This is a genomic window from Aliidiomarina sp. (assembly GCF_047920995.1).
Classification (GTDB): domain Bacteria; phylum Pseudomonadota; class Gammaproteobacteria; order Enterobacterales; family Alteromonadaceae; genus Aliidiomarina.
This window is the reverse complement of the sequence record NZ_JBLRWZ010000023.1, coordinates 1-41,623: the sequence shown is the minus strand read 5'-3', so window position 1 is coordinate 41,623 and position 41,623 is coordinate 1. Positions and strand designations below refer to the sequence as shown.

33 protein-coding genes, 2 tRNA genes and 1 pseudogene are annotated in these 41,623 nt (G+C 46.7%); 11 read left to right on the top strand and 25 right to left on the bottom strand.

Annotation, left to right across the window (positions count from 1 at the left end; translation table 11 throughout):
* The 11 genes from ACNA7P_RS07740 to rlmE form a co-directional block, all read right to left on the bottom strand.
* Window positions 1-618, bottom strand: a 618-nt coding sequence (locus ACNA7P_RS07740; RefSeq protein ID WP_416258046.1) for a translation initiation factor IF-2 associated domain-containing protein, incomplete at its 3' end; no start/stop codon positions are given.
* Window positions 619-643: 25 nt separating this feature from the next.
* Complete coding sequence (nusA, locus tag ACNA7P_RS07735) at window positions 644-2,143, bottom strand: transcription termination factor NusA (RefSeq protein ID WP_416258045.1); 1,500 nt, start codon at window positions 2,141-2,143, stop codon at window positions 644-646.
* Between the two features lie 70 nt (window positions 2,144-2,213).
* Window positions 2,214-2,669, bottom strand: coding sequence for a ribosome maturation factor RimP (gene rimP, locus ACNA7P_RS07730; RefSeq protein WP_416258044.1), 456 nt, complete (start codon window positions 2,667-2,669; stop codon window positions 2,214-2,216).
* Window positions 2,670-2,896: 227 nt separating this feature from the next.
* A tRNA-Met gene (locus ACNA7P_RS07725) sits at window positions 2,897-2,973 on the bottom strand.
* 113 nt (window positions 2,974-3,086) lie between these two features.
* Window positions 3,087-3,173, bottom strand: a tRNA-Leu gene (locus ACNA7P_RS07720).
* A 44-nt stretch (window positions 3,174-3,217) separates the two neighbouring features.
* Window positions 3,218-3,532, bottom strand: coding sequence for a preprotein translocase subunit SecG (gene secG / locus ACNA7P_RS07715; protein WP_416258043.1), 315 nt, complete (start codon window positions 3,530-3,532; stop codon window positions 3,218-3,220).
* A gap of 4 nt (window positions 3,533-3,536) precedes the next feature.
* Complete coding sequence (tpiA, locus tag ACNA7P_RS07710; RefSeq protein WP_416258042.1) at window positions 3,537-4,283, bottom strand: triose-phosphate isomerase; 747 nt, start codon at window positions 4,281-4,283, stop codon at window positions 3,537-3,539.
* A gap of 89 nt (window positions 4,284-4,372) precedes the next feature.
* Entirely contained in the window at window positions 4,373-5,704 is a 1,332-nt protein-coding gene (gene glmM / locus ACNA7P_RS07705) for a phosphoglucosamine mutase (protein WP_416258041.1), read from the bottom strand.
* A 4-nt stretch (window positions 5,705-5,708) separates the two neighbouring features.
* Entirely contained in the window at window positions 5,709-6,521 is an 813-nt protein-coding gene (gene folP, locus ACNA7P_RS07700; protein WP_416258040.1) for a dihydropteroate synthase, read from the bottom strand.
* A 66-nt stretch (window positions 6,522-6,587) separates the two neighbouring features.
* A complete protein-coding gene (gene ftsH / locus ACNA7P_RS07695; protein ID WP_416258039.1) occupies window positions 6,588-8,546 on the bottom strand; it encodes an ATP-dependent zinc metalloprotease FtsH in 1,959 nt (652 codons plus the stop codon).
* Window positions 8,547-8,613: 67 nt separating this feature from the next.
* Window positions 8,614-9,243, bottom strand: a complete 630-nt coding sequence (gene rlmE, locus ACNA7P_RS07690) for a 23S rRNA (uridine(2552)-2'-O)-methyltransferase RlmE (RefSeq protein ID WP_416258038.1) — start codon at window positions 9,241-9,243, stop codon at window positions 8,614-8,616.
* 167 nt (window positions 9,244-9,410) lie between these two features.
* On the opposite strand from rlmE, the gene yhbY reads away from it, so the two are divergent.
* Entirely contained in the window at window positions 9,411-9,704 is a 294-nt protein-coding gene (gene yhbY / locus ACNA7P_RS07685) for a ribosome assembly RNA-binding protein YhbY (protein ID WP_416258037.1), read from the top strand.
* A 69-nt stretch (window positions 9,705-9,773) separates the two neighbouring features.
* Here the strand turns inward: yhbY and greA are convergent, their stop codons facing one another.
* From greA to grpE, 9 genes and pseudogenes are all read right to left on the bottom strand, one after another.
* A complete protein-coding gene (greA, locus tag ACNA7P_RS07680; protein ID WP_416258036.1) occupies window positions 9,774-10,250 on the bottom strand; it encodes a transcription elongation factor GreA in 477 nt (158 codons plus the stop codon).
* Window positions 10,247-13,474, bottom strand: coding sequence for a carbamoyl-phosphate synthase large subunit (gene carB / locus ACNA7P_RS07675; RefSeq protein WP_416258035.1), 3,228 nt, complete (start codon window positions 13,472-13,474; stop codon window positions 10,247-10,249). The genes greA and carB overlap by 4 nt, the downstream gene beginning before the upstream one ends.
* 19 nt (window positions 13,475-13,493) lie before the next feature.
* Complete coding sequence (carA, locus tag ACNA7P_RS07670) at window positions 13,494-14,663, bottom strand: glutamine-hydrolyzing carbamoyl-phosphate synthase small subunit (protein WP_416258034.1); 1,170 nt, start codon at window positions 14,661-14,663, stop codon at window positions 13,494-13,496.
* A 199-nt stretch (window positions 14,664-14,862) separates the two neighbouring features.
* Complete coding sequence (gene dapB / locus ACNA7P_RS07665; protein ID WP_416258033.1) at window positions 14,863-15,696, bottom strand: 4-hydroxy-tetrahydrodipicolinate reductase; 834 nt, start codon at window positions 15,694-15,696, stop codon at window positions 14,863-14,865.
* A gap of 21 nt (window positions 15,697-15,717) precedes the next feature.
* Window positions 15,718-16,377 (bottom strand): annotated as a pseudogene (locus ACNA7P_RS07660) (dicarboxylate/amino acid:cation symporter); the annotation flags it as partial.
* Window positions 16,378-16,396: 19 nt separating this feature from the next.
* A complete protein-coding gene (locus ACNA7P_RS07655) occupies window positions 16,397-17,230 on the bottom strand; it encodes a M48 family metallopeptidase (protein WP_416258032.1) in 834 nt (277 codons plus the stop codon).
* 181 nt (window positions 17,231-17,411) lie between these two features.
* Window positions 17,412-18,557, bottom strand: a complete 1,146-nt coding sequence (gene dnaJ / locus ACNA7P_RS07650; protein ID WP_416258031.1) for a molecular chaperone DnaJ — start codon at window positions 18,555-18,557, stop codon at window positions 17,412-17,414.
* 90 nt (window positions 18,558-18,647) lie between these two features.
* Entirely contained in the window at window positions 18,648-20,567 is a 1,920-nt protein-coding gene (dnaK, locus tag ACNA7P_RS07645; RefSeq protein WP_416258030.1) for a molecular chaperone DnaK, read from the bottom strand.
* Window positions 20,568-20,675: 108 nt separating this feature from the next.
* A complete protein-coding gene (grpE, locus tag ACNA7P_RS07640; protein WP_416258029.1) occupies window positions 20,676-21,281 on the bottom strand; it encodes a nucleotide exchange factor GrpE in 606 nt (201 codons plus the stop codon).
* 216 nt (window positions 21,282-21,497) lie between these two features.
* Here grpE and nadK point away from each other — a divergent pair, with 216 nt between their 5' ends.
* The 4 genes from nadK to ACNA7P_RS07620 all read left to right on the top strand — a co-directional run bounded on the left by nadK (window position 21,498) and on the right by ACNA7P_RS07620 (window position 27,583).
* Complete coding sequence (gene nadK, locus ACNA7P_RS07635) at window positions 21,498-22,394, top strand: NAD(+) kinase (RefSeq protein WP_416258028.1); 897 nt, start codon at window positions 21,498-21,500, stop codon at window positions 22,392-22,394.
* A 99-nt stretch (window positions 22,395-22,493) separates the two neighbouring features.
* Window positions 22,494-24,176, top strand: a complete 1,683-nt coding sequence (gene recN / locus ACNA7P_RS07630; RefSeq protein WP_416258027.1) for a DNA repair protein RecN — start codon at window positions 22,494-22,496, stop codon at window positions 24,174-24,176.
* A 175-nt stretch (window positions 24,177-24,351) separates the two neighbouring features.
* Window positions 24,352-24,699 carry an outer membrane protein assembly factor BamE gene (locus ACNA7P_RS07625; RefSeq protein WP_416258026.1) on the top strand — a complete coding sequence of 116 codons (348 nt, stop codon included), beginning with the start codon at window positions 24,352-24,354 and terminating at the stop codon, window positions 24,697-24,699.
* A 121-nt stretch (window positions 24,700-24,820) separates the two neighbouring features.
* A complete protein-coding gene (locus ACNA7P_RS07620) occupies window positions 24,821-27,583 on the top strand; it encodes an insulinase family protein (protein WP_416258025.1) in 2,763 nt (920 codons plus the stop codon).
* Window positions 27,584-27,988: 405 nt separating this feature from the next.
* Here ACNA7P_RS07620 and fadJ read toward each other — a convergent pair whose 3' ends face one another.
* On the bottom strand, window positions 27,989-30,115 hold the full coding sequence (gene fadJ, locus ACNA7P_RS07615; protein WP_416258024.1) for a fatty acid oxidation complex subunit alpha FadJ: 2,127 nt from the start codon (window positions 30,113-30,115) through the stop codon (window positions 27,989-27,991).
* On the bottom strand, window positions 30,115-31,458 hold the full coding sequence (gene fadI, locus ACNA7P_RS07610) for an acetyl-CoA C-acyltransferase FadI (RefSeq protein ID WP_416258023.1): 1,344 nt from the start codon (window positions 31,456-31,458) through the stop codon (window positions 30,115-30,117). Before fadI ends, fadJ begins: the two co-directional genes overlap by 1 nt.
* 123 nt (window positions 31,459-31,581) lie before the next feature.
* Here fadI and ACNA7P_RS07605 point away from each other — a divergent pair, with 123 nt between their 5' ends.
* The 6 genes from ACNA7P_RS07605 (at window position 31,582) to ACNA7P_RS07580 (ending at window position 38,618) form a co-directional block, all read left to right on the top strand.
* Complete coding sequence (locus ACNA7P_RS07605) at window positions 31,582-32,541, top strand: AAA family ATPase (protein ID WP_416258022.1); 960 nt, start codon at window positions 31,582-31,584, stop codon at window positions 32,539-32,541.
* A gap of 61 nt (window positions 32,542-32,602) precedes the next feature.
* Window positions 32,603-33,595 (top strand): DUF58 domain-containing protein, encoded by a 993-nt coding sequence (locus ACNA7P_RS07600; RefSeq protein ID WP_416258021.1) that lies wholly within the window; start codon window positions 32,603-32,605, stop codon window positions 33,593-33,595.
* Entirely contained in the window at window positions 33,592-34,065 is a 474-nt protein-coding gene (locus ACNA7P_RS07595) for a DUF4381 domain-containing protein (protein ID WP_416258020.1), read from the top strand. Before ACNA7P_RS07600 ends, ACNA7P_RS07595 begins: the two co-directional genes overlap by 4 nt.
* On the top strand, window positions 34,058-35,071 hold the full coding sequence (locus ACNA7P_RS07590) for a VWA domain-containing protein (protein WP_416258019.1): 1,014 nt from the start codon (window positions 34,058-34,060) through the stop codon (window positions 35,069-35,071). Before ACNA7P_RS07595 ends, ACNA7P_RS07590 begins: the two co-directional genes overlap by 8 nt.
* Window positions 35,068-36,876, top strand: coding sequence for a tetratricopeptide repeat protein (locus ACNA7P_RS07585; RefSeq protein WP_416258018.1), 1,809 nt, complete (start codon window positions 35,068-35,070; stop codon window positions 36,874-36,876). The genes ACNA7P_RS07590 and ACNA7P_RS07585 overlap by 4 nt, the downstream gene beginning before the upstream one ends.
* A 5-nt stretch (window positions 36,877-36,881) precedes the next feature.
* A complete protein-coding gene (locus ACNA7P_RS07580) occupies window positions 36,882-38,618 on the top strand; it encodes a BatD family protein (protein WP_416258017.1) in 1,737 nt (578 codons plus the stop codon).
* Between the two features lie 151 nt (window positions 38,619-38,769).
* Here ACNA7P_RS07580 and ACNA7P_RS07575 read toward each other — a convergent pair whose 3' ends face one another.
* The 3 genes from ACNA7P_RS07575 to ACNA7P_RS07565 all read right to left on the bottom strand — a co-directional run.
* Complete coding sequence (locus ACNA7P_RS07575) at window positions 38,770-40,632, bottom strand: SurA N-terminal domain-containing protein (protein WP_416258016.1); 1,863 nt, start codon at window positions 40,630-40,632, stop codon at window positions 38,770-38,772.
* A 130-nt stretch (window positions 40,633-40,762) separates the two neighbouring features.
* Window positions 40,763-41,035: a nucleoid-associated protein HU-beta gene (hupB, locus tag ACNA7P_RS07570; RefSeq protein WP_416258015.1), complete on the bottom strand. Its 273-nt coding sequence runs from the start codon at window positions 41,033-41,035 to the stop codon at window positions 40,763-40,765.
* A 272-nt stretch (window positions 41,036-41,307) separates the two neighbouring features.
* A partial coding sequence (locus tag ACNA7P_RS07565; protein ID WP_416258014.1) for a S16 family serine protease occupies window positions 41,308-41,623 on the bottom strand: 316 nt, incomplete at its 5' end.

Genomic DNA, 41,623 nt, shown 5'->3' with positions numbered 1-41,623 from the left:
CTTCGCAGTTTCCGCTTCTTGCGCTTTACGCAAACGCTCCGCTTCAATTTTTGCAGCTTCAGCTTTCGCTTTTTCTTCCGGTGATTTCTCTACCTGCGGCTGCGCTTTCACTTTTGCCTGCTCAGCTTTACGTTTTTCATCAGCAGCTTGTTTCTTAGCTTCTGCTTCTGCTTTTGCACGAACTTTGGCCGCTTCTTCAGCTTCCGCCTTAGCTTTCGCTTGCGCCGCTTCTTTCGCCTTTGCTTCAGCTTCTAAACGCACTTGCTCTGCTTCTTGAGCGATACGTTCGTCTTCCAAACGTTGCTCTTCTTCAGGAGTACGTTTTACATAAGTACGTTTTTTGCGAACTTCCACCTGCACAGCTTTCGCTTTACCAGGGCCAGCATTAATACTCAACGTACTACGGGTTTTCCGCTTCAGTGTCATCCGGCTTGGTGCGGCATTTCCATCACCACCATGCGCTTTGTTCAAATGCGCGAGTAGCTGCGCCTTTTCATCTTCAGAAACTGTATCGCTGGCATCACTCTTGCTAATGCCCGCTTCGCTTAACTGTTGTAGCAAGCGATCAACGGAGGTTCCGATATCACTGGCAAGTTTTTCGATTTTGACTTCTGCCATCTAATTCATACCTCACTTAAACTGTTTATGCTTCGTCACTAAACCAACAAATGTTGCGAGCTTTCATAATCAGCTCACCAGCCGTTGTTGGCGTTAATGATTGAATACTTTCTAAATCGTCGGTACCTTGCTCTGCCAAATCTTCCAGCGTTTTCACACCAATAGAGGCTAATTCATAAGCTAAATGGCTATCCATCCCTTCTAACTCAAGCAAGGTTGAATCAGGCTCTGCACCTTCTAACGATTCTTCGGTTTTCAATGCTTTAGTGGTTAAGAAATCACGCGCTCTGCTGCGTAACTCTTCCACGATATCTTCATCCATACCCTCAACAGACAGTAATTCTGCTACTGGTACATAAGCAATTTCTTCTAACGTTGAGAAACCTTCATCAATCAGTACTCCAGCGAAATCTTCGTCGATTTCTAGGCCTTCCATGAATAATGCAGTTATCCGCTCAGATTCAGCTTCATTGCGTGCGTTAAAGTCAGCTACGGTCATAACGTTGAGTTCCCAGCCGGTAAGCTGGCTAGCTAAACGAACGTTTTGGCCGTTCCGGCCGATAGCTTGCGCGAGGTTACCCTCTTCAACCGCAACTTCCATGGTATGCGTTTCTTCATCCATCACGATAGAAACAACTTCAGCTGGCGCCATCGCGTTAATCACGAACTGTGCTGGGTTATCATCCCAAAGTACGATATCAACCCGCTCGCCACCTAGCTCACTAGAAACGGCTTGCACGCGAGCTCCGCGCATACCTACACAAGCACCCACTGGATCAATACGACGATCATTACTTTTCACCGCAATTTTCGCCCGTGAACCTGGATCTCGAGCAGCGCCCTTAACTTCAATCATCTCTTCGCCAATTTCTGGCACTTCAATGCGGAATAGCTCAATCAGGAAATCAGGATGCGTGCGGCTTACAAATAATTGCGCTCCGCGCGCTTCAGGGCGCACGGCAAATAACAAACCACGAACACGGTCGCCTGGGCGAACACTTTCGCGCGGCAACATATCGTCACGGAATATAACCGCTTCAGCGTTGTTACCTAAATCTAGCAATACGTTATCTCGAGTTGCTTTTTTTACTGTACCGTTAATCAACGTACCTACTTGATCTTCGTACTGCTCAACAACTTGCGCACGCTCAGCTTCACGAACCTTTTGCACAATTACCTGCTTGGCGGTTTGTGTAGTAATGCGATCAAACTGTATCGAATCAATTTGGTCTTCTATGTAATCGCCGATTTGAATATCAGGATCATCGATTTGCGCCGCGGATAACGAAATCTCAGCATATGGATTATCTAAAGCTCCATCTGGATCAGCAACCACCATCCAGCGGCGGAATGTTTCGAATTCACCCGTATTCCGGTCGATTGCCACACGTACTTCGATATCGCCTTCAGATTTCTTACGAGTTGCGGTTGCAATCGCAATTTCTAGGGCTTCAAAAATCTTTTCGCGTGGTACTGATTTCTCATTGGAAACAGCCTCTGCAACCAGCAAAATCTCTTTATTCATGCTCTTGCCTCGTTTACGCTCTCAACATCAGCGCTGTTAACATTTTGCGCTTTCATTTTAACGCTATTAATTAATCGAACTTCGGTACTAAGTGTGCCTTTTTGATTGCACTCATAGGTACCTTAAATGAATCTTCACCGATAGTGAAAACTATCACGTTATCTTCAACCGCCGTAATAACGGCAGTAAATTTGCGGCGATTTTCGAGTGCAACGTTAAGCTGCACAGCGGCTTCCTCGCCAATAAACTGTTCAAAGTGGGCCGCTTTAAAGAATGGACGTTCCATTCCTGGCGACGATACTTCCAAAAAGTATTCAGTATTAATCGGATCTTCTACATCAAGAACAGCGCTCACCTGATGGCTCACATCAGCGCAATTATCAACGGTAATCCCTTCTTCGTGATCAATGTATACGCGCAAAGTAGATTGCTTACTGCGTATAAATTCTACACCAATCAATTCAAAGCCAGCCGCAGCAACGGCGGGCTCAAGCATATTTGTTAGTCGTTCAACCAAAGTTGCCAACTCAACCTCCAGAAACAAAAAAAGGGCATAATGCCCAGTTCTCAGGTGTCAAAACTAATGCCAGCTAGGCTAAAAAAGCAAAAAGCCCCGGACATTGTCGGGGCTATTTCACTAGTGCCTTTCGACCTGAGTTTACCGGGTTGTGTTACATCTTATCCGAAGAATGCTACACACATGTGACTTAATCCATGACTACTATACAACGAGTAGTACCGTTAAACTCGAACTGGTTGCGGGGGCAGGATTTGAACCTACGACCTTCGGGTTATGAGCCCGACGAGCTACCAGACTGCTCCACCCCGCGTCCGATATTGCATATTATACTCTGTTACGTTGAATATTCAACTGCTAAAAACTTTTGTAACCACTTCTAGCGAAATTAAAAGTTTTTAATTAACAACAGGATAACATTAACTTTGGTGCCGAAGACGAGACTCGAACTCGTACGCTCAATTGAGCACCACCCCCTCAAGATGGCGTGTCTACCAATTCCACCACTTCGGCTTAATTTTCAACTTATTGCGTAAACTTAATTACGCTCACACGAGTTAATTACCTGGCGGTAAATCGTTCGGTGGTGTTTGTTCGGTTGGCTCTTCAGTTAAATCAATCCAATCGTCGGCAGGAGCTCGCTCACCAGCAACGATGCTACCTAACAATAGGCTTAACAAAAAGAACGACACTGCTACAATCGCGGTCATACGGGTAAGGAAGTTACCTGAACCGCCAGAACCAAATACGGTATTTGAAGCACCAGCTCCAAATGAAGCACCCATATCTGCGCCCTTGCCTTGTTGCAACATAATTAAGGCAATCAAAGCTATCGCAACCAAAAGGTAAACTACTAATAGAACTTCATACATAAATTTAAATATCCTTTGCTGCCTTGCATATGGCATCAAACTGTTCGGTATCGAGACTAGCACCGCCAATCAGGCCACCATCGATATCGGGTTGGCTAAACAGTGTATTCGCGTTATCAGCTTTTACACTACCACCATATAAAATTTGTAACTTCTGCGCTTCTTCAGGTGCTTTGCTAGCCACCCAAGTACGAATTATCTTGTGCACTTCCTGAGCTTGCTCAGGTGATGCAGTAACCCCTGTACCTATTGCCCAAACTGGCTCGTAAGCGATTACTAAGCGTTCAAAATTAGCTTTTTGCAGCGCGGCTTCAAGTTGTTCTTGAATTACCGATTCTACCGCATTTGCTTCTCGCTCGGCTAGTGTTTCACCAACACAAAGCACAGGAATCAAATCGGCACTCTGTGCTTGCTGAACTTTTTTCGCAATTACCGCATCGGTATCCGCAAACAATGCACGCCGCTCTGAGTGCCCAACTAAAACAAATTTACAACCTACATCTGCAACCATTTCTGCACTTATTTCGCCAGTAAATGCGCCGGATGAGTGCTCGCTGCAGTTTTGCCCACCTATGTGAATGCCGATTGGTTCAAAAAGAACTTCTGCAGTTTTCAGATAAACAGCTGGAGGACAAATAACCACTTGCACCTGTTCTTGCGTATCCACATGGTGAAAGTGCTCAGCCATTTCTTTTAAGAGGCCGATACCGCCGTTTAATTTCCAGTTGGCAATAACCAGTGTTTGTCTCACATGACACTCCTGTAAGCGGCGCAGATAGTACCTGACATCAAGGTCTGATACAAGCACCACTATTGAAAAATTTATTGACTGCTCAATGCTTAAACAATAGCAGCTACTTCACTCGCGATTTGCTGTGCGTAGGCTTTTACTCGTGCAGAATCCTTCCCTTCAACCATTACTCGAATCAACGGTTCAGTACCCGATTTTCGCAAAAGTACTCGGCCTTCACCGGCTAATGCTTTTTCAACTTCTGCCACTGCAGATAAAACGTTATCTTCACACAGTGGATCGGTGCCACTGGTAAATCTAACATTCACCAGTACTTGAGGTAACTTTTGCATACCCTGAATCATAGCACGAGCGCTACATCGTTCGCGTACCATGGCAGATAGAAATTGAATCGCGGCAATGATGCCATCACCGGTACTGTGGTACTTTAAATTGATAATGTGGCCTGAACCTTCGCCGCCTATAAACCAACGATTTTCTCGTAGGGCTTCCATAACAAAACGGTCCCCTACTTTTGCTCGGGTAAAGGGTACATTTAGCTTTTCTAACGCTAATTGCATGCCCATATTACTCATTACGGTACCTACTACACCACCTTCCAGGGTGCCATCCTTAATAGCTTGGCGCACTAATGCATAAACGATTTCATCACCATCGATTACCACGCCCTCGGCATCCACAATCATTAAGCGATCACCATCACCATCAAGGGCGATGCCAATATCCGCTTTTTCCTCTCTTACTTTCGCAGTTAATGCGGCTAAATCGGTTGCACCGCACCCTGCGTTAATATTCAAACCATTAGGCGTACTGCCGATTTCAATTACTTGCGCACCAAGCTCACGAAACACGTTCGGCGCGATATGGTAAGTAGCACCGTTCGCGCAATCCACTACTAACTTAAGCTTACTGAGCGATAGCTCACTGGGAAATACACTTTTACAAAACTCGATATAACGGCCAGCCGCATCAGGAATACGCGAAGCACGGCCAAGTTTCTCCGAAGACACACAATCAATTTCTTGATCGAGATAATCTTCAATGCGTTGTTCAAGTGCATCAGAGAGTTTATGCCCACTATCAGAAAAGAACTTAATACCGTTATCATAATACGGATTATGCGAAGCGCTGATCACGATGCCCGCGGCAGCACGAAAGGTGCGGGTTAAATAGGCAATGGCCGGCGTTGGCATGGGGCCTAGAAATTCAACATTAACACCTGCAGCGGAGAAACCAGCTTCTAGTGCAGATTCCAACATATAACCTGAAATCCGCGTATCCTTGCCAATTAATACGCGCGTATTACCTTCTGCAGCCAAAGCTTTACCAGCGGCCCAGCCTAATTTCAAGACAAAATCAGGGGTAATCGGGCGGTCACCTACACGACCGCGAATTCCATCAGTGCCGAAATACTTACCCATAATACTAATACTCTCCTGTTAATGTGGCGGTAACCACTTTTACCGCATCCATGGTTTCTGCAACATCATGCACACGCAAAATGGCAGCACCTTTCATCATAGCGATGGTTGCCGCAGCAATACTCGCTGCTAACCGTTGCTCTACATCGCGCCCGGTTACCTTGCCCAACATCGATTTTCGGGAAACGCCAATCAATAAAGGCACTTCAAACTCTTGAAAGCACGCTAATCGATGTAGCAACTCATAATTATGCCGTACAGTTTTGCCAAAACCAAAGCCCGGATCAAGTAAAAGACGCTCCCGAGCAATACCCGCTTGTTCACATACACGCATGCGATCTTGCAAAAATAGCTTCACTTCGTTCACAACGTTGCCATATTCAGGGGCATCTTGCATGGTACGCGGTTGGCCAACCATATGCATTAAACACACTTTAACGTTACTTTCGGCAGCGGCTGCTAGCGCTCCAGGCTCTCGCAACGCGCGAACATCATTAATCATTGCCGCCCCTGCATGCACAGCTTCACGCATTACCTGCGCTTTGCTCGTGTCTACAGAAATCTGCACCGCAAACTCCCGCGATAAGGCTTCTATCACTGGAATTACTCTATCTAGTTCTTCTTGCTCAGCAACACCTGCTGCGCCTGGCCGAGTTGATTCACCACCCACATCAAGCCATGTAGCGCCCGCTACTACCATCTGCTCTGCGCGTTGTAATGCCGAGCTCACCGAGTTGTATCGACCACCATCGGAAAAAGAATCGGGAGTAACATTTAAAATACCCATTACTTGAAATGGTTGTCGTTGTTGCGCCATGCAGGTGTCCTCAAGATGATCGTGGCAAGCAAAAAAATGCCCCGCGAACGGGGCATTTATTATAGATTATTTAGCGGGTGATTCATCCGGATCGTTGAGTAACGGTGAATCATCATCTTTTTCCTTGCTACCTTCCGCGTCTTTGGTTGCTTTTTTGCCACCACCAGCAACATTACCGGTATCATTATCATCATGCCAATTTACCGGTTCGCGAACTTCTCTGCGTTCCATTAAATCATCAATCTGATGTGCATCCAGCGTTTCATATTTCATTAACGCATCTTTCATGGAATGCAGGATATCGATGTTCTCGTCCAAAATCTTGTAGGCGCGCGCGTAATTACTATCAATCACGTTGCGAATCTCAGCATCTATCGCCCGCATAGTTTCATCAGACATTTGCTTGTTCTGAGCTACACCGCGCCCTAAAAATACTTGGCCATCATCTTCTGCGTACAACAATGGGCCCATTTTGGTGGATAAGCCCCACTGTGTAACCATTTTCCGAGCGATGCTAGTAGCACGCTCAATATCATTCGATGCGCCAGTGGTTACGTAGTCATCACCATAAATCAATTGCTCTGCGATACGGCCGCCATATAAGCTCGACAACATACTTTCTAAATGCTGCTTGCTGTGGCTTACTCGATCTTGCTCCGGCAAGTACATGGTAACACCCAACGCTCTACCGCGCGGAATAATGGAAACTTTATATACTGGATCATGATCTGGTACTAATCGACCTACGATGGCATGGCCGGCCTCGTGATAAGCCGTCATTGCTTTCTCTTCTTCGGTCATTACCATCGATTTACGTTCTGAGCCCATCAAAATCTTATCTTTGGCTTTTTCAAACTCGGCCATAGAAACAACACGGCGATTTTCGCGCGCTGCGAATAACGCGGCTTCGTTTACTAAGTTTGCCAAATCAGCACCTGAGAACCCAGGGGTTCCGCGGGCAATTACGCTTGGCTCCACATCGTCAGCCAAAGGAACTTTACGCATGTGCACTTTCAAAATTTGCGCACGGCCACGAACATCCGGTAACCCCACGGTTACTTGGCGATCGAAGCGGCCTGGGCGTAATAACGCTGGATCCAATACGTCTGGGCGGTTGGTTGCAGCAATTACGATAATACCTTCATTGCCTTCGAAGCCATCCATTTCTACGAGCATTTGGTTCAAGGTTTGCTCGCGCTCGTCGTGACCGCCACCAAGGCCAGCGCCACGCTGGCGACCTACTGCATCAATCTCATCAATAAAGATGATACAAGGAGCAGATTTCTTCGCTTGTTCGAACATATCGCGAACACGCGAAGCACCAACACCTACAAACATCTCTACGAAATCAGAACCAGAAATTGTGTAGAACGGAACCTTGGCCTCGCCTGCAACTGCTTTTGCTAACAATGTTTTACCAGTACCTGGAGGGCCTACCATCAATACGCCCTTCGGGATGTGACCACCTAAGCGCTGGAACTTGCTTGGATCGCGCAAGAAATCAACCAATTCGGCAACTTCTTCTTTCGCTTCTTCACAGCCAGCAACATCCGCAAGCGTGGTTTTCACTTGATCTTCACCCATAAGGCGGGCTTTGCTTTTACCGAAGCTCATTGCTCCTTTGCCACCGCCACCCTGCATTTGGCGCATGAAGAATATCCACACCGCAATCAACAACAGCATTGGGAACCAAGAGATGAAAATAGTGCCAAGTAAGCTTCGTGCTTCTGGCTCTTGGTATTGTACCGTTACATTACCTTGGCTTAATAGTTCGTTTAATAACTCAGGATCTTGTGCTGGCATCACTGTACGGAACTCTTCACCACTTCTGCGCACGCCCTGTATAGAACGCTTCGATTCATTTATGGTTACTTCGCGTACATCACCCCGATTTACATCACGCACAAACTCTGAGTAGGCGTATGTGCGCCCCTCAGTAGAACCTGGATTAATTCCTTGGAACACGCTCATTAACACGACCGCGATAACTAACCAAAGAATAAGATTTTTTGCCATGTCGCTCAACGTTATTACCTCTCAACATGTTGTGGAATACACCGTTTGGTTTATTCCGATACTTGGTTCTAGGGTACTATACTTTGTAGCCAGTAGCCACTAGATACACCTCACGTGAACGCGCCCGAGACGAATCTGGCTTGCGTACTTTCACTGAGGTGAACGCTTGGCGAACGCTTTTCAAAAATACATCCGAACCTTCACCATGAAACACTTTTACTACAAATGACCCACCTGGTTTTAACACTTGCGCGCACATTTCTAGAGCCAACTCTACCAGGTACATCGAGCGTGGCTGATCAACCGCGTCTGTGCCACTAAAATTTGGCGCCATATCAGAAAGCAACACATCTACTTTTGCCCCACCAATTCGGGTTAGTAATGCATTTAATACTGCTTCCTCACGAAAATCGCCTTGCAAGAAATCTACCCCAGCGATTGGATCAATTGCCAAAATATCACAGGCAATAACTTCGCCTTTACCATCTTGTAAATCGGCCACATACTGCGACCAGCCACCTGGGGCTGCACCTAAATCTACTACGGTTTGCCCAGGCCGAAGGATCTTATCGCGCTGTTGAATTTCATCAATCTTAAACACAGCTCGAGAACGTAATCCTCGCTTCTGTGCTTTTTGGACATATTGATCGTCAAAATGTTCTTTCAACCAACGACTACTGCTGGCGGAACGCTTTTTTTTGGTCATAGAATTGTAACTCTTTTAAAACTCGGGCTGGCTCGTATTACTAGATGGCGGTAGAATACCCTAAATTCAAGTGGTCTGCTCGTTCTCTGTGAAAAAGCATAACGATTGCAGCCATCATTTAATTCTATCAGCAGTTCTTACGTATAAGAACCTACAGGCAGCACACTATGCAATTAAATAATAAACAGAAACAATTTTTAAAAGGCTTAGCGCACCCGTTAAAGCCAGTGGTGCTGCTTGGCGCTAATGGTTTAACCGAAGGTGTACTTGCTGAAATTGAACTCGCATTAGAGCACCACGAGCTGATTAAAATTAAAGTACCCGAGGAAGATCGTGAAATGCGCCAAGCTATTTACGATGCTATCGTTCGCGAAACCGCTTCTGCACAGGTGCAGGTAATTGGCAAAACGTTAGTTCTGTATCGGCCTGCTCGCGAACCGAAAATGCGCTTACCAAAATAATTTGCGCACCAAAAAAGAAAGCTCTGTAAAAATACAGAGCTTTCATGCATACACTAGCCAGCGGTTTAGTTATAAATAAACAACGTTAACCACTTCATATTCAACTTCGCCACTTGGTGTTGCCACCAGTGCTACGTCGTCTACTTCTTTACCAATCATGGCGCGCGCTAAAGGCGAGTTCACAGAAATTAAGTTTTTCTTAATATCGGCTTCATCATCACCCACTATCCGATAGGTTACTTCTTCATTGGAACTAGTATTAAACACCGTTACTGTAGCGCCAAAAATAACTTTCCCGTTATTGGGGATTTTGGTGACATCAATCACTTGCGCATTGGAAAGCTTCGCTTCAATTTCTTGAATACGGCCTTCACAAAAGCTTTGCTGCTCACGCGCCGCGTGATACTCAGCATTTTCTTTTAGATCGCCGTGTTCACGGGCATCAGCGATAGCCTGAATAATTCGCGGCCTATCTTCGCTTTTTAAACGTTGTAGCTCAGCTCGCAGAGATTCCGCCCCTGCCACTGTCATTGGAATATTTGTCATTGATTTAAAATCCTCTTATGCAGCTCCTGCAGCGAACTTACTCGCGCACGATCGTTTACCGTATGAGCCTTCACTGCGGCAAAGCCTGCATTCAGTGTGGTGGTATAACTTACATTATTCAAGAGCGCTTCCCTACGAATATAAACTGAATCCTCAATTGCTTGGCGCCCTTCCACCGTATTAATAATATAGCTATATTCGCCATTTTTCACGGCATCAACAATATTCGGCCGGCCTTCTTGCAGTTTATTTACAACCGTACAATGAATGCCCTGCTCTTGCAGCGATTTCGCAGTTCCACGAGTAGCCTCAACGGTGAAGCCCAAGGCAGTAAGCCCTCGGGCTAAATCCATCACCCGTTTCTTATCGCCCTCACGCACCGATAACAGCGCTTTGCCTTTTAACGGCAATGCTTGGCCGGCACCTAAGTTAGCTTTCGCATAGGCTTCCTCGAAGCTTTCGCCAACTCCCATAACTTCACCAGTGGAGCGCATTTCTGGCCCACGAATTGGATCTACACCTTGGAATTTAGCAAATGGTACCACAACTTCTTTCACAGAATAATATGGCGGTATCACTTCTGTTAAGCAGTTTTGCTGCTTCAGTGTTTGCCCCGCCATTACTCGTGCAGCAACTTTTGCTAATTGAATGCCGGTTGCTTTAGAAACAAAAGGTACTGTTCTAGCTGCGCGCGGATTCACTTCAATCAAGTAAATCTCATTGTTCTGAATTGCGAATTGCGTGTTCATTAAGCCGCGTACATTTAGTTCAAACGCCAGTTTCGTAACTTGTTCACGCAACTGGTTTTGCACTACATCGCTTAACGAGTATGGCGGCAAACTACAGGCTGAATCACCTGAGTGAACACCCGCTTGTTCAATATGCTGCATAATGCCACCGATAAATACATCTTCGCCATCACAGATAGCATCGATATCTACTTCAATCGCATTATCTAAGAACCGATCCAACAGCACTGGAGCAGAATTGGAAACTTTTACTGCTTCGGTTAAGTAACGTCTTAAATCTTGCTGATCATAAACAATTTCCATTGCCCGACCGCCAAGCACATAAGATGGCCGCACTACTAGTGGGAAACCTATTCGTGCTGATTCCACCATGGCCTGCTCAATATTGGTAATTGTAGCGTTCTCTGGCTGCTTCAAGCCTAACCGCTCTACCGCAGTTTGGAAACGTTCACGATCTTCTGCGCGGTCGATTGCATCTGGAGAAGTACCAATAATCGGCACTCCGTTCGCTTCTAAGGCGCGCGCTAACTTCAGTGGGGTTTGGCCACCATACTGCACAATAACGCCCTTAGGCTTCTCAATACGCACAATTTCCAGCACATCTTCGAGAGTGATGGGCTCAAAGTACAAACGATCCGAGGTATCATAATCAGTTGAAACTGTTTCGGGGTTACAATTTACCATAATGGTTTCATAACCATCTTCACGCATCGCTAAGGAAGCGTGTACACAGCAATAATCGAATTCAATACCTTGGCCTATGCGGTTCGGACCACCGCCGATAACCATGATTTTTTCACGATCAGAAGGCCGTGCTTCGCATTCTTCATCATAAGTGGAGTACATGTATGCTGTTTCAGAAGCGAACTCGGCCGCACAGGTGTCTACACGTTTATATACTGGGAAAATACCAAACTCTTCTCTGCGCTTACGGATTTCGTTCTCGTGCACATCTAAAATATCCGCCAGCCTTGCATCTGCGAAACCTTTGCGTTTCAAATAGCGCAAGCTATCGGCATCTAAACCTGCCAAACCGAATTCAGCCACCTCGTTTTCTAAGTGAATAATCTCTTCTATTTGCACTAAGTACCAACGATCAATATTGGTAAGCTCAAATACTTCATCTACGCTCATTCCCATACGGAATGCATCGCCGATATACCAAATACGTTCAGCGCCAGCTTCTTTTAACTCACGAATAATGCGCGTGCGCGCTTCTTCTGGCTCATTTAAATCCACCATCGGATCTAGGCCATGCATACCAAGCTCTAAACCACGTAACGCTTTTTGTAACGATTCTTGCTGGTTACGGCCGATGGCCATTACCTCGCCAACAGATTTCATTTGCGTGGTTAAGCGATCGTTCGCACCAGGGAATTTTTCGAAGTTGAAGCGCGGGATTTTTGTTACTACGTAATCAATTGCTGGCTCAAATGAGGCCGGGGTAACACCACCCGTGATCTCATTACTAAGCTCATCAAGCGTATAACCTACGGCGAGCTTCGCAGCAACTTTGGCAATAGGAAAGCCAGTAGCTTTGGAAGCAAGTGCAGAAGAGCGGCTTACCCGTGGGTTCATTTCGATAATCACCATACGACCGGTATCTGGACAAATACCAAACTGTACGTTCGAGCCACCAGTTTCTACACCTATCTCACGCAATACTGCCATCGAGGCATCACGCATGATTTGATATTCTTTGTCGGAAAGAGTTTGTGCTGGAGCAACGGTAATCGAATCACCGGTGTGAATCCCCATTGGATCGAAGTTCTCGATCGAGCATACGATAATGCAGTTATCGTTTTTATCGCGCACCACTTCCATTTCATACTCTTTCCAACCAATTAGTGATTCATCAATCAATAACTCGTTGTTCCGTGATAGCGCCAAACCACGCTTACAAATTTCTTCAAATTCATCACGGTTGTAGGCTATACCACCGCCGCTCCCGCCCATAGTGAACGAGGGCCGAATAATACATGGGAAGCCCAAGCGTTCAAGAATGCCAAATGCTTCTTCCATGCTGTGGGCAATTTCTGCTTTTGGCGTTTCTAAGCCAATCCGCTTCATGGCTTTATCGAAACGATCACGATCTTCTGCTTTATCAATTGCATCCGCAGTAGCACCAATCATTTCCACGTTGTATTCCTTGAGAATACCCCGTGAATCCAACTCTAGTGCACAGTTTAATGCGGTTTGTCCGCCCATTGTTGGCAAGATAGCATCGGGCCGTTCCCGGGCAATGATTTTCTCTACCACTTCCCAATGGATCGGCTCAATATAAGTTGCATCCGCCATTTCTGGGTCGGTCATAATTGTGGCTGGGTTCGAGTTCACCAAAATAACTCGATACCCTTCTTCTTTCAGTGCTTTACAGGCCTGAGCACCCGAGTAATCAAACTCACAAGCCTGACCAATTACAATCGGACCTGCCCCGATAATCAAAATACTTTGTATGTCTGTACGTTTTGGCATAGTGACAACTCTTTCTCAACTAACGGTTTGCAGAATGATTCGCTTCAAGCAGTTCGATAAAGTGATCAAATAGCCCAGCAGCATCATGTGGCCCTGGGCTAGCTTCTGGATGCCCTTGGAAACTAAATGCCGGCAGCGTGGTGTGATGAATGCCTTGCAGTGTGCCATCAAACAACGATTTATGCGTTGCTTTTAGGTGCTCAGGCAAGCTTGCCTCATCAACTGCGAAACCATGATTCTGGCTGGTTATCATCACTACACCACTGGCTAAATCTTGCACTGGGTGATTGGCACCATGATGGCCATGCTTCATTTTTATTGTGGTTGCACCTGTAGCCAACGCGAGTAATTGATGGCCTAAGCAGATACCGAAAATCGGTAACTTGTGCTGCAAAAATACTTTAATTGCGGTAATCGCATAAGTACATGGTGCTGGATCGCCTGGCCCATTGGATAGGAAAATTCCATCAGGGTTCAACGCTAACGCCTCTTCCGCTGAGGTTGTTGCAGGAACAACCGTAATCTTGCAGCCGCGATCGGCCAACATACGCAAAATATTCAGCTTGGCGCCAAAATCGTAGGCCACAATATGGAACTTGGTTTCGCCTTGAGCTTGATGCCCTGCACCTAATTGCCAGCTACCCATCGTCCATGGGTATGCTTTCTCACAGGTTGCAACCTTCGCTAAATCCATTCCCGCTAAACCAGGAAAATCTTGCGCAGCTTTTAATGCGGCTTCAATGGGTGCTTCATCCCCTACAGCATAGGTCATAATACAACCATTTTGCGCACCAGTATCCCGTAGCCGGTTTGTTAATCGACGTGTATCGATATCGGCTATGCCAAGAATACTTTCTGATTTAAGATAATCACTGAGAGATTGAGTACTGCGGAAATTGCTTGCGATTAGAGATAAATCGCGGATCACTAAGCCTTTGGCCCAAATACGTGAAGATTCTGAATCTTCGAGGGTAGTGCCGTAATTGCCAATATGTGGATAAGTGAGGGTAACGATCTGTTCTGCGTATGAGGGGTCGGTTAAAATCTCCTGATAGCCTGTCATTGCAGTATTGAAAACAACTTCACCAACAGCCTGCCCATCTGCACCAATTGCTGTGCCATTAAAAACAGTGCCGTCAGCGAGAACCAGGATTGCCCTGCGTTTGGTCTTACTCGCCGAAATACTCAAGGGTACCTCCGAACATAAAAAAACGGGCAAGCCATATAACACTCCCCCGCTTTACACCGAATCATGCACAGCCAGACCCACGTTTAACAATCAAATTACAGCTAATTTCCAGCCCTTTATTCAACTGTGCCCACGGATGGCTGCACCTGTGCTTGCCGGCGTTCGGCAAATTGTTCGTATGATACTAAAAAGGCGCATTTCAGTCTAGCCCAAGTGCGTCCTTCATTGTATAAAAGCCTGCTGTTTGTTGATTTGCTAACCAACTTGCGGCTCGCAATGCGCCCTCGGCAAATGTGCTTCGGTTCGCAACCCGATGCGTAAGTTCGATACGCTCTCCCCCAAGCACCAAGTAAACAGTGTGTTCACCAACGATATCGCCAGCGCGAATGGTGGCAAACCCAATACTACCTGCCGCATGAATTTCATTTTTACCGTTGCGATCATATGCGGCCACATCTGCTAAGTTTTGCCCACGCCCTTGCGCTGCCGCTTCACCAAGCAGCAATGCGGTACCAGAGGGAGCATCTTTCTTTTGCGTATGGTGCGCTTCAAATATCTCAATATCAGCGGTGCTACCCAATACTTCGGCTGCTTTTTCGGTAAGAGCGGCTAGCAAATTAATTCCCACGCTGGTGTTCGCCGCATGCAAAATAGCAATACTCTCAGCCGCGGAACGTAATTGTTGCTGTTGCGCATCGGTTAAGCCTGTAACACAGAGCACCGCCGGGCATTGCGCCCTTTGGTATGCTTGCAAACGTTCCGATAAGCCCTCAGCTAGAGCAAAATCGATCACCACATCCGCACCGCTTAAAGCGGCAAAATCATCCGTAATAACCACCTGATTTGCCGTACCATCGGCAAGTACGCCTGAATCGATGCCTAGTGCAGATGAATTTGTTCGTGTTATAGCCGCATGCAGCAACAACTCGCCCGCTCCACTTGCTCCGTTGTGTTCTGGATGCAACAGCGTTACTACCTGTCTGCCCATGCGGCCACTCGCGCCCACCACTGCAACTTTCATCACCTTCGCCATTTACCCTAGGCTCCTTGCTCTTTAATTAAGGTTATTATCTTTCCGCGTTTCCGCGCTTTCCAAGTTAGCCAACTGGGTTGGCTGCAAACTTGCAAATTCATTGCGCATGCCAGCTGCGAGAACCTCTTCGTTAACCATATTCTCAGATTTCGCTACTACAAGCGACACTGCCATATCGCCGGTTACATTTGTTGTTGTGCGCATCATATCAATAATTCTATCAACTGCGGCAATAAAAGCGATGCCCTCTAATGGTAAGCCCACTGCAGAAAGGGTTACCGTTAACATCACCATGGCCGACCCGGGAACACCGGCGGTGCCAAAATCTGGGTAGGGAAAATAGCCCGAAAGAACTGCCACGGTTTCACTTTGGCACCAAAGCGAACCAAGCTACCATACACAAAAATGATGTGGATTAAGCATGCCAAGTAAATAGCACCAATAAACTTGCCAAGCGGCAGTAACATTTCAATACCATGTGTGCCTACTACCCAAGCCATTAAACCGAACACACCAATGGGCGTTAACTCTAAAACATAGCGGGTAATTTGATACATTACCATCGGCAAGCGCTGCAAATGGACTGGTTGGAATTACCGAGAGAATTACTTGGCTCACAGGTGGAATATCACGTTCAGTAACCGCCCCTGCGGTTAGCTCCACATTTGGGGTTAAATCTATTCATGTTTGCAGTAAGCTTTTAGCTATCCGTGTTATCTAGTTTTCTCGGCCGCGGACAGTTTGGCAAATTACCAGCCGCAACCCGGGCTTCATAATCTCGCATGGCAGCAGGAACACGGGCACTTAAATCGCGAATGCGGCTGCTCGGTGATGGATGCGTGGAAAGTAACTCAGGTGGCGAGCCACCACTTTCTGCAGCCATATTTTCCCACAGTTTCGGCGCTTCTTGCGGTTGGAAACCGGCTTTGGCCATTAACTCTAAACCAATGGCATCCGCTTCGCTTTCATGAATGCGGCTGTAAGGTAATGCCACCGCGATTTGTGAGGTAATACCTAAACCCGCCATAATCATGCCCCGTTGTTGTGGAGAACGATCTGATAAAGCGATATCAGTGCCAATCAATACACCGCTAATCAATAAGTTAGTAGATAATCGCTCACTACTATGATCGGCCATAACGTGGCCAATTTCATGGCCCATTACAGCGGCTAATTGATGTTCATTTTCAGCAACACGCAACATACCGGTGTAAAACCCGATGTAACCACCAGGCAATGCAAACGCATTAATCGTATCCGATTCAAATACCACTACTTCCCAGTTATTATTAGCATATTGCTCCGGCAAAATGTCAATAATGGCGTTTGCAACACACTGCGCATAAGCGTTTAATTCTCGATCCGTAGATACTTTCTCTTCTTCTTTAATTTGCGCAAATGCATCTGTCCCCATCGAGTTCAAGGCACTCCCGGAAAATAAGTTAAGCTGCGAACGACCGGTTGGAGAGGTAGTGCAGGCAACCAATACGAACATGGCAACGAAAATAACAGTAAACACACGATATCGATTCATAAATACTCCCTTTAGCGAGCCCCAGTAAAGTATTACGGCGCTGTCGCAAATTACCTTAACAATAGCAGTATTTTAACTGTATAAATTAGATAATGGTTAATATAGCAAAGTTCCAAACAAAAACCCCTAACAGCAGTACTTAGCGGTTAGGGGCTTTACATTACACTTACAGAAGTAGCAGTTAGCTGCCGGTTAAATCATCAAAGAACTTTTTTACACCATCGAAAAAACCACGCTCTTTCGGCCGATATTTTGCCGCTTCATCGCCGGTGCCCATGGAATCTTCAAACTCTTTCAATAACGCTTTTTGCTTTGCCGAAAGGTTTACTGGTGTTTCGATTACCGCTTTACACACCAAATCGCCTACTGCGCCTGAACGAACCGATTTAACCCCTTTGCCGCGCATCCGGAACATTCTGCCCGTTTGCGTTTCCGTTGGGATCTTCAATTTCACTCGGCCATCTAGCGTAGGCACTTCTACCTCGCCACCTAAAGCGGCTTGGGTAAAGCTTACCGGTACTTCACAGTACAAGTTATTGCCTTCGCGGCGGAAGATTTTGTGTTCTCGAACGCGCACTTGCACATATAAATCACCACTTGGCGCACCATGCTCACCCGCTTCACCTTCACCCGCCAAACGCACGCGGTCGCCGGTATCCACACCCGCTGGAATCTTCACATTCAAGGTGCGTGTTTTCTCTTTGCGGCCTTGCCCATGACAGCTCTTACACGGGTTCTCAACAATAGTGCCACGGCCATTACATTGCGGACACGTTTGTTGCACAGCAAAGAAACCCTGGCGCATTTGTACCTGACCAGCGCCATGGCACACATCACAAGTTTTTGGTGGGCTATTATCAGCAGAACCAGTACCATCGCAATCATCACAAGTGCTCAAGCGAGGGATTTTCAACTCAACTTCTTTACCGCGCACGGCATCTTCTAAGGTCATCTCTAAATCGTAGCGAAGATCTGAGCCTCGTTGGGCTCGGCGCCCACCACCGCGGCGGCCGCCACCAAAGATATCACCAAATACATCACCAAAAATGTCAGAGAAATCAGCATTACCGCCAAAGCCTGCGCCTTGGCCACCCCGTGCCTGATCAAAGGCATCATGGCCATACTGGTCATACACTCGGCGCTTCTCGCTATCGCTAAGAATTTCGTAAGCTTCTTTCACCTCTTTAAACTTCGCTTCGAGGTTTTTATCGCCCTTGGTACGATCCGGGTGAAACTTCATTGCAAGTTTTTTGTAGGCTTTTTTTATCTCGCGCTCGTCGGCAGCTTTTGATACCCCAAGCACTTCATAATAATCGGTTTTTGCCATAATTTTGTGTTCTCTGTCAGTCTGTCAGACACACACACGGGCGTTCCCTAAGGTAACGCCCGTGCTAAGAAAGTTATGCAACAAAGCAACTTACTTTTTGTCTTCGTCTTTAACTTCTTCAAACTCAGCGTCAACCACATCATCAGCTGCGTCACTAGCAGCATTGCTAGCACCATCAGCCTGTTGTTGCTGGGCTTGTTGCTGAGCGATTTCCATCAACTTAGCTGAAGCTTCCATAAGCGCTTGTGATTTTGCTTCCATCGCTTCTTTATCACTTGCTTTCATCGCTTCTTCAAGCTCGCTGCTCGCCTTTTCGATGGCTTCCTTATCTTCCGCTGGTAAGGCATCGCCGGCTTCTTCAACTTGCTTCTTGGTAGCGTGAATTAGTGCATCAGCTTGGTTACGCGCCTGCACCATTTCTTCGAATTTCTTATCTTCTTCAGCATGAGCTTCTGCATCACGCACCATTTTTTCCACTTCATCATCGCTTAAACCTGAAGAAGCCTTAATGGTAATCTTCTGCTCTTTACCGGTATCCTTATCTTTCGCAGAAACATGCAAAATACCATCGGCATCCACATCAAAGGTTACTTCGATTTGTGGCTGACCACGCATTGCTGCACGGATACCTTCAAGATTAAATTGGCCCAGCGATTTGTTATCTGCAGCGCGCTTACGCTCACCTTGAATAACATGAATAGTTACCGCTGATTGGTTATCTTCGGCTGTAGAGAAAGTTTGCGATTTCTTAGTAGGAATCGTAGTGTTCTTCTCAATCAATGGGGTCATTACGCCACCCATCGTTTCAATACCAAGCGATAATGGGCTCACATCAAGCAGCAACACATCTTTTACATCGCCTTGTAATACACCCGCTTGCACTGCCGCGCCTACGGCTACAGCTTCATCAGGGTTTACATCTTTACGCGCTTCTTTCCCGAAGAAATCAGCTACTAATTCTTGAACTTTTGGCATCCGCGTTTGGCCACCAACAAGAATGATATCGTTGATATCGCCAACTTTCAGATCTGCATCTGCTAATGCTTGTTTTACCGGCTCAAGCGTTTTGCGAACCATATCTTCAACTAATGATTCAAGCTTCGAACGCGTTAGCTTAATCGCCATATGCTTCGGACCTGAGCCATCAGCAGTAATATATGGCAAGTTCACTTCAGTTTGCTGCGCTGAAGAAAGCTCAATTTTGGCTTTCTCACCGGCTTCTTTCAAGCGTTGCATCGCCAATGGATCTTTGCGTAAATCAATTCCTTGATCTTTCTGGAACTGCTCTACTAAGTAGTTGATTACGCGGTTATCAAAATCTTCACCACCGAGGTGAGTATCACCGTTGGTAGCAAGTACTTCAAAGGTGTGCTCGCCATCAACTTCGTCGATTTCAATAATGGAAATATCGAAGGTACCGCCACCTAAATCGTAAACAGCTACGGTACGCTCACCGCTTTTCTTGTCCATACCGTAAGCTAAAGCTGCTGCGGTTGGTTCGTTAATAATACGCTTTACTTCTAAACCAGCGATGCGGCCTGCATCTTTGGTTGCTTGGCGCTGCGCATCATTAAAGTATGCAGGTACAGTGATTACTGCCTCAGTTACTTTTTCGCCTAAGTAATCTTCTGCAGTTTTCTTCATTTTTTTCAATATTTCAGCAGAAATCTGTGGTGGCGCTTTCTTGTCGCCCTTCACTTCTACCCACGCATCACCATTATCAGCTTTGGCAATGCCATACGGCATGATGCCCATATCGCGCTGCACTTCTTCATCTTCAAAGCGGCGACCAATTAAGCGTTTAATGGCAAATAATGTATTTTGTGGGTTGGTAACCGCCTGCCGTTTCGCTGGCGCACCTACCAAAATTTCACCATCATCAGCGAAAGCAACAACAGAAGGAGTTGTACGATCGCCTTCGGCGTTCTCTATCACGCGTGCTTTACCGCCTTCCATGATAGCTACACAAGAGTTTGTTGTTCCTAAATCGATACCAATGATTTTACCCATGATTTTCTCCAAACGTTCAATCTGTTTCCAGGATGTCTATGAAATGGGGACGCCCCGATAAAATTTCAATACTTTCTACAAGGTTATTAACGATTTTTTTATCCGCGCTTAACTTGCTGCGCGAGAAACCATTACCATTGCCGGGCGCAATAAGCGGCCGTTTAATAAGTAGCCTTTCTGCATTACGTAAAGCACTGTGTTAGCAGGAACATCAGCACTTTCTTGCATTCCCATCGCTTCATGCAGCTGCGGGTTAAATGGTTGCCCTTCTGGGTTTACTGCTTCCATACCAAATTTTTCAATGGTGCTGAGAAACCCTTTATGGGTCATCTCAATACCTTCGGCAATGCTATTTTGAGCAGCATCGGAAACATCTATGGTTTGCAAGGCTCGCTCTAAGTTATCAATTACCGCAAGCAATTCGCCGGCAAATTTTTCCAAGGCGAAATTACGCGCTTTTTCTACTTCTTGCGCCGCTCTACGGCGCACATTTTCAGCTTCCGCCGCTATCCGTAAGCCTTTATCTCGCTCAGCTTGGAGCTCGTTGGCTAGAGCAGTAACTTGGCGTTGCAGCTGTTCCGTATCAAGTTGTGTTGGCTCATCAGCATCTGCATTCGTAGTTACTTCATCAGCAGCATCAACAACCTGCTCTTCCGCTGATTCCACGTTAACGTCAGGCTTTTTCTGCTGTTCCGATTGGCTTTTGTCGCTCATGCCTTGCTCCATCTTCGTTCTCTATTTCGTTTAACGGCGAACCAAAGTATTGCCAGCTCAATAAAATAAGTTGCTCAACCATCGGCTATCGCCTTGCTTGCATGTGTATATTGGGGCTGGCCAAATAAATTCAAGGATAAATTTTCAAATCGCTAGTTATTGATCTCGATAGCTAAAGCCCGTAGCTTATGCTGTATTCATTTTGCGGAGATATTTATGCCTCAATCGGTGCAACAACAACCCGCTTTTCAAGTGATTGGCTTACTCTGTAAGAAACACTCTGAAACAGCTCAAGAAACTCTCCAGCACCTAGCCGACGCACTTGTGCAAGCTGGGAAGCAGGTATTTGTTGATAGTAAAGCTCCGGCTGTACCCTTACCCGATCAAGTAACGCGTATTTCTCTCGCAGAAATCGGCGAACAAGCAGAGCTTGCGATTGTCATCGGCGGTGATGGCAAAATGCTGGGTGCGGCGCGTAGATTAAGCCTATACAACATTGCCGTGATTGGAGTGAATAGAGGTAATCTAGGGTTTCTTACTGATTTATCACCAGAAAATGTGATTACCCAATTAATGCCAGTGCTCCAGGGTAAATACCGCACCGAACAGCGTTTTCTTCTAGATGCGCGAATTGCAAGTAATGGTGAAATCATTCACCGGGGTAACGCCATGAACGAGGTAATTCTGCATTCTGATCAAGTGGCGCATATGCTGGAGTTTGAGGTTGATGTAGACGAACAGTTTGTATTCAGCCAACGTTCTGATGGCTTGATTATTGCCACGCCCACCGGTTCTACCGCGTATTCTTTATCCGCAGGTGGCCCTATTTTAACGCCGGGTTTGAATGCTATCACCTTAGTTCCCATGTTCCCCCATACACTCAGCAGCCGACCTATTGTAGTAGACGGCAACAGTGCTATTCGTGTGCGGGTAGCCCCAGACGATCAACCGCTCCATATAAGCTGCGATGGCCACTTGAAGTTACCAGTTCCAGAGGGCGCAGAAATTATTATTACTCGCCAAAGCAAGCCCTTGCGTTTGGTACATCCGCTGGATTACAACTATTACCACGTGCTCCGCAACAAGCTGAGTTGGGGCAGCCGCTTGTTCTAAAAAATATTTCTTCACTCCGCTTGCACTACTGGATAACTACTGTATATTTACTGTATATAAGAACAGTGCCTTTATTCTTTCTTGCTTGCGGAGGCAACTATGCTGACACAACTACACATTCGCCAGTTTGCTATCGTTGATGAACTCAGTATTGATTTTCAAAACGGTATGACCGCTATCACCGGTGAAACAGGTGCAGGTAAATCCATAGCGTTGGATGCCCTAAGCTTGTGCCTAGGAGCGCGCGCCGAAAGTTCTATGGTTCGGCCCGGCAGTGAGCGGGCGGAAGTTACCGCAAGCTTCAATGTGCATCAGCTGCCGGCTGTGCTGCAATGGTTAAGCGAGCACGATATGCTCGATGAGCACTGTGAACCGAACGAAGATAACTGCATTATTCGCCGCACTTTAACCGCTGAAGGGCGTTCTAAAGGATTTATTAACGGCGCTCCCGTGCCAGTTACCTTAATGCGCGAACTCGGCACGATGTTGATAAGTTTACATGGCCAACATGATCATCATTTGCTGATGAAAGCAGATTATCAAATTAGTTTGCTAGATCAATTTGCACACCATCCTGAACTTCTGCAAAAAACCCAGCAACAACATAAACAGTGGCGGGCACTTATTCGTGAACAACGTGAGCTGGCAACGTTGCAAGAAGCACAAGAATCCAAGCGGCAACTATTACAATATCAAGTAACAGAACTAAACGAATTCAATGTTTCGGCCGATGAGTTTAATCAACTTGAGGCCGATCACAAACGTTTAGCAAACGCCTCGGGGCTGCTCGATGATGCACAGTTTAGCTTAAACTCCTTGTATGATGGCGAACATAATAACGCGTATACACTGCTGCAATCGGTAATAGAACGGCTGCATGAAAGCATAGAAATTGATGCGCAATTAAAGCCTATTGTAGGCATGTTGCAAGATGCAGCCGTACAAATAGAGGAAGCTGCGCGTGAACTGCGCCACTATCAAGACGGTATTGATCTTGATCCGCAATTACTCGCGGAAACTGAAGCACGCATGAGCCAGGCCATGCATCTTGCGAAGAAGCATCAAGTTGCGCCACAAGAATTACCGCGGTTACGCGATGAGTTAAATGCAGATTTAGCTGGTATTACTGAATCTGGCGACCGCTTAGAGAAGTTAGCCCCGGAAATTACAGCAGCGCACAATACGTTTTTAGCGTTAGCGGAAAAGTTAAGTGCGAGCCGAGCAAAGGCCGCAAACAAATTAGCTTCACAGGTGGCCTCAACGATGCATAAATTGAATATGCCAGAGGGTGAGTTTTCGGTAGTAGTAGATAACAACCCAAGCGAGCATACTTCAGCACGGGGCATCGATGAAGTGAAATTCTTAGTTTCAGCAAATGCCGGGCAACCGCTACAGCCAATTAATAAAGTAGCATCTGGAGGCGAACTCTCACGTATTAGTTTAGCTATTCAAGTGCTTACGGCTGGGCAAGATAATTTACCTACTATGATATTTGATGAAGTTGATGTTGGGGTTAGTGGCCCTACCGCTACTACGGTTGGTAAGTTACTACGCCAGCTAGGGGCAAATAACCAAGTGTTGTGCGTAACCCATTTACCGCAAGTGGCTGCGCGAGCACACCAACAAATGTTCGTGAGTAAACATACCGAAGCTGGAAAAACCATTACTTCAATGCAAGCCCTTTCTAATCAGCATCGGATTGAAGAATTAGCCCGATTACTTGGTGGCGACACAATTACACAGCATACTCTGGCAAATGCGAAAGAATTATTAGCAGGCTAATGTTTTCGCTCAAACACCTAGTAATTATGATGATTGATGAGAATTCGCAATACTAAGGGAACTATTATCGCGCCAAGCAGACGAATAAAAACCGCGAGTGGGTGGCATCTAGGTCTTGTTTTACGCTAAGATTCACCCCTGACACATCATCTGAAACAGGTTATTCAGGTTATATATGAGAATTTTATTGGCAATCGCCCTTTCTGCTTCAATTGCAAGCTGCGCTGTAATCGATCCGCTAGTGTATAAAATAGATATTCCACAAGGAAATTATCTAGAGCAACGGGATGTAGATAAACTGCGCGTAGGAATGACCCGAGAACAGGTTCGTTTCGTATTAGGCTCACCTGTGGCAGAAAATGTATTTCGTGATGAAGAATGGAATTACATTTTCAGATTAAAGCCAGGCCGTGGTGATGTAATCACGCGTGAGCTTACAGTGCGCTTCGAAGGCGATCATCTCGCTTCTATCGACGGCGACTTCAAGCCTCACGAAGATTTCAACACACCAATAGACTCATAATGTTCTGCGGCTTTCGCCGCACAACCGATAGCGCTTGCCCGGTGCTTTGCTGTTGTATTTTTTGCTGAGCTTCCAATCAAAGCGCATTATTAAAGGCGCAGCAAAAAGAGCAGAATGGCTAATGCATACCATTAAAGCACAGTTAACTCCTGAATCAAGCGCCACGGATAGCCACAGCTATCGGTGGCTTCAGCTTGAAAACGGTTTACGTGTGCTGCTGGTGCATAACGCCTCGAGTAAACAAAGCGCAGCATCCTTTGCTGTGAATGCAGGCCATTTCCACGACCCTATCGAAGCACAAGGAATTGCGCACTTTCTCGAACATCTCATTTTTCTGGGCAGCGCCTCATTCCCAGAGGCAAACGCTTTCGCCAATCGTATTAATAATAGCAGTGGGCACTTCAATGCTTGGACCGGCACCGAGCATAGTAACTACTATTTTGCCTGTGCCACCAACGAGTTTTCTGATTGCGTAAAACATTTTAGCTCACTATTTAAAGAACCCTTATTGAAGCATGAGTGGGTAGATAAAGAACGTCAATCAATAGAAGCGGAATACCGCTTAAAGCTGAAAGACGAGTTGCGCCGATTATATGAAGTTCATAAAACAACCTCTAACCCGGCACACCCATTCGCCAAGTTCTCTGTAGGAAATGCGGAAACGCTAGCAGATACCAACATCACTATTCGCGAGCGGTTAGAAGATTTCCACCAAACATTCTATGTTGCTAACAATGCAGCCTTAGTTTTGGCTGGCTCGCAATCATTAACGGAGCTACAAGAGATAGCTCTTGCGCATTTCGCCGATATGCGTGCCGGCGAAGCGGCTATCAATTTGCCCGCGGTACCTATCTATCAAGAACAACATAAAAGTTGTCAAATATACGTAAGGCCGATTAAGCAAGCGAATCGATTAATACTTACTTTTCCCTTAGATGAAATTAATAGTGATTATTTGCACAAAACCACCAGCTTTTTGGCGCATTTACTAGGACACGAAGGTAGCGGCAGCCTGTGTTATTTTTTACGCCAACAACATTGGATTCAAGAGTTGTCTGCGGGTGGCGGAATGAGCGGCTATAATTTTAAAGATTTCCACTTGAATATTCAGCTTACGGATCTTGGCGCTGAGAATATTCAACATGTTGTGCAGGCATGCTTTCAGTATATTCGGGTGATTGCAGCAGAGGGAGTTCAGAACGCGTTATACAATGAACGCAAACAAATGATGGCTTTAGCGTATCAATTCCCGGAAGCAATCCAAACCGTAGAACTGGCTTCGCAACTTGCCATTAATATGCTGCACTACGCCCCAGAGCATGTTGTTAGCGGTGATTATCGTATGGATGGATTACGCAATAATTTAGCGCGCGTTACGCTTAGCAAAATGATTCCTGAAAATGCGCGCATTACACTAATTCACCCGCAAGCCCCAGTAAACCAAAAAACTCAGTATTATGGGGCAGAATATAAAATTGAGCCGCTATCAAGCGAGCAATTAAGTATACTAAAACAGCCTGTGCCTGAAACATTACAGGCCAATTTCCAAGTACCCGAAGCAAACCCATATACACCTAAGCGGATTGTTCCCTTGCCTATTGCGAAGCAACTGCAGAGCGAAGCAACTGCAGTGCAGAACCAGCAATGTGAGCGCACTGGCTACTATCCAAACAAGCTATCGAGCCCAGCTGGCGTTACCTTGTGGTATTTGCAGGATGTTCATTTTAGAGAGCCTCAAGCGCATATTTATTTATCACTGCAATTACCACTAGCCAATGCAAGTGCACGGAATCATGCCATTAGTAGAATTTGGTGTGAGCTTGGCCAAGAGCTATTAAGTGAGCAGTTTTACGATGCCGAAGTTGCGGGAATGCATTTTAACTTGTATCCACAGCAATCTGGCATCACGCTACATCTATCCGGATTTTCAGATCGGCAACCAGCATTATTTAAAGATTTAATGCGCTCGCTGGCGGCGTTGCGCTCTAGCAAACAACACTTCCATACCGTTCGCCAACAATTACAGCGGAACTGGCAAGCAATTCACCAAAACAAGCCAATTAATCATTTATTCTCTTTGCTGCATCACCAACTTCAACACGGTGCCTACACCGCACAACAGCTGGCCGATAGTATTGTAGATCTTGATTTTGAGCATTATTGCGATTTACTACCTGGAATGTTGCGTGATGCACAAGCCATTATTCTTGCGCATGGTGATATTGAGCAGAAAACTGCTGGCGAACTCGCTAATTGGGTTGCACAAACACTACCTGTAATTGCGGAACCTAAAGCAAAAGTAAGCCGTTCGGTAAAGCGCCTCAACAGCGGTGTACAAACTGTGCCATTCTTGAACGAACATAGCGATCACGCTTTCGCCCTATTTTTTCAAGGCCAAAACACCGGCTTACATGAGAAAGCGTATTTTTTAGTGCTCAATCACTTATTCAGTGCGCGTTTCTTCCACAGCCTCCGTACCGAACAGCAGATGGGATATTTAGTAGGCTCAAGCTATCTGCCGATGCATGGCCTACCCGGGCTTCTCTGTTACGTGCAATCACCAAACTACGTACCAGCGGATATTAGCGCCGCGGTTGAAATTTTCATTACGCAATTTTTAAAGCAGTTAGTCACGCTACCCGCAGCAGATTTTGTGAACGCGCAAAAAGCAGTACTGCATCACTTAACCGATTCTGCGCCAAGCATGCGTGTGCGCGCTCAGCGATACTGGAGCTCAGTAATTAACAATCGGGGTGATTTCGAGTTAGCGAATCGAGTAGCTGAAACTGTGCGCAACATTACTCATGCCGAGCTAGTTGCATTCGCAACAAAACGCCTAAAAAGTGAGCGCTGTGCAATGGCACTGGCGGATAACTTGGTTTAAGCGTTTGCGTTCCCTGGCGTCCACCACCGGGTTATCTGCAACCTTATCTGCATCCATGCCTTCTCAGCACAACATTCAGGCACGAAATAAAATACCTTCAGGCCCTTTTGCTCTGAGTATACGCATACGTTTATGGGTGCGGAACATTGGCAGGAGCAGTGGGCCAAACAATAAGCCAAGTACTGCCCATCGCTTTGGACCAAGGGCGTACTGCCACGCCTGAATATAATAAAAGCCTGCAAAAACTATTGTAAGCAAGATAAATAACAACATTACATTTACCTTTCTTGAAGAATAAACACACCGCGCTAAGGCTCTCGTGGCCAATTCAATAGCAACACATCTTATGGCCAACCATACAGCCTAGCAGCGCGGTTATTTTATCATAAGCAAACAATACGAGCATTATTTGCTATAAAACGAACGTTCCTCCGCAGCCATATCCAACAACAGCTGGCAAGGCTGGAAACGGCTTCCTTCAGTGTTAGCATAGTGCTGTAAACGCTCCACAATATACTTCGCACCTAGGCTGTCCATGTAACGGAATGGCCCACCACGAAATGGCGGGAAGCCAATACCAAAAATGGCACCAATATCACCATCACGAGGAGAGCGGATAATATCCTCCTGCAAACACCAAGCAGCTTCATTCAGCATCGGCAATACACAACGCTCGATCAATTCACTGCTCGCTAATTTGGCGTTTGGCGTGATACCCACCACTTCGTATACAGAAGAATCTACGTGCTTACCTTTCTTCTTACCATCATACAGATAGAAACCTTTCTTCGTTTTTCTACCCTTGCGGCCATCATCCAACAACTTACTAAACGCATCAGGGGCACGGAAACGTTCACCAAGCGCATCAGTAAGGATTGGCGCAACTTTGCCGGCAACATCAATACCCACTTCATCGAGCAATGTAATTGGCCCCACTGGGAAACCAAACTTCACCATGGTTTTATCCAGCACTTCAATTGGCTCACCGGCTAGCAACAAACGCGCAGCTTCATTCATGTAAGGTGCAAGAATACGGTTCACGTAGAAACCGGCTCCATCTTTCACTACAACTGGTGTTTTGCCTTGCCGTTTCGCGAATTCAACTGTGGTGGCGATAGTTTCCGGCGATGTACCAGGATGGGTAATAATTTCTGCCAATGGCATTTTTTCTACTGGAGAAAAGTAATGCAAACCAATTACTTGCTCGGGCCGTGCTGCTTTTGCGGCAATTTGAGTAATCGGCAATGACGAGGTATTGGTAGCAAAAATGGTATGTTCAGCGGCATTCTCTTCAATATCCGCAACCATTTTTTGCTTCAGCTCGAGATCCTCAAACACTGCTTCAATTACAATATCGGTATCTTTAAAACCATCATACTTAGTAGTGCCAGTGAGCATTAGCATTTGCTGCTGCAACTCGGTTTTACGCAAAATCTTCCGCTGCAGCTTGGGTAGTAACAGCTTGTAATGGTATGCCAAGGCATTCTTGATGCCCTCTTGATTAATGTCTTTCAAGCGTACCGGTACTTTTGCCTTGCTAATTGAAACATGGGCTATACCACCACCCATTAAACCACCACCTAGCACACCAGCTTTGTGCACTTGCGTTGGCTTTACGCCATCAGCACCGGTTTCTTTTTTGATTTCAGTGGTTGCAAAGAAAATATTCCGTAACTGATACGAAACATCACTCATGGCCAGTTCGCCAAATTGCTTAGCTTCATACGCAAGGCCAGCTTTTTTACCTTTTGCCATGCCGTAGGCAACCGTATCTATAATCTTGTCGATTGCCGGATAGTTGCCCAGTGCTTTTTTCTGTGCCTGCTCCCGAGCCTTCTTATACAATACAGAGCTCAACGGCCCTTCTAGAATTTTACTCACTAAGTTTAGCTTTGGCTTCTTCGCTCGAGGTTTACCTTTCTCGGCAAGTTTTACTGCTGCTTCCAGTAAAATACTCTGCGGTACAATTTCATCTACCAAGCCCATTTTCAATGCTTGTTTGGGCCGTAATTGCTTGCCGGTAAGCATTAACGTAAGTGCTTGTTGTACGCCCACTAAGCGCGGTAACCGTTGGGTTCCGCCCGATCCAGGCAATAAACCCAACTGCACTTCTGGCACACCCAATACAGTTTTCGCTGAATCGCTTACCACACGTGCATGGCACGCCAGCGCTAATTCCAAGCCACCACCCAATGCCGGCCCGTTAATTGCGGCAATAACTGGAATCGATAATCCTTCAATGCGATCAAACAGTGCCTGCCCTTGGCGAGCTAAACTCTCTGCATCAACCGCGGTTTCACACTCATTGATCATGCGGATATCGGCACCGGCCACAAACGAAGATGGCTTACCGCTAATAAACACCAAGCCCTTGAGGTCACGATTACTTTCAATTTTTTCCATTAATGTAGCTACTTCATCGGCAAAGGTAGCTTTTAAAGTATTCATGCTTTCGCCAGGCACATCGATAGTAATAACACCGATGCCGTTTTCACGAACTGCTAAACTAAATGCGCTTTTATTCTGTTCCATTATTCTGTCTCCACAATTACAGCAGCACCTAAACCGCCAGCTGCACATGCTGTTGTTAATGCGGTACCGCCACCACGGCGATGTAGCTCATGTAGCACCTGCGTTAGCATTCTTGTACCAGTTGCTGCAAATGGGTGGCCGTAGGCAATTGAACTGCCCATTACGTTAAACTTCGCTTCGTCTATTTCACCAATTGCACTGCTACGATTCAGTTTTTCTGCAGCAAATTTCTTCGATGCAAACATTTTCATATTCGCCAGAGTTTGCGCGGCAAATGCTTCATGCATATCAATTAAATCGAGGTCATTAAGGGTCATTCCTGCTCTATCAAGCGCTATCGGCGTAGCATAGGATGGCCCCATCAACATATCTTCATATACATCAATCGCTGAAAACGCATAACTGCGAATATAGCCAAGCGGGGTATAGCCCAGCTCTTTGGCGCGGCTCTCTGTCATCATCAATACCGCCGAGGCGCCATCGGTAAGCGGGGTTGAACTGGCCGCAGTAACCGTACCGTGTTTTTTATCGAATGCTGGGCGTAACTTCGCATAGCTAGCCAAATCCGAATTGCCGCGAATATTGTTATCTCGCTCAAAATATTCTTTATAGGGTGCGCAGTGCGCCACCATTACTTCCTCAGTAAGTTTGCCCGCCTCCCATGCTTCATGAGCTAGTTGGTGAGAACGATGAGCAAGTTTATCTTGATCAGCGCGGCTAATATTGTGAGTTTTGGCCATCTGTTCGGCGGTTTGTCCCATACTTAAGCCGGTAGAGTACTCAGCTACTGCAGGCGGAACAGGCAGTAAATCTTTAATGCCTAAACGTTTAAAAATACTTAAGCGTTGGCCCAGCGAACGCGCTTTATTCAAATCAACAAGCGCTCTACCTAGCTTTTTCGATACACCAATCGGTAATACCGACGAAGAATCGGCACCGCCAGCAATACCCACGCTGATATTGCCAGCCAACATGGATTCCGCAACACTCACCGCAGATTGAAAGCTTGTAGCGCACGCACGGCTTACACTAAACGCATCTGTGTTGACGGGAAGGCTTGTTGCAAGCACAATCTCTCGAGCAATATTTGGGGCTTCTGGCATCTGCACAACTTGGCCATACACAAGTTGCTCCACTAGCGCTGGGTTCAAATTGGTACGCTGAATTAATTCTTGCACAACCATAGTGCCCATATCGAGAGCCGGTACACCGTGAAAGTAGCTCGCTTGTTTAGCAAATGGTGTGCGCAAGCCTGCAACAATGGCAATACGATCACCGTTAGCAGTGCGCAAACGCTGCTGTTCGGTTCGCTTTTGAGAAGAATGTTGTAGTGAAGATGACATAGATTACCCCTGTAATTAGTGGTCTGACCACAATTTATCTTCCGATTCTACTTTTAAATGTAGAAAATTAAAACCATAGACGTAATATGAATATTTCGCACGTATCGAATAAACGAGGATGTTATGACAGCAGTGGTCGCGTTCCGGCAATTACAAGCATATTTAGAAACGCAAGTTTTAGGTCAGCCAACCCTCACTGAACATTTATTAATCGCCATTCTCGCTGATGGTCACCTTCTAGTAGAGGGCCCACCGGGCTTAGCGAAAACACGGGCAGTGCAAGCATTAGCGAGCGGTGTTGAAGGCGATTTCCAACGCATTCAGTTTACCCCCGATTTACTCCCTGCCGATTTAACCGGCACTGATATCTATCGCCCGGAAACCGGTGAGTTTATTTTCCAACAGGGCCCATTATTTCATAATTTGATTCTTGCTGATGAGATTAACCGCGCACCAGCGAAAGTGCAAAGCGCTCTTCTAGAAGCCATGGCAGAACGGCAAATTAGTGTGGGCAGAAATACCTATCCGTTACCAGCACTATATACGGTAATGGCAACCCAAAATCCCCTTGAGCAAGAGGGTACGTACCCGTTGCCAGAAGCACAGCTTGATCGCTTTTTGCTGCATTTAAACCTTGATTACCCCAACGCTCAAACTGAACAACAAATTCTGCGCCTTACTCGTAGCGAACGTATGCAAGGCACTGCGGCAATGGCCGATCCACTTACTCAAGAAACCATTTTTGCGGCGCGTAAGGAACTCCTTACCCTGCACATGGACGAAACAGTTGAGGAATATTTGGTAGCGCTTATTATCGCTACCCGGCAACCCGAGCTTTATGATGATGAACTAGCCAGCTGGCTTGCCATTGGAGCAAGCCCGCGCGCCACTATCGCCTTAGATCGAAGTGCTCGTGCCCGCGCTTGGCTTGATGGCCGTGATTTCGTAACTCCGGATGATGCCGCTGCACTACTGCACAACGTGCTACGCCATCGCATCATACTTAGCTATGAAGCCGAGGCAGAAGGAATTAGCCGCGATCAGGTTATTGATCGGATTTTAGAGCTTGTTCCCGCTCCTTAACCGGTAATGTGTTCAATAATTCAGAGTGCCTCAAGTTAGTATAAAGAAGGTTGTATCATCCATGAATCGCATCGCAGGATCCGCAAGCACCGCAACAACACTGAGCGAATCAGACCTCACTGATTGGCTTAACGCTGCGCATGCCAATGGAGTGCATACCAATATTGCAGAGCTCATGCGCTATCGATATCAACCATTGAGCCTACCAATTCCCAGAACAACGGGCTCCTCTGTGCAAGCAGGCCAGCGCTTAAGCCGCTTGCGCGGCCGCGGCATGGAGTTTGATGAGGTGCGGCACTATCAAGCCGGTGATGATATTCGCGCTATCGATTGGCGCGTAACAGCACGAACCGGGCAAACCCACACAAAATTATTTCGGGAAGAAAAAGAACGGCCCGTTTTTGTGTGTGTTGATTTGAGTAGTAGCATGTGGTTTGGCTCAAAGCTGTTATTAAAATCAGTACAAGCAGCACATATAGCTGCCGGCATAGCTTGGCATACCGTGAAACGAGGAGATCGTATTGGTGGTGTGGTGTTTAATAACCAACATCATGTTGAACTAAAACCTGCCGCGCGCCAGCATGGTGCGCTGTTGCTACTTCGCCAACTGGTAGCTTTACATCCGCAGAACATCACAGCACAGCATGCACAACATAGTGATAGCAACTCGCTGAATGCGCAATTACAGCGGCTTATTAAGCTCTGTAAGCCAGGTGCAGATGTAGTGATTATTAGTGATTTTAGCCAACTGAACGCCCATACAACAGAACTCTTGCAGGTATTACGCAAGCACCACACGGTGAGTGCAGTAGTAATTACCGATCCATTCGAAGAAAGATTACCTGCGGATTTTCGCCGTGATATTGATGCGTTCGATGGTGTGCAACAACATCGCTTGTATTTATCTAGTGATACCTTCCGTAAAGATTGGCAACAGCAAGCCCAAAATTGGCATGAGCAACGCGCACAAGCTCTGAAAAAGGCGGCCATTCGTACCATTGAAATAAGTGCAGCGTTACCCGCCACGATGCAATGGCGCAGGTGGCAAGCATGAATCCGCTGAACGAGCTAAACGATATTGTACTTGCAGAGCAGGTAGGTTGGTGGCCATTGGCATGGGGCTGGTGGCTCATTTTCGTTATTTTGTGCGCCCTGATTATCACAGCAATCGTTTGGCGCTTACGCTATCTCAAGAGCCACAAAGTATATCGTGCCGCTTCTGCAGAGTTAGCCAAGCATAACCATAGCCTTGCAGCAATCAATCAAGTGGTTAAACGTGCTGCATTGCAAGTGTGGCCCGCTGAAAATATCTCCGCTTTACAAGGTAGTGATTGGCAACGTTTTCTAATCAGTACCATGCCAGCGGCTGAACAAGCTCAATTCGCAGCGGAACTGCAAGAGTTTAGCCAAGCGGTGTACCAGCCTAATAACCAAAATCAGCAACAACAGTATATGCGTTTAATGGAGCGCTGGTTGCAGCTAGGATTGCCGAAAGTAGCTACGAGGAAGCAAAAACATGTTTGAGTTTGCGTTCTTATGGGCTTTCCTTTTGCTGCCCCTACCGTTGCTTGTGCGCTGGCTAACCCCCCCTGTGGCGCAAGCTAGGGCTGCACTATGGCTGCCGCAAACGCGTTTTTTACGTATCCGGCAACAGGCCGAAGCACGCAAGATTCGTTGTTATTGGCTGCTCCCAACCCTAATTTGGTTGGCAATTGTAGCCGCCATTGCCCAGCCACGTTGGGTTGGTGAACCCATAGCTTTAAATCCGGAAGCACGGGAGATCATGATCGCATTGGATTTATCCGGCAGTATGGAAGTGGACGATATGATCTACAACGGGCGTCGTATTACCCGGCTGGAAGCAGCGCACAGTATTTTGGCTGACTTCATTCGCCGGCGCCAAGGCGATCGTATCGGCCTGATCGTTTATGCTGATTCAGCTTACGTTTACGTGCCCATTACCAGTGATCTTACAACGGTAGCGCAACTGGCAGAAGAAGCGCGAATTGGCCTCGCAGGCCAGCGCACTGCATTAGGCGATGCTATTGCCCTATCTATTCGCTACTTCACCGAACGAGAAAGTAAAGAGCGAGTTGTGCTAATGCTCACCGATGGCATGATTAACACTGGCAAGATTAATGCTGAACAGGCGATTCATTTAGCCCGCAACCACGATGTGAAAATTCATACGATCGGAATTGGTTCCGACGAAATGCGCATCCAAGGCCTGTTTGGCGAACGCGTTATAAATCCAAGTGCAGATTTAGACGAGAGCTTTCTGGCCACTATAGCAATTAGTACCGGCGGACTATATTTCCGCGCCAGAACAACCGAGGAAATGGAAGATATCTATCGCGTAATTGATGAAATTGAACCCATTATTGGTGCCGAACACTTTTTTAGGCCACGCACTAGCTTAGCCCATATACCGCTGCTTATAGCCTTGTTATTAGTGCTTTTGAAAACGGGGTTTTACGGTATTCGCTATTGGCTGAATCGTAACCAAACCAAGCTGGGGACGAAGCTATGAACGCATTTCATTTCCTTCGGCCGGAGTGGTTATGGCTACTTTTACTGCTCGCCATTTTAGCGCCGGTGCTCTGGCACCTCCTCCACAAGCAAAATGCTTGGCAGAACTTGATCGCCGCGCATTTAAGCGCTCATTTGCTCACGGGCAGTAGTAGTAAATCGCCTCGTTGGCCCTTTTGGATGCTACTCAGCGCACTGATTATCACTATCCTGGCCGCTGCTGGGCCGAGTTGGCAGCGTATTGAGGTGCCGTTGTTTAATCAAGATCGCGGCGTAGTGCTAGTACTTGATGCCAGCCTGGCTACGCGAGCGCAAGATCTAACGCCAGATCGATACACACGGCTTAACTTCAAAGCTATTGATGTAGTAGATAATTTCAATGAGGGTCAATTGGGCTTTATCGCCTATGCTGGTGACGCATTTACCGTAACTCCCCTTACCCGCGACGGCGACACAATTTTGCAAAGCATGCGTATACTAACGCCAGAAATGATGCCTGTGCCGGGTAACCATCCACTATTAGCCATGCAAGAAGCTCATCGATTACTATCTGATGCAGGCTACGCAAATGGCGAAATCATTTGGCTTACTGCGGGAATTCAGCGCGAAGATATGGAAGAACTGCGCAGCTTTTTCAGAACTAATCAGCATCGGGTATCAATTCTCGCCGCCGGAACACGCGATGGCTCGCCCATTCGCGATAGCAACGGTGATTTGCTTCGCGATCAACGAGGCCGCGTTATTATTGCGCAACTTATTCCGGAATATTTACAACGAATAGCAGCTGAAACCGATGGGGTATTTACGCAAATTCAAACCAGTAACCAAGACGTTGAGCAGCTGCTCACCTTCCCTGCCTTAACTAGCCCGATTAGCGAAGCATTACAATCTGGCGATGAATGGCGTGATTTTGGCCCTTGGCTATTGCTATTGCTCGTTCCTTTGCTGCTAATTGCAGCGCGGCGCGGTGTAGTTTGGAGCCTGCTGTTAGCGGTGATTATTCTACCTCAGCCAATCTATGCCGCGAGTAACAATAACAACCGCATAGCAGACGATAATAACGCGCAAGCTACAAGTACTTCGGTTGCAAAGCTGCCAGCTTGGCAGCGCCCGTTTCTTACTCAGCAACAGTACGCGCAAGAGCGCTTTTCACAAGGTGATTACACGCAAGCAGCAATGAATTTCCGCAAACCGCTAGCCCAAGGGATGGCGTGGTATCGCGCGGGAGATTATGCGCAAGCAGCAAGTGCATTTGCTGCCGACCCCAGCCCTGAAGGCTATTATAATCTAGGCAATAGTTTGGCAAAACTTGGCCAGCTAGAAGAAGCGCTTGATGCTTACACACAAGCACTGCAGCAACGGCCAGATTGGCAGCTAGCACAAGAGAATTTTGAGCTAGTGAAATCGCTACTTGAAGAACAAGCTAACGAGCAAGAGCAAGGCGATGAGGGCAATGGGGATAACGAAGGTGAGCAACACCAACAAGGCGAACCTGACGAAAACGGTGACGCCAGCGATGCACAAGGCCAAGATGAGCAAGAACAAAACAGCTCAGTAAGCGAATCACCAGCTGATTCTGATAACGAACAACAGGATACGAGTGACAACGAGTTCGATGCGCATGAGCAGAACGCTGAAGAGCAACAATCTCGTGCGGCAGAGCTAGATAACTTATCTGCAGAAGAAGCCGCAGAACTGGAACAGTTGCTACGCAGTTTAGATGATGATCCAGCGATACTGCTACAGAATCGCTTACGCTTAGAAGCGCAACGCAGGCGTTTTCAAGCACCACCAAGAGGTAATTAGGCAATATGGTTGCACCAACCTTTAATTTGGCAAACTACCTGCAGCGGCACATATACTTTGCTATCGCAGCTTTTTTGATATTGGGCTGGGCCAGTGCTGCTGATGCTCAGCAGGCAATAGCTAGTATTGATCGTAATCCAGTTGTGGAGCATTCCGCATTTGTTCTTACGGTCACCAGCGATGAAAGCTTAACGCGCGATGCGTTTGCACCTGAACAACTGATTAACGATTTTGAAGTTCGCAGCACTTCGGTAAGCAGCAGCACGTCTATCATCAATGGTGAGCGCACCCGAAGTACTGAGTGGCGCGTTACGCTGCTCGCTCCTAGCGCGGGAAATTACGAAATACCTGCATTCGCTATAGGCTCCAGCAGCACCGCGCCAATCAAAGTAGAAGTGGTTCGCGCCGCCGACCAACCAAGCCAAGATCGGAACTCGTTTGTTGAGGCTAGCTTAAGTACCGAAACTCCTTATGTACAACAGCAGGTGACATACACCGTAAAACTATATCTTGGCGAACAGCTAGAAACTGGTAGTTTGAGCCTGCCATCTATCGAGCATGCGAGTGTAGAGCAATTAGGCCAAGATCGACAAAGCCAAGAAGTAATTGATGGCCGTCGTTTTCAAGTACTTACCCGTACCTATGCAATTACACCGCGCAGAAGTGGCGAATTTACGGTGCCAGGTGTTCGCTTCGATGGCCAAGTACGGAGAACGCAACCAGGAAGCTTCAGCGCCCTAGGCCGCATTGAGCCAGTAAGCACACGTTCCGCTGATTTAGCAATAGAGGTAAGGCCACGCCCGGCGGGCTTCGTTGGAGAGTGGTTGCCAAGCGAACAAGTTACATTGGAAGAACAGTGGGATCCAGATAGCACTCGTTATGTAATCGGTGAGCCTATTACTCGGCGCATCACAATTACAGCCGCAGGTGCCCGCCCTGAGCAATTGCCGATGCCTTCAGTAGAATACCCAGACGGATTTCGGGTTTACCCTGACCGAGGACAACAGGAAAGTACTCTTATTCGCGGGGTTGCCATTGCTCGCGCTACCTATACTGCAGCAATTGTGCCGGCAAATGCTGGCGAATTTACCTTACCCGCAGTGCAAATTCCTTGGTGGAACACCCGTACCGATCAGTTAGAGTTTGCTAACCTTCCTGAACGTACGGTTACCATCTCAGTACCGCCTGGTGGCTTAAACGTTCCTGGCAGCGTGCAAGCTGAAAGTTCTAGCCAGGATACGAGTACTGTAGCTGAAACTGATATTGCCGATATTGGGCAACGCCACACGCCCGTTCCTGAAGAGCTGCATGAGCTGCTAACCTATTGGCAGCTAGCAACTGTACTGCTAGCTACCGGATGGCTGCTTACAGGCCTGCTATGGTGGTTTAATCGAGCAAAGCAAACGCCAACGAAAACAGCAGCTGAGTATGTGCCGTTGAATGCGCGCCAATCCCTGCATAATCTCAAACAAGCGTGCAAGAATAATTCTGTCCAACAGGTAAGAACCGCATTACTCGCATGGCACCAAGCGCGCACTGGCCAGCCGGCTCGTGGCTTATTCCATGTTGCCAGAGCCCTAGGCTCGGAGGCGTTACAAACTCACTTAGTGGGCATAGAAGCAGCGTTGTACAGCAAAGAACCGCAGCAATGGCGCGAAGGGGCCGCGTTGTGGAAATGTGTACAAGAGCTACACCAAAAACCAAGGCTTGATGATGCGTTACCACGCCTCTACCCACATTAGATAATCTGGGTAATTCTGTAGTGGGCGTTCTGTTGTGGGAACAGCGCCCGTCAAGGCGCTACGCGCCGTGCCCGGCGCACCAATAAAAAAAGCCCGCTAGCTTATAGCGGGCTTTCTCATGTATGCACGGATATTTACTGCAGGCGTTAACTTATAGTCTGCGACGCTCGATTTTTGCATTGGCTTTCAATGCATCCATCAACGACCGGTAGGCTAGCTCAGCAAATTGACCTTCCAGCTGACGCTTAGCGCGCTCTTCCTGCTCTGGATCCACTGCGCCTGGCAACACATCGGTTAGCGCAACAATTGCAGCATCACCGTTAGCAAGTGTTACTTGTACGTAATTAGCTGACTCACTCAATTGCATACGAAAAAGTTGTTGCCGCACTGCACCAGGTAGCTCACTACCGAAACGCCCTGCTGCAGTTATCTCAGTAAACTCAAGATCCGCTGCAGAACCTGATAATAAAGCTTGCAACTGATTTTCAGCTCGTTCTGCTGCGAATTGCTCTGCTTTTTCGTCGCGCAGATAGTTGGCAATATCATCGGTAACTTCAGCTAAATCCAGAACGCGTGGTGCCTGATATTCAGCGGCCCGCACTACTAAGCTGCGCTCATCTAATTCCACTAATTCAGAGTTTAAGCCTAATTCACGCACGTCATCGGAAAACGCTTGGCGTAATAGTTCCGGAGCATCATACCCTTCAGTTGGTTGATCTCTGCGTAACCATGGCGAAGTTTTCACCGATAAACCAAGTGCCTCTGCAGCCTCATCAAGCGTATGGTCCACTTCAAAAGTGATGCGAGCTAATTCTTGCTGACGCTCGAAGTAAATTCGATCCGCTTCTTCACGGGCAAGGTTACTGCGAATCATTGCAGCTACTTCAGCAAACTCTTGAGTGCTTGCTTCATTCAGTTCAGTAAGTTTTACTAGATGAAAACCAAACTCCGAGCGAACGATATTAGATATATCACCTTCTGCATTCAGAGCAAAGCCAGCATCTTCCAGATCTGGATCGAGCGTATCGCGCTCTAACAATCCCAAATCGCCGCCGTCAGCACCAGAGAAAATGTCATCCGATTCCGTAGCAGCAAGCTCGGCAAAATCCTCACCCGCGTTTAAGCGGTTCTGAATATCTTGCATACGCGCAAACGCAGCATCTTCGTCACTGCCAAACTCAACTAAAATGTGGGCAATTGAACGAGAACCTTGGCTGCTAAACGCTGCTAAATTATTATCGTAGTAATCGCGTACTCTATCTTCATCAATATCAATACTGGCAATTACATCGTTAAAATCAAGTTCAAGATAGGCAAGTTGAATTTGTTCTTCTTGGCGAAATGCGTCTTGATTCTGAAAGTAAAATTCTTCGATTTCCGCAGCACTCACTTCTACATCATCTAAGAAGTTTGCAGCAGAAATCACCGCGTATTTACCGCTACGACGCTCATTTTGCAGAACCTGCAAGCGCTCGTTTTCGTTCGGCAATACAAATTCACTACCAAACGCACCTTGCATCAGCGCTACTCGGCTCATTTGTTCCTGTAAGTAATCACGGAACATTGTTGGCGAGAAATCCGCATTGCTTAGCTGACGAAGGTAAATATCATTACTAAACTGGCCATTAATCTGGAACTCCGGCATTTGCCGAATGGCGCGCCGTAGAGAATCAGCTGATTGTGACAAGCCCATTTTGGCTGCTAACTCAATCGCGAGTTGTTCTTCAATCATTTGGTCTAATACGCCTGCGCGCATTTCTCGCATGTAATCTTCATCAGCGGCAAGTAAATTAAACATTTCACCAAACTGCTGTTCCATCGTGGCGCGTTGGTTCTGATATGCGCGATCAAAATCGGTACGAGAGATCTCGCGCTCATTCACTTTCGCTACATAATCATCAACGCTACCACCTAGGTAAGCACTTACCCCAGTGAAAGCAAACGTTATAATTACTAAAACCAAGATCACCTTAGCTACTGGGCCTTGAGCCCCTTCACGTATCCGTTCGAGCATCGTTTTACTCATTCCAACTACAGTTGTTAAATAATTGACATTAAAAAAGCGCATCGAGCGATGCGCTTTTTGTAGTCATCGCGCCGCGAGTATAACACAGAATTCGCGACGTTTTTGTAATGCTTACTACTTAGTTCACCGCGTCTTTTAGTGCTTTACCCGCTTTAAAAGCTGGTACTTTAGCTGCTGCGATGTTGATCGTTTCACCAGTTTGTGGGTTACGACCAGTGCGAGCTGAACGCTCACGTACAGTGAAAGTTCCGAAACCTACTAGTGCTACTTGGTCTTCGCTTTTCAGTGCGTCAGTTACCGCGCTAATGAAAGAATCAAGTGCGCGACCAGCTGCTGCTTTAGAAAGTTCTGCGTCTGCTGCGATTTTGTCAATTAGTTGAGACTTGTTCACAGTATCATCCCCTTAGATTGTTATTATGGAGTTCCATGGTTCCATTCAAAAAATGGTCCAGCAAAGTTTATAACAAGCTTATACCATTAGTTCAAGCATTCTTAATGCTTACTTTAAAGACACCCTATTTCCCTGAATGCCTTTACATACATGGGGTGGGCGGCTGATTACTAGGCTATCACAGTGATTTTTTATGAAAAGCATTTTTTCGCTTTTATTTAACAATTTTTATTAAAGGGAGCTATGGCAGCCCCCTCTTTATTCCCATAAAGTTAGGATTTCTTCTTATTTTTCATCTTCTTATATGGATCTTCAGCGAGTGAGTACTGAAGTACATCATCAATCCACTGTACAGGAAAAATCTCCAGATCTGCCTTAACATTATCCGCTATTTCCTTTAGATCTCGCTCGTTTTCCTTAGGAATTAATACCCGCTTAATGCCACCACGATGCGCAGCAAGTAATTTTTCTTTTAATCCACCAATCGCTAACACTTCACCACGAAGAGTGATTTCACCTGTCATCGCTACGTCTGCGCGCACTGGGATCTCCGTTAATGAAGACACCAACGAAGTTACCATAGCAATA

Excerpts from the sequence above, each read along its gene's own strand:
- nusA (WP_416258045.1), bottom strand. The coding sequence starts at position 2,143 with ATGAATAAAGAGATTTTGCTGGTTGCAGAGGCTGTTTCCAATGAGAAA.
- secG (WP_416258043.1), bottom strand. The coding sequence starts at position 3,532 with ATGTATGAAGTTCTATTAGTAGTTTACCTTTTGGTTGCGATAGCTTTG.
- glmM (WP_416258041.1), bottom strand. The coding sequence starts at position 5,704 with ATGGGTAAGTATTTCGGCACTGATGGAATTCGCGGTCGTGTAGGTGAC.
- folP (WP_416258040.1), bottom strand. The coding sequence starts at position 6,521 with ATGGCGCAACAACGACAACCATTTCAAGTAATGGGTATTTTAAATGTT.
- rlmE (WP_416258038.1), bottom strand. The coding sequence starts at position 9,243 with ATGACCAAAAAAAAGCGTTCCGCCAGCAGTAGTCGTTGGTTGAAAGAA.
- yhbY (WP_416258037.1), top strand. The coding sequence starts at position 9,411 with ATGCAATTAAATAATAAACAGAAACAATTTTTAAAAGGCTTAGCGCAC.
- greA (WP_416258036.1), bottom strand. The coding sequence starts at position 10,250 with ATGACAAATATTCCAATGACAGTGGCAGGGGCGGAATCTCTGCGAGCT.
- carB (WP_416258035.1), bottom strand. The coding sequence starts at position 13,474 with ATGCCAAAACGTACAGACATACAAAGTATTTTGATTATCGGGGCAGGT.
- dapB (WP_416258033.1), bottom strand. The coding sequence starts at position 15,696 with ATGGCGAAGGTGATGAAAGTTGCAGTGGTGGGCGCGAGTGGCCGCATG.
- ACNA7P_RS07655 (WP_416258032.1), bottom strand. The coding sequence starts at position 17,230 with ATGAATCGATATCGTGTGTTTACTGTTATTTTCGTTGCCATGTTCGTA.
- dnaJ (WP_416258031.1), bottom strand. The coding sequence starts at position 18,557 with ATGGCAAAAACCGATTATTATGAAGTGCTTGGGGTATCAAAAGCTGCC.
- dnaK (WP_416258030.1), bottom strand. The coding sequence starts at position 20,567 with ATGGGTAAAATCATTGGTATCGATTTAGGAACAACAAACTCTTGTGTA.
- grpE (WP_416258029.1), bottom strand. The coding sequence starts at position 21,281 with ATGAGCGACAAAAGCCAATCGGAACAGCAGAAAAAGCCTGACGTTAAC.
- nadK (WP_416258028.1), top strand. The coding sequence starts at position 21,498 with ATGCCTCAATCGGTGCAACAACAACCCGCTTTTCAAGTGATTGGCTTA.
- recN (WP_416258027.1), top strand. The coding sequence starts at position 22,494 with ATGCTGACACAACTACACATTCGCCAGTTTGCTATCGTTGATGAACTC.
- ACNA7P_RS07625 (WP_416258026.1), top strand. The coding sequence starts at position 24,352 with ATGAGAATTTTATTGGCAATCGCCCTTTCTGCTTCAATTGCAAGCTGC.
- ACNA7P_RS07620 (WP_416258025.1), top strand. The coding sequence starts at position 24,821 with ATGCATACCATTAAAGCACAGTTAACTCCTGAATCAAGCGCCACGGAT.
- fadJ (WP_416258024.1), bottom strand. The coding sequence starts at position 30,115 with ATGGAACAGAATAAAAGCGCATTTAGTTTAGCAGTTCGTGAAAACGGC.
- fadI (WP_416258023.1), bottom strand. The coding sequence starts at position 31,458 with ATGTCATCTTCACTACAACATTCTTCTCAAAAGCGAACCGAACAGCAG.
- ACNA7P_RS07605 (WP_416258022.1), top strand. The coding sequence starts at position 31,582 with ATGACAGCAGTGGTCGCGTTCCGGCAATTACAAGCATATTTAGAAACG.
- ACNA7P_RS07600 (WP_416258021.1), top strand. The coding sequence starts at position 32,603 with ATGAATCGCATCGCAGGATCCGCAAGCACCGCAACAACACTGAGCGAA.
- ACNA7P_RS07595 (WP_416258020.1), top strand. The coding sequence starts at position 33,592 with ATGAATCCGCTGAACGAGCTAAACGATATTGTACTTGCAGAGCAGGTA.
- ACNA7P_RS07590 (WP_416258019.1), top strand. The coding sequence starts at position 34,058 with ATGTTTGAGTTTGCGTTCTTATGGGCTTTCCTTTTGCTGCCCCTACCG.
- ACNA7P_RS07585 (WP_416258018.1), top strand. The coding sequence starts at position 35,068 with ATGAACGCATTTCATTTCCTTCGGCCGGAGTGGTTATGGCTACTTTTA.
- ACNA7P_RS07580 (WP_416258017.1), top strand. The coding sequence starts at position 36,882 with ATGGTTGCACCAACCTTTAATTTGGCAAACTACCTGCAGCGGCACATA.
- ACNA7P_RS07575 (WP_416258016.1), bottom strand. The coding sequence starts at position 40,632 with ATGCTCGAACGGATACGTGAAGGGGCTCAAGGCCCAGTAGCTAAGGTG.